We start from the raw sequence: 57,671 nt of genomic DNA on the forward strand, positions 1-57,671 counted from the left end.
GTACTCACCCTCTCGGGCTTTCCTCCGGGCGCTTCCCTTCGGTCTTGCGTTTCCGACTCTATCAGACTCTTTCGTGTCCGATTCCCGGTCGAAGCAGGTCAAGCGATTTTCGCTTTCCAGTTCTTCGCTTTCGCGTTTCCCTTTCCGGCGAGTCCGACACTATCAAACCTTTCCGGTCCCCCTGACCGGCCCCCCGCAGACATGCGGGTGCCCGATTTCGGGTTAGGGTTTGGGCTCAATAGCCGTTGCCGACCCCCGACTCAAAGTCGCGTTGGGGCCAGGCAGGAGTACGACAGTACAGGCAGCCGGGAGTCGAGGCAAATCGTTTCCGGTGCGCCCCTAGGTCCTCGAACCGTCAGGACTCGGGCGGAACCGGGACTTCTTATGACTTACGCTGCTGAGCAGTACGCCGTCCTCCTCTCTAGCCGCGGCGGCACCTTCGAAGCTCCACTGGGAGGCCCCCCATGACCACTGTTACGTCCCCTCTTGCCGGACGTGCCGTTGGGCTCGCTGCCGTACCCGACCCCGTCTTCGCCGGCGCGATGGTCGGTCCCGGCACCGCCATCGACCCCGTCCGCGAGCCCTCCGAGGCGGTCTCCCCCGTCGATGGAGTCGTCGTCTCCCTCCACCCGCACGCGTTCGTGGTGGTCGACAGCGAGGGGCACGGGGTGCTCACGCACCTGGGCATCGACACCGTCCAGCTCAACGGTGAGGGCTTCGAGCTGCTCGTGAGCAAGGGCGACACCGTTGCCCGCGGTCAGGCCGTCGTCCGGTGGAACCCCTCCGCCGTCGAGGAGGCCGGCAAGTCCCCCGTGTGCCCCATCGTGGCGCTGGAGGCGACGGCCGACGCCCTCTCCGAGCTCGTGGAGTCCGGCGAGGTCGCAGCCGGCGACTCGCTGTTCGGCTGGCAGTAACGCGATCGGCGCAGTGACAGCCGACTGGATATCCACCACCGCGGAGGCAACGGCCACCGCACGACCGGAGACGGGTGAAATGGAGACAACGCTGCGAGGCGTAGGCGTGAGCCACGGTGTGGCGATCGGCGAGGTACGGCACATGGGCACCGCGGTGCTCGAACCGCCGGCCAAGCAGATCCCGGCCGAGGAGGCCGAACGCGAGCAGGGGCGGGCCCGGCAGGCCGTGGAGGCCGTCGCCGCCGACCTCATCGCGCGCGGCAACCTGGCCGGTGGCGAGGCGCAGCATGTGCTTGAGGCCCAGGCCATGATGGCCCAGGACCCCGAGCTCATGGCCGATGTCGAACGCCGCATCGCCGTCGGGAGCACCGCCGAGCGCGGTGTGTACGACGCGTTCGCCTCGTACCGGGCGCTCCTCGCGGGTGCCGGCGAATACCTGGCGGGCCGGGTCGCCGACCTCGATGACGTCCGCAATCGCATCGTGGCGCGGCTGCTCGGCGTGCCGATGCCCGGCGTGCCGGACAGCGACGAGCCCTACGTCCTGATCGCCCGGGACCTCGCCCCCGCCGACACGGCGCTGCTGGACCCCGCACTGGTCCTCGGCTTCGTCACCGAGGAGGGCGGACCGACCAGCCACAGCGCCATCCTGGCCCGGGCGCTCGGCGTCCCCGCCGTGGTGGCCCTGCCCGGAGCCGGTGAGCTGGCCGAGGGCACGCTCATCGCCGTGGACGGCAGCACCGGCGAGATCTTCGTGGAGCCGAGCGACGCGAAGCGGGCGGAACTGGAGAGCGCCGCCGCCGCGCGCAAGGCCGCGCTGACTGCCGCGACGGGCCCCGGTGCCACGTCGGACGGTCACAAGGTGCCGCTGCTCGCCAACGTGGGCGGTCCCGGTGACGTGCCGGCGGCCGTGGAGGCGGGTGCGGAGGGCGTCGGCCTGTTCCGTACCGAGTTCCTCTTCCTGGACGACAGCAAGCAGGCGCCGTCCGAGGAGAAGCAGATCGCCGCGTACCGCGCGGTGCTGGAGGCGTTCCCCGAGGGCCGTGTCGTGGTGCGGGTGCTGGACGCGGGCGCGGACAAACCGCTCGACTTCCTGACCCCGGCGGACGAGCCGAACCCGGCGCTGGGCGTGCGCGGGCTGCGGAGCCTGCTGGACCACCCGGACGTGCTGCGCACCCAGCTGACCGCGCTGTCCAAGGCCGCCGAGGGGCTGCCCGTCTACCTTGAGGTCATGGCGCCCATGGTGGCCGACCGCGCGGACGCGAAGGCCTTCGCCGACGCCTGCCGCGAGGCCGGGCTGAACGCGAAGTTCGGCGCGATGGTCGAGATCCCGTCCGCCGCGCTGCGGGCGCGCTCGGTGCTGCAGGAGGTGGAGTTCCTTTCGCTGGGCACCAACGACCTGGCGCAGTACACCTTCGCGGCGGACCGTCAGGTGGGGGCCGTCTCCCGGCTCCAGGACCCGTGGCAGCCCGCCCTGCTGGATCTGGTCGCGCTGTCCGCCGACGCCGCGAAGGCCGAGGGCAAGAGCTGTGGTGTCTGTGGTGAGGCGGCCTCCGATCCGCTGCTCGCCTGCGTGCTGACGGGGCTGGGTGTGACGTCCCTGTCGATGGGCGCGGCGTCCATTCCCTATGTCCGCGCCACGCTCGCCAAGTACACGCTGGCGCAGTGCGAGCGGGCCGCTTCGGCCGCGCGTGCGGCGGACTCCGCCGAGGAAGCGCGCCGGGCGGCGCAGGCGGTGCTTTCGGGCGAGTAGTCCGGGACCGGACGACGCGAGGTGAAGGGGCCTTCCGCCGGGGACCGGCGGAAAGCCCCTTCGTCGTGTCAGCGATGCTCCTCCGGTTCGTCGGCGCCGATGTCGAAGCCCGCGCAGTACTCCACACCGGACTCGGGGGCGACGGGTTCGCCCGTCTCCGCGTCGGTGCAGTAGGCGCTGAAGACCTCGCCGGCGGTGAGCGGGTCGAGGTTGCCCCGGCTCAGCCGCCAGCCGTGCACGCGGTCCGGGGCGCCCGGCGTGCTCGTACGCAGGACGACTCCGCCGTGGCCCTCCAGGGCGATGGCCACGGCGAGGACGCTCACGAACTCGGCGCCCTCCGAGGTGTCGAGCAGGGCGGGCCCCGCGCCGGGGCGGTCGGTGTGCAGGGCGGCGAGCAGTTGGTCGTTCTCCGTGGGGGTGCTGCACACCAGGTGGTGGGTGCCGGGTCCGGCCGCCTCCAGGGTGCGTTCCAGGAGGTGGGACGCGCGGTCGAAGGCGGCGTGGCCGATGTCCCGGCCGCAGTCCGCGCAGTCGCCGAGGCCGGCGAGGAGCATGGTGGCGTACTCCCAGGTGGCCCGGCGGACCGCGCGGCCGACGAGCACCTGGATCAGTGCGTCCAGGGGCTGTCCTTCGTAGGTGACGGTGGCTCCGCAGGCGGCGATCTCCGCGGTGAAACGGCTGCGGCCCGCCGGCGTGTCGGGGGCGATGCCGGCCTCCGCGCAGTACTGCACGTACTCCAGGGGGTCGAAGAGGGCGACCGTCGTGTGCACGCCCTGTGCGGTGAGGGCCTTGAGCAGGGCCTCCACCTGTTCCAGATAGACGCCGTGGTCGTCGAAGGTGAAGGTGCGGAAGCGGCGCATCGCCGCGAAGTCCTCCTCATCGGTCAGCAGGCCGATGGTGGTCGGTGCTTCGCGGCGCAGCGCGCGTCGCATGGTGGTGGTCACGGTCCGTCCGTGGACGGTGGTCCGCTTGTTCCTCGTCTGCGCCATGATGTCCCCCAGTGCGCTGTCGATCATTGCTCACTCAGCGTAACCAGGGGCACTGACAACGGGGCTCTCAGCGGCGTTCGCGGGCCAGCTTCTCGTAGAAGTGGAGGAGCTCCAGGTTGTCGATCGAGCCGGGGTTGACGGCCTTTTCCAAGGCTGTTCCCTGGAGCAGGCGCTTGACCGGAACCTCGATGCGCTTGCCGGTGAGGGTGTGCGGGATGCCCGGGACCTCGATGACCTCGTCGGGGACGTGGCGGGGCGAGAGGTTCTCGCGGATGGTGCGCTTGATGCTGTCGCGGAGGGCGTCGTCCAGGGTGGCGCCTTCTGCGAGGTGGACGAAGAGCGGCATCCAGTAGCCGCCGTCCGGTTCCTCCAGGCCGATGACGAGGGATTCGCGGATCTCGGGGAGGCGTTCGACGGCCTCGTAGATGTCGGCGGAGCCCATGCGGACGCCCTGCCGGTTCAGGGTGGAGTCGGAGCGGCCGTGGATGACGACGGAGCCGCGGTCGGTGATCGTGATCCAGTCGCCGTGGCGCCAGACGCCGGGGTACACGTCGAAGTAGCTGTCGTGGTAGCGGCTGCCGTCGGGGTCGTTCCAGAAGCGGACCGGCATGGAGGGCATCGGCTCGGTGACGACGAGCTCGCCGACCTCTCCGGTCAGCGGTCGGCCCGCCGGGTCCCAGGACTGGAGGCTCGTGCCGAGGCAGGCGGCCTGGAGCTCGCCGATGTGGACGGGGAGGGTGGGCACCGCGCCGGCGAAGCAGCTGCAGACGTCGGTGCCGCCGCTGACGGAGGCGATCCACAGGTCGTCGGCGACCTCGTCGTGGAGCCAGCGGAAGCCGTCGGGCGGGAGCGGGGAACCGGTGGTGGCGACGCACTGCACGCGGGAGAGGTCGAGGTCGCGTCCCGGGTGGATGCCGGCCTTGCGGCAGGCCATGACGTAGGCGGCGGAGGTGCCGAAGAGGGTGGCGCCGGTCTGTTCGGCGACGCGCCACTGGGCGCTGACGTCCGGGTAGCCGGGGCTTCCGTCGTACAGCACCAGGGTGGTGCCGGTGAGGAGGCCGGAGACGAGGAAGTTCCACATCATCCAGCCGGTGGAGGTGTACCAGAAGAAGCGGTCCTCGGGGCCGAGGTCGCAGTGGAGGCCGATCTGCTTGAAGTGTTCGAGCAGGATGCCGCCCTGGGACTGGACGATGGCCTTGGGGAGGCCGGTGGTGCCCGAGGAGTAGAGGACCCAGAGCGGGTGGTCGAAGGGCACCTGCTCGAAGACCGGTTCGGTGTCGGCGGTGGTGAGGGCGGCCCAGTCGAGGGCGCCTTCGGGCGCTTCGGTGCCCAGCAGCGGGATGTGTACGACGGCGCGCAGGGTGGGGAGTTCGCGGCGGAGCTCGGCGACGGTGTCGGCCCGGTGGTGCTCCTTGCCGCCGTAGCGGTAGCCGTCGACGGTGAACAGGACGACGGGTTCGACCTGCTGGAAGCGGTCGAGGACGCTGCGGGCGCCGAAGTCCGGGGCGCAGGAGGTCCAGACGCCGCCGACGGCCGCGGTGGCGAGGAAGGCCACGACGGCCTGCGGGATGTTGGGGAGGTAGCCGCTGACGCGGTCGCCGGGGGTGACCCCGAGGGCGCGGAGTTCGGCGGCGAGCGAGCCGACCTGGCGGCGGAGCTCGGACCAGGTGGTCGGGGCCTGGGTGTGGCTCTCGTCCACGTGGAGCAGGGCGGGCGCGTCGGCGCGCAGGGGGTCCTCGGCGGCGCGCAGCGCGTGCTCGGCGTAGTTGAGCGTGGCGCCGGGGAACCAGGTGGCGCCGGGCATCGAGCGGTCGCCGATGACCTGCTCGTACGGGGTGGAGAAGCGCACGTCGAACCATTCGGCGACGGCCTTCCAGAAGGTGTCGAGTTCCTCGACGGACCAGCGGTGCAGACTGGCGTAGCCGCCCTCGGCGGGGGCGCCGTGGTGCTCGGCCGCCCAGCTCTGGAATCGGGTGACGGCGGCGGTCGCGACGCGGTCGGGGCCGGGCTGCCACAGGGGGGCTTCGTCGGCTGCTGAGGTCATGGGGCGGCTCCCTGGCTGTAGCGGGTACGCGGAGTGTGCGCAGGTCGCGCGCACGTGCGGGGGTGTGCGCGTGAGGCGACGCCACGGACGATGCCATGTGATCGTCTTTCGCACCAGGGTTGCCCGTACATGGTTCCGTGTCCCGGTATGTGCTCCCGCCACGTCCGGTGCGGGGTGAACGGAAGTTGAACGGCGCCTGTTCGCGGCCGGGCGGGTGGCAGGGTGAGCGGCATGAACGGTCGTGACCTGGTGCGCTCGGTGAAGCTGGTGGGTTCGAAGCGGGGGCGGCGCACGGTGCGCTCGGCGTGGCGCCGGGCGCGTGCGGACGCGCGGGCGCTGCCGGGGCGCGGGGCGGAGCGGGCGCGGGTGCCGGGTCCGGTGACAGGGGCGGAGCCCGGGCCCGGGGGCGGTGTCGTGCGGTTCGCCCGTTCGGAGCTGCGGATCCGGGTGGCGGTGGGCGGGGCGGTGTTCTGGGGGTGGGACGGGGCTGAGCCGGGGCCGTCGTACGCGGTGGACGGGGAGGGGCCCGCCGCGGATCCGCGGGCGGTGCTGGAGCCGGGTACAAACGGCGGCTGGCAGGTGGTGGCGGAGCGGCTGACGGTCGCGGTGTCGCGGCACGGGGCGGTGGAGCTGCGGACGCCGGGCGGGGTGGTGTTGCGCCGGGAGCTGCCGCCGCGCTGGTGGGAGCCGGTGGCGGGCGGGGGCGCGCGGTGGGTGCAGCGTTCGGAGGTTCCGGCGGACGCGCGGTTCTTCGGGCTGGGCGGGAGGTCGGCGGGGCCCCGGCTGCGGGACGGGACGTACGCGCTGTGGAACACGGACCCGGGCGGGAGGTTCGGGCCGGGGGACGATCCGCTGTATCTGACGATGCCGGTGCAGCTGGTGGTGGCGGACGCGGGGACGCACCTGGTGTTCTACGACAACTCGTGGTCGGGCGGGGTTTCGTTGCGGGAGGGGAAGGAGGGCGCGGGGTCGGGGCACGACCGGCCGGGCGCTTCGGAGGTGCGGGTGGACGGCGGGCCGCTGCGCTGCTGGGCGGTGGCGGGTACCCCGGCCCGGGTGCTGGCGGGGTGGTCGGCGCTGACGGGGGCGGCCGCGGTGCCGCCGTCCTGGGCACTCGGGCCGCAGCACGCCCGGTGGGGCTTCGGGTCCGCGCGGGAGGTCCGGCGGATCGTTGCGGGGTACCGGGAGCGGGGTCTTCCGCTGTCGGTGCTGCACCTGGACATCGATCACTACGACGCGCACCGGGTGTTCACCGTGGATCGCGGGCGGTTCCCGGATCTGCCGGGGCTCGCCGGGGAGTTGCGGGAGGCCGGGGTGCGGCTGGTGTCGATCGTGGACCCGGCGGTCGCCGCGGACAGGGGGAACGCGGTCTACGAGTCCGGCCGGGCGGTGGGCGCGTTCGTCCGGGATGCCCGGGGGCGGGAGGTGCGCGGGGAGGTGTGGCCGGGGGTGTGCGTGTATCCGGACTTCACGGATCCGGGGGTACGGGAGTGGTGGGGCGGGCTGTACGCGGAGCGGCTGGCGCAGGGTTTCTCCGGGGTGTGGCACGACATGAACGAGCCGGTGTCGTTCGCGGCGTTCGGTGATCCTTCGCTGCCCCGGTCGGCGCGGCACGCGCTGGAGGGGCGCGGCGGTGATCACCGGGAGGCGCACAACGTGTACGGGCTGGCGATGGCGCGGGCCGGTTACGAGGGGCTGGCCCGGCTGCGGCCGGAGGAGCGGCCGTTCCTGTTCTCGCGGTCCGGCTGGGCGGGGATGCAGCGGTACGGGGGCACCTGGTCCGGTGACGTGGCGACGGGGTGGCCGGGACTGCGGGCGTCGTTGGCGCTGGTTCTGGGGCTCGGGCTGTGCGGGGTGCCGTACTCGGGTCCGGACGTGGGCGGGTTCGACGGGTCGCCGTCGCCCGAGCTGTATCTGCGCTGGTTGCAGCTGGGCGCGTACCTGCCGCTGTTCCGTACGCACTCCGCGATCGACGCGGGGCGCCGGGAGCCGTGGGAGTTCGGGCCGGAGGTGCTGGCGGGGGCGCGTGCGGTGCTGGTGGAGCGGGAGCGGCTGCGGCCGTACTGGGTGACCCTGGCGCGGCTGGCGGCGCTGACGGGTGCCCCGTACGTACGCCCGTTGTGGTGGTCGGCGCCCGGGGAGCGGGGGCTGCGGGACTGCGAGGACGCGTTCCTGCTGGGTGACGCCCTGCTGGTGGCGCCCGTGCTGGAGCCCGGGGTGGTGCGGCGGGCGGTACGGCTGCCGCCGGGGCGCTGGTACGACACGGTGAGCGGGGCGGTGTACGAGGGGCCGGGGCGGGTGGTGGTGGAGGCGCCGTTGTCCCGGGTGCCGGTGCTGGCCCGGGCGGGGGCGGTGATTCCGGTGCGGGGTGCGGACGGCGGCCCGGAGCTTGAGGTGTGGGCGCCGGTCGCGGGGAGTCCGGGGGGCGGGACGGTGGTCCGGGACGCGGGTGACGGCTGGGAGCCGGTGCGGGTCGAGCGGTACACGTCGCGGCTGGAGGGCGGGCGCGTCGTGGTGGAGCGGGACGGCGGGGCGGTGGACTGCCCGGTGCGGGTGCGGGGTGCGGGGGTTCAGCGGTAGCGGCCGGCGAACCAGCGGTGGACGGCTTCGGTGTGGAGGGGGAAGGCGAGCGTGGCGGGGGCGGTGAGCAGGGTGTGGCCGGACGTCTCGTCGGTGGGGGCGGACGGCGGGAGCGCGGCGGCGGGCCGTTCCGGGAGGAGTCCGAAGAGGAGCAGGTGTCCGGCGGGTGAGCTGAGGGCGTCGGCGAGGCGGACGTCCTCGGGGCGTGCCTCGATGCGGGTCTCCTCGCGCAGTTCGCGTACGACGGCGTGCTGCCAGTCCTCGGCGTGGTCGATGAAGCCGCCAGGCAGGGCGAGGCCGCCGCGTGCGGGTTCGATGGTGCGGGTGATGACGACGAGGCCGGTGGTGTCTCCGTCGGTGACGGGGAGCAGGGCGACGGCGACCGGGAGCGGGTTGCGGTAGGCGGTCTCGCCGCAGGCGGCGCAGGTGCGGGGCCAGGTGGCGGGGTCCGGCAGGCCGGTGTAGGCGGCTCCGCAGGCGGGGCAGTGGGTGTACGTCACGGGCTGCTCCGTTTCCTCGGTGGGCCGGGCCGGCTCTCGTGGTGACGGGGCGTGGGACCGGTGGCGGACACGCGCGGACTGTACCGGATCTCCCTTCCGGCGGCCCGGGACCGTGGAGGATGTGCTCATGACAGCCATTGCGACCGCTTTCCGTGCCCTGGCGGCCACCGCCGCCGCCCTGCTCGCCGTGACCGTCACCGCGCCGGTGGCGCAGGCGAGGCCCGAGCCGAAGGCGCCCCGGGAGTTCGTCCCGCTGCGTTCGGTGGACCCCACGATCATCCAGGAGATGCGCTACCCGACCGCCCACGACTTCATGGGTGAGCCCGTGGACGGCTACCGCCAGCCGCTCTGCGTCCTGACCCGGCCGGCTGCCGAGGCCCTGCACCGGGCGCAGGTCCGGCTGCTGCGGCAGGGCTACTCGCTGAAGGTGTACGACTGTTACCGACCGCAGCGGGCCGTCGACCACTTCGTGCGGTGGGCGAAGGACCTGGACGACGAGACGATGAAGGGCGAGTTCTATCCCCGGGTCGACAAGTCACGCCTCTTCGCGGACGGTTACATCGCGGAGAAGTCGGGGCACAGCCGGGGCAGCACCGTGGACCTGACGCTCGTACGGCTCCCTGCCCTGCCGACCAGGCCGTACCGGCCGGGCGAGAAGCTGGTGCCGTGCTACGCGCCGCAGGCCGACCGCTTCCCCGACAACTCGGTGGACATGGGCACCGGTTTCGACTGCTTTGACACGCTCTCGCACACCGATGACCCGCGTATCCAGGGTGTGCAGCGCGCCAACCGGCAGTTCCTGAAGAAGACGCTCACCGAGGCCGGTTTCGTGAACCTGGCCGAGGAGTGGTGGCACTACACCTTCCAGCCCGAGACGTTCCCGGGCACCTACTTCGACTTCCCGGTGGCCCGCAGGTCGGTCGCCGGGCGCTGAGCCGGCAGCACGGGCGGCCGGGACCACCCCCGTGGGTTCCGGCCGCCCGTTCTCCCTTCCGGACGCGGCCCAGCCGTTTCCGGTTGCCGGATCAGCCATTACGGTGCCCGTATGTCACAGCAGACGTTCGATTCGTACGAAGAGTTCTGGCCGTACTACGTCGCGATGCACTCGCGGGCCGCGACCCGGTGGGTGCATCTCACCGGCACCCTGACCGGTCTCGCCGTCAGCGCGTACGGACTGGCGCGCGGCCGGAAGCGGTATCTGGCCGCGCTGCCGCTCATCGGCTACGGCACGGCCTGGCCCGCGCACTTCCTGATCGAGAAGAACAACCCGGCCACCTTCGGCCACCCGGCCTGGTCGCTCCGCGGTGACGTGCAGATGATCCGCATGATGCTGGCCGGGCGCGACCGCGAGCTGGCGCAGACCGCCGAGAAGTGGCTCGCGGAGAACGGCCGTTAGGTCGTGACGGGCTCGCGCGGGCGGTCCGCGCGGGCCAGGGCGTGTTCGACCACGGCCACCAGCACGTCCCGGGCCGACGCCCGGTCCCGCGCGTCGCACATCAGGAGCGGCACCTGCGGGTCCAGGTCGAGCGCGGCCCGTACCGTCGTCTCCGGGAACAGCTCGGTGCCCTCGAAGCGGTTGACGGCGACGGCGAACGGAATCTCGCGGCGCTCGAAGTAGTCGACGGCCGCGAAGCAGTCGGCCAGGCGCCGGGTGTCCGCGAGGACGACCGCGCCCAGCGCGCCCTGCGCCAGCTCGTCCCAGAGGAACCAGAACCGGTCCTGCCCCGGCGTACCGAAGAGGTACAGCACCAGGTCCTCGCGGAGCGTGATCCGCCCGAAGTCCATGGCCACGGTCGTCGTGGTCTTCCCCTCGACGCCGTCCAGGTCGTCCACCGGACGGCCCGCCTCGGTCAGCCGTTCCTCCGTGCGCAGCGGCCTGATCTCGCTGACCGCGCCCACCAGCGTCGTCTTGCCCACGCCGAAGCCGCCCGCCACCAGGATCTTGAGGGTGACGGGCTCCACGCGCCGCCTGCTGCGGCTAGAGCGCCCGAAGGCCATTGATCACCTCACGGAGAATGTTCACGTCCGGCAGCTCGGCCGGCGGAACGGGACGGGTCACGTGTACCAGCTCGTCGTCCACGAGATCGCCCACCAGCACCCGCACCACGCCCACGGGCAGGTCCAGGGACGAGGCGAGCTCGGCGATCGACTGGGGCAGCTCACCGCAGAGTTCGAGGATCTCGACGTGTTCCGGGGTGAGCAGCTGGTCGCTGTCCGGGTCGTCGGCCGCGGGTTCGGGCACGACGATCGCGATCAGGTCGAGGCGGTGACGGGACGCACTGCTGGTGCGCCCGCGGGTCATCGCGTAGGGGCGGACGACGGGGCCCGCGTCGTCGTCGTACCAGCGCGGGGCCGGCGGCCTTTCCGGGGTCTCCGGGGAGCCGGGCGATGCGGCGCTCATGGCGTCCGCTCACCCCCCGGAGGGCTGACCGGCCGTCCGGGGCGCGTTCGCCAGGTGGCTCCCCACGCGCTTGACCATGAGCGTCATCTCGTACGCCACCTGCCCCACGTCGGAGTCGGATTCGGCCAGTACGGCGAGGCAGCTGCCGTCGCCGGCCGCCGTGACGAAGAGGAACGCCTCGTCCAGCTCCACGACGGTCTGGCGGACCCGGCCCGCGTCGAAGTGGCGGCCGACGCCCTTGGCCAGGCTGTGGAAGCCGGAGGCGACTGCGGCCAGGTGCTCGCTGTCCTCCCGCGTCAGGTCCTTGGACGCGCCGGTGGGCAGCCCGTCGCTGGAGAGCACCAGCGCCTTGCGGATGCTCGCGACGCGCGCGACGAGTTCGTCGAGGAGCCAGTTGAGTTCGCCGGACCCCTGGCGTGCGGTGTCGGCTGCGGCGTTCGGTGCGGTCATGGGCCGTCCCCTCCCGGAGTGGTTCCTGGTGCGGTGTCGCCGGGGCCGGTCGGGTCCTCGGCGTTCTCCTGGCGGCCGCGCTGCCAGCCACGCTGGAGCGAAGCCATACGGCTGCGTACCTCGTCGGCGTCCCGCTCGATGTCGTCGGCGCTCCCGGCCGGGCCGGGCCCTGACGTGCGGGCGTCCGGCCCCTCGCGGAGCTGCGGGGCGAGGCTGGCCTGCCGGACGCGGCGGGGCAGGCCGCCCAGGGTGTCGGGGGCGGCCTCGGGCGTACGGGGCGCGGGGACGGCGGGGCGGCGGTCCGGCGCCCCGCCGTCCACCGGGCGGGTCGGCTCGCGGTCCTCGGAGGCGGGGTGGGCACGGCCTCCCTCGCGCTCTCCCGCGCGGCCTCCCCCGTCGACCCGGCGGCCGCGGTCGGTGACCAGCGTCGGCGGGCGGCGCCGACGGGGCAGCGGCCGGGTGCCCTCGGGGTGCAGCGCCCGCACGCCGTCGTCGGGGGCCTGCTGGTGCTGTTCGCGGACCCCGTCCCGGCGCAGGGCGCGGGCGCGGAAGATGCCGCCGCGTTCGCTCTCGGTGTCCTCCAGGTCCGCGACCCCGTCGAGCACGGAGTCGAGCCCGGGGCCCGCCACCGCTTCGAGGACCGGGTCGCGGGTGAAGTCCAGCGGTTCGTCGCCCTCCAGCTCGACGGGGCCATTGAGCAGGGCCGGGTCGACCAGGCCGGTGGGAACCGGTGAGAGGCCGCTCGGCCGGCCCGGCACCGGGTCCTCGGCCTCGGGGCGCCGGGGCTCGCCGTCCGGCGTGCTGCCGGCGATGGCCTTCTCGGCCCGGCGGTCGAGGCGGAAGCCGGTGCCGTGCGATTCGGGGGCGTCGGTGAGGAGGGCGGCGGGGATGAAGACGACCGCGGTGGTGCCGCCGTACGGGGAGGTCTGGAGGGAGACGCGGACGTTCTGCCGCTGAGCGAGCCGGCTGACCACGAAGAGGCCGAGGCGGTCGGTGTCGGAGAGCTCGAACTCGGGGGTCTCGGCGAGCCGGAGATTGGCGTCGAGCAGGACGTCCGGGGGCATGCCGAGGCCCCGGTCGTGGATCTCCAGGGTGAAGCCGTTGGCAACGCGCTCACCGTGCACCTGGACCGCGGTGTGCGGGGGCGAGAACACCGTGGCGTTCTCCAGGAGTTCGGCGATGAGATGCGTGAGGTCGGCGACGGCCGGGCCGCCCACGCCGATCCGGGGGAGCCTGCGGACCTCGATGCGTTCGTAGTCCTCGACCTCGGCGACGGCGGCCCGGACCACGTCCATCAGCTGGATGGGCTTGCGCCACTGCCGGGAGGGGGCGGCGCCGGAGAGGATCACCAGGCCCTCGGCGTGCCGGCGCATGCGGGTGGTGAGGTGGTCGAGGCGGAAGAGGTCGGCGAGTTCGTCGGTGTTCTCGGTGCGGCGCTCCATGGTGTCCAGGAGCGTGAGCTGGCGGTGGAGCAGGACCTGGTTGCGGCGGGCGAGGTTGACGAAGACCTCGGAGACGCCGCGGCGCATGTCGGCCTGTTTGACGGCGGCCTCCACTGCGGCGCGTTGCAGGGTGTTGAGGGCCTGGCCGACCTGGCCGATCTCGTCGCGCTCGTACTGGAGGTGCGGGGACTCGGTCTCCACGTCGACCTGTTCGCCCGAGGCGAGGCGGCGCATCACGCTCGGCAGCCGGACGCCGGCGACCTCGTGGGCGTCCTTGCGCAGCCGGGTGAGGTCGCGGACGAGCTCGCGGCCGATGCGCACGGAGACGAAGACGGAGACGACGAGGGCGAGGAAGCCGAGGACGCCGGCGATGCCCGCCTTGATGAGGATGCCGTAACCGGCGGGCCTGCCCCGGTCCTTGAAGCGGTTGTTCATCTCCGTCGAGTCGTTGGCCAGCCGCTCCAGGGCGGCCGGGGCGACCTCCTGCCAGCGGGCGGCGTCGGCGGTGCGCGGGCTGGTGGTGGGGCCCCGGGAGATGATCCCGTTCTCGGCGGAGCGCAGCGGTTCGCTGTCCGGGCCCTGCCAGTACTCCTGGACGCGGCGGCGTTCGGAGGCGGGGAGGAGGTCGAGGTTGGTCTCGTAGAGCAGGCCGCGCTGGGCGACGAGGTCAGATATCTGGCGGAGTTCGGGGGCGGTGAGGCGGCCTGCCAGGAGTCCGGAGGCGACCAGGGCGTCTTCCCGGGAGAGCATTTCGCGGGCGCGGGATATGCCGGTCAGCGCGCGGACCTGCCGGTCCATGGAGACGTTCTCCATGGTGTGCAGGCCGGTCAGAAACCGGTAGCAGGGGTCGATCAGGCGGTTGTAGTAGGCCATCGCCTTGAGCCGGCCGATGGTGCGCTTGTCGACGGAGTCGCGCAGGGCGTCGAGTCCTTCGACGGCGCCGAGTATCGAGCCGAGCTGCGATTCCGCGGTCGCACCGAGCGCGTCGCGGATGTCCTTCTGCCCGGCACTCTCACGGACCTCGGCCACGACGCGGTCGGTGGCGGCGCGCTGCCTGCGCAGTACGGGCAGGGCGTCGGACGCACGCGGGTCGGCGAGAAAGACCAGGGTCTGGCGGCGTTCGCTCTGGATGACCTTGACGGTGTCCTCCAGGGGGTGGCCGACCCGCTCCACGACGGTGCTCGCCCCCAGTAGTTTCCCGGCCTCGCGCCCGGTGAGATAGGTGGCGAATCCCCAGAGGGCCGTGAGCGATACGAGGGGCACCACGAGCAACGCCACGATCTTCCTGCGGATGGACTTTCCGCGAAAGCGCATGGCCTCCCCCAGGTCATCCCCGCGGGACCGGGGACGGGTTTCGTCAACAAACGGCGCGAGCCTACTACCGACACACAGACAACTCGAAGGCATGTCCGGACGATTTTCGGCCGCCTTACCGGGAGTTGACCATGGCTTGTCCCGGTATTCCGGGAGATGAAATTCACGAAAGCGACAGAAGAGGCCCCGGGGCATGGCAGGTTCCTTCACGTCCCGGTTGGCTGGAATTCTTCGTTTCGTGACGCCTGGGAGGAATCTTCACCGCTGACCACTCGTCTGTCTGTACGGGGGTAGGGGGACCAACGGGGCAGGCTCGGGCGGACGGGACGGACCGGCCGCGTAGAAAGGGTGTATGCCGGGCAGCAACCCTGATGTCGGACAGCGGTGGGAGTGAACGGCCTTGGACACACAGGAGCGTGAGGGCGCGGTGGGTGACACGGGTGCGCGGGAGTCGCGGGACGTTTTCCGGCAGCCGCTCTGGGTGGAGGAGCCCGCGACGCGGCGACGGATGCCGGATCCGGTGCGGACGGCGGCGGTGCGGGCGGTGCTCGTCATGTCGCTGACGATGATTCTGGCGATGGTGGCGTTCCTCACCGCGCTGGCCGGGTCCTGGCTCTCGTTCCCGATGGTGCTGAGCGCGGTGGCGAGCACGGTGGTAGCGACCTGGGCGGTGCTGGACGTCTGGGTAACCCGCCAGGTGTGGAACCAGCGCCACGGAGTGGTCTCCGAGCCCAGCAGTTCGGCCCGGCGGCTGCGCCGCGAGCGGCGCAGGGCTCGGCGTGAGGCCCGCGCCGCGCAGCGGGAGGCTGCGCGGATAGGGCGCCGGGGCGCGGACCGCCTCTCGCGGGCCTGACCACGCCCGGGCGCCCTGGCGCTACGGAGCCCGGGTCTCCTCGATCGTCTCGGACGCGTCCGGGGTCCGGGGCGCCGGGGCGCCGCGCTTGAACATGCGCGTCGCGGTGATCTCGCCGTGCACCGTCTCGCTGCCGGGGTCCTGCTGCGGCAGCCCGGGGCGCAGGTGCTCCTCGACGCTGATGTACTTCAGCCCGGCGCGCAGGTCCGCGTCGTTGCGCAGCCGGATGACGAGCGGGAATTCCGCCAGCGCCGTCGTGTCGAACAGGCCCGTGGTGTACAGCAGTTGTACGCCGAGCGCGTCGGCCACCGCACGCTGGAGCTCCAGCAGATAGGTGGCGTTGGCCCGGCCGATCGGATTGTCGAGGAACAGCGTGCCCGCGTGCCGGTGCTCCGCGCGGTCGCGCCCCCGGTCGTTGCTGCGCAGGGCGGCCATCGTGCAGTACAGGGCGATGGCCGCGGTGAGCAGCTGTCCGCCCGAGAAGACGTCGCCCATCTGCCCGACCGGCACGCGCTCGGCGCGCAGCACGGCGTCCGGCTTCAGGATCTCGACGGCGACGCCCTTGGGTTCCAGGGCCGCCCGGACCCCGCGCAGAAGCAGCGACATGCCGTCGCGGCGCAGGTCGGAGTTCTTCCGGAGGGCCGATCGCGTCGCCTCGTCGACGACCTCGCCGAGCCGTTCGGTGAGGGTGGCCTGGTCGGGCTCCTCGAAACGGATACGGAGGAATTCCTGCCCGGACCACTCCCCCAGGCCCTCCGGGAGCCGGGAGAGCCGCTGGGCGGAACGGAGCGTGGTGAGCGCGGACTCCACCAGGCCGCGCAGCCGGTCCACGATGGAGTCGCGGTTGCGCTCCAGCTGGGCCAGCTCGTCGGTGAGGACGCGCAGCCGGGGGGCGAAAGCGGCGGCCCACTTCTCCGCGTGCTCGGGGAGCGCGGCGGCGGGCAGTTCGCGGATCTGCTGCCGGGCCGGGGTGCGGACCTGCTCGTAGCGGGTGGAGTTGGCGTGGCGTACGAGGACGTCGCTCGCCTCCCGGACGGACGCTTCGGCGGCGGACAGGTCGGCGGCGCAGCCGCGCAGCGAGCGGCGGGCCTCGGCGGCGGACTGCCGGGCCTCCTCCAGGCTGCCCGGGTACGGCTCGGTCTCCTCCGAATCGTCATCGGAGCCGTGGTCCCTGAGCAGGTCGCGCAGCAGGGCGGCCGTCTCGTCGAAGCCGCCCGCCGCGTCCTCGGCGGCACGGTGGGCGTGCAGCAGCTCGGCGTGGGCGGCCCGGGCGGTGTCCAGCGCGGCGGTGGCGGCGGCCAGCTCGGCCGTGGCGGTACGCAGGAGGGCCTGGGCCTGTTCGGCGTCGGCGGGCACCCGGTCCTCGGGCAGGTCGGTGTGCAGGCTCTCGCCGTCGGCGGGCGCCAGGCGTTCGGCCTCGCCACGCAGCCGGCCCAGCTGCTCGCTCGCGGCGGAGGCCCGGGTCTCCAGGAGCTGGACGAGGGATTCGGCGCGGGCGGCCGCGGCCTGCCGGGACGGGCCGTCGGCGCCGTCGGTGCCCTCCAGGAGCTGGGCGGCCCGGGTGCGGACCTTGTTGGTGAGGCGGTCCAGCTCGGCGAGGGCGGCGCTCTCGTCGCTCTCGGCCCGGGCCTGCTCGGCGCGCAGGTCGGCGCCGACGCCCACCTTCTCGTACAGCTGGGACGCCGCCCGGTACGCCTCGCGCAGGGCGGGCAGCGCCTGGCGGGGGGTGTCCTCGCCGAGGTCGGGGAGGTGTTCGGGGGCACCGGCGATCTCGGCACGTTCGGCGCGCAGGGCGCGGGCGGTGCGGCGGGCGTCGTCGGCGGCGCGCTGGGCGGCCCGGCGGTCCTCGTCGGCGGCCCGGGCGCGCTCCAGGAAGACGGTGGCGCGGGCCTCGCTTTCCGCCGCCTCGTCGGTCAGCTCGCGCAGCTTGGCCTGCCACCCGGCCCGTTCGCGCAGCCGGAAGGCGAGCCCGGCGAGCGCGTCGGCGGCCCGGCGGGCGCGCTGGGCGGCTTCCTGGCGCTCCTCGCGGACCCGGGCGGTGTCGGCGGCGGCCTCGTCGGCCTCGGCGCGCACCGTGCGGGCCTCGGCGAGGACGGCCTCGGCGGTTTCGGCGGCGGTGCGGGCAGTGCCGGCCGCTTCGGCGAGCTCGGCGAGCATGCCGGGCGGGCAGTCGGCGCGCCAGGAGCCGATGCGGGCGGCGAGCGCGCGGTCGGCGCCGAGGCGGGCGGCGAGCACGCGGATGTCCTCGTCGCGGGCGGCGGCCCGGCTGCGCAGCGCTTGGCGCTCCTCGTCGGCGGCGTGCTCGTCGTGCATGGCCGGGTTCGGCGGTACGAGGAAGACGCCTTCGCCCGTGCCGGACGCGCCGGTGCCGGGGTCGGGCACGGGGGCGAGGAGGGCGGCGGCGGTGCCGACGGCGACGGCGGACCGGGGCAGCAGGGCGGCGGCGCCGAGGACGTCGCGGGCGCGGGCGTGGGCGCCGGGGTCGGTGATGACGACGCCGTCCACGAGCTCGGGGCGGGCGGCGAGAACGGCGGCGTGGTCGGCGGGGTCGACGGCCTGGGCGAGGTAGCGCCAGCCCGGCAGGGCGGGAATGCCTTGTTCGCCGAGGTATTCCACGGTGGCCAGGACGTCGGGGCTCGGCGGGAGGAGGCCGCCGTCGCCGAGCGCGCCCAGGATGCGGGCGTCGTCGGCGGCGGCGGTGCGCAGTTCGAACAGCCGCCGTTCGGCGGTGGCGACGCTCTGGTCGAGCAGGTCGCGCAGCTCGTCGGCGGCGCGGTCGAACTCGTCGGCGGTGAGTGCCTGGCCGGCCGGCCCGGGAAGGGCCGCGGTGGCGGCGGGCGCGCCGTGCGGGGCGGGTTCCGCTCCGTCCGGGGTGGCCGGTGCGGGGCCGGGCCCCTCGTCGTGCCCGTGCTGGGCGTCGGCGGTCCGGCCGGTACCGGCGGCGGCCTGCCGGGGGCGGGGCACCGCACCGGTCCGGTCGGCGGACAGTCCGAGCAGTTCGGCGAGGCGGGGTTCGGCGGCGATCGAGTCGGCGGCCCTCAGCTCCGCCTCGTACGCCTGCTCGGCGGCGCGGGCGGCGTCGGCGGCGCGGGCGGCGGCCAGTTCGGCGCGGGACTCGTCGGCGGTGGCCTGGCGGGCCCGGTCGGCGGCGGCTCCGGCGGCCTCGCGGGCGGTGTCCCAGGCGGCCACGGCGGCCTGTTCGGCGTCGTTGGCGGCGAGGGCGGCCCTGGCGGGGTCGGCGTGCGGCGCGGTGTCGTCGAGCCAGCCGGCCCGGACGGCTTCGGCGGTCTCCTGCTCGACCTCGGCCAGGCGCTGGCGCAGGTGGCCGGCCTCGCTGCGGGCGCGCTGGGCCTCGGTGGCGGCGGTGGTGGCGTCCCGGTGGGCGGCCTCCCCGGCGCTCTGGAGCGTGTCGGAGCGCTCCTCCTCCTCGTTGGCCCGGCTCTCGCCCGCCTCGGCTGCGGTGTGCAGGGCCCGTACGAGGTCGGCGGCGGCGCTCGCGCGGGCGGCGAGGGCGGGGGCGGCGTCGCGCTCGGCCTCCCGGATCGCGGCGGCGACGCGGGCGGAGCGGTCGGCGGCCGCGCGGTGGCGCAGGACGGCCTCGGCGGCCTGCCAGGCGGCGTGCAGGGTGCGCGCGTCGCCCAGTTCGCGGCGCTGGGCGGCGGCGCTCTTCTCGGCGGCGGTGAGCGCCAGCGAGGCGTGCCGGTAGGCGAGTTCGGCGGCGATCAGGGCGCACCGGCCGCGGGCCTCCTCGGCGCCGGTGACGGTGTGGGCGGCGGAGGTGACCTGCTGGGCGAGCTCGGCGGCCCGGCCGCGCTCCTCGCCGGCGCGGGCGGAGAGGCGGCGGACGAGGGTGCGGGTGCGGCGCTCGGACCCGGCGTGGATGTCGCGGGCGCGGGCGCGGGTGCCCGCGGCTTCCACGATGCGGCCGAGGAGGTCGACGGAGCCTGCGGTGAAGTCGCGTTCGGCGGTGAGCTCGGCGCGGCGGCCGAGCTTGTTGCCGAAGCCGCTGACGAGGTCGGCGAGGCCGTCCGTGTCGCGGGTGTCGGTGACGGCGCGCAGCAGCAGGTCGGTGAAGTCGGAGTCCTTCTTGACCGCGAAGAGGCCGGCCGCCTCGCCCTCGTCGGCGTTCATCTCGCGCTGGTAGCGGAAGAGTTCGGGGTCGAGGCCCAGGTCGCCCAGGTGTTCGTTCCAGCGGTCGTGGATCTCCTCCCAGTGCACGTCGAGGTGCTGGTAGAACTTCCCGGCCTCGGTGAGCGCGTCGCGGAAGCCCTTCATGGTCCGGCGGCGGCCGCGGGCGCCGGAGGCGCCTTCGGCGGGGCGGCCGACGGCGATGGACTCGGCGACGGGCAGCGAGTCGAGCCCGAGTCCGGGGCCCGGCCGGAACGAATACCACGCCTCGGCGAACTTCCGGGGGTCGTTGGAGACCTGGCGTCCGCGCCACTCGCTGACCTTGCCGACGACCACGCACTCACCGGTGAGGGTGTGCTGCCACTCCAGGGCGACATGACCGCAGTCGTCGGCGAGCAGGAACTTGCGCAGCACTCCGGAACTGGCGCCGCCGAGGGTGTTGCGGTGGCCCGGGAGCATCACCGAGAAGATGAGCTTCAGCAGGACGGACTTGCCGCCGCCGTTCTCCAGGAAGAGGACGCCCGCGGGGGCCGGCCGGCGCGGCGGGCCGACCGGCTCCTCCTCGAAGAACTCCGCCTGCGCCGGGGCGGGGCGAGGCACCGGCTCGCCCACTCCGCGCAGGTCGAGCACGGTGTCGGCGTAGCGTGCGCCGGCCGGTCCGATGGAGTAGAGGCGGACCCGGGACAGCTCGTACATGGCGGCGGACTCTCGTCGTTCTGGGAGCGGGGGGGAAGGCGTCGGTGACGGGTGGCGGTCAGCCGTGGAACGGCAGGCCCGCGTCGGCCGCCAGTTCCAGGTCGTCGGGGTCCGGGGGCGGCAGCAGCGTGGCGCTTCCGTCGGTGACGGGGACGACGCCCAGGTCGAGGAGCTCGGCCATGGCGGCGGTCCCGGCCATGTCGCGGACCTGGAGCTGGTAGCGGGCGGTGGTGCGGTACGTGCCTCCGGCGTCGTCGCCGGTGCGCTGGAGGAAGCCGGAGTCGGTGAGGAAGGCGACGGCCTTGCCGATGATGCCCGTGGTGGAGCCGGCGAGCCGGCGGGCGTCCTTGGTGGCGCCGGTGGCGCTGCGCCGGGCGTAGACGCGCCAGCCGGCCTCCAGGCCCGGGGCGTCGCTGGCCGGGTCGGTGTTGTCGCCCTGTTCCTCGGCGCGCTGCTCCAGCCGGTCGCACGCCTGGCGTACGAAGGCGTCCACGCCGTTGACCGTGATCCGGCCGATGTAGGCGTCGTCAGCCAGGTCCTCGGGGCGCGGGAAGGCCATGGCGGCCACGGCGAGGTGGGCGAGCCCGTGCAGGAAGCGGTCGGCGCTGTCCGAGGAGGCGCGGCGCGCGTAGTCGCCCATGCGGACGGCGAAGACGGAGTCCTCGCCCGCCGTGACGGCCATGCCCGCCCGGGGCGAGACCTCCAGGACGATGAGGCCGAGGCCGGTGGCGACGGCGTCGGAGAGCCGGGCGAAGGCGGGGTCGTCCCGGTAGCGGCGCAGCAGTTCGGCGTATTCCGCGTCGCGGGCGGGGAGCAGCTTGGGCTGGAGGCCGAAGGCGACGAGCCGGGCGGCGTCGGCCGCGTCCGCCGGGGTGACGGCGGCCGGTGCGGGCGCCGGGCGGTCGGGCTCGTAGGCGGGGGCGGGCCGGTCGGCGGGCTCGCTCCACGCGTCGGCGTGCTCTGCGCGGGGGTCGCTCACGACACTGGCTCCTCGGTGCGGTACGTGTGGCGGAAGGTGGTACGGGGGCCCGGGGCTTTCACGGCGCCTCCGTGCGGTCGGCCGCCATGCCGGCGGCGTCGAGCAGGGCGGTGCCGACGATCAGGTCGGCGCCGCCGAACTCCTCGTCGTCCAGCGGGGTGCCGTCGTCCACGGAGAACAGCAGGCGGCGCTCGCCCTGGCGGTAGGCGGTGCCGACCGGGGGGCTCGCGGCGTGCACGGCGAGCAGGGCGACCAGGTAGGGCAGGTCGGGGTCGCGGCGGCGGGCGTCGGCGAGGAGGCCGGAGAGCCGGCGCGGCGCGTCGTGCTCCAGATCGAGGAGTTCCGTCGCGGCGGCCAGCTGCTCCTCGCTGAAGCGGCTGTCGTCGGGGGTGGCGATCAGGTCCGGCTCGGGCATCTCGGCGCCGAGGTGTTCGCGGGCCGGGGGCGGGCTGAGGAGCAGGTCGACCAAGTCGCCCACCCGTACGGAGACCGGGGTGCGCAGGCCGGTGCCGTGGGCGAAGAAGGCGTCGGTGGCGCGGCTCGCCTGCTCGACCGGGAGCGGCAGCAGCGGGCCGAGGAGCTGCCCGTACAGGTCGAGTCCGGTGCGGGCGGCGGGGGCGGCGAAGGCCTGGCGGTCCTGCTCCGCGCGGAAGAGCGGGCCTGCCTCAAGGAGCCGGGACTGGAGCTGGGTGTGGCGGCGGATGCAGTCCTTGACGATGTCGACCAGCTCGGCGGCGCGGCGCTTGTGCTCGGGGTCCTCGGCCTCGTCCCGGGCCTTGCGGATGTTGGTCAGGATCGCGTTCTCGTGGCGGTAGCGGTCGGCGACATGGTCCAGGGCCTCGGCGATCATGTCGGGCACGGCGTTGAGCCAGTCGACCGCGCGGACGTTGCGCCGGGTGGCGTCGAGCGTCTTGCGCAGCGTCTCCGCGTACTGCACGGTCCGGTAGCGGGCCTGTTCGGCGGCGAGCTGGGCGTCGGCGAGGCGGCCCCGGCTGATCAGGACCTCCAGCTTGACCTCGGCGGCGATCTGGGCGCTGGTGACGTCGGTGTCGAGGGCGCCGACCAGGACGTTGACCGCCTCGTCGGTGGCCCTGAGGTAGACGCTGCCGCCGTGCCCGGGGACCTCCTCGATCAGCTTGAAGTCGTAGTCGCGGCGGACGTAGACGCCGTCGGGCCCGAAGGTGCCGTAGACGGCACGGAATCCGCGGTCCACGCTGCCGACGTTGATCAGGTTCTCCAGGACCCAGCGGGCGACCCGTTCGTGCTCGGCGGCGGGGCGGGCGGGGGCCTGGGCTGCGACGCGCGGGAGGAGCCTGGTCACTATCTGGTCGTGGTCCGCGCCCGTGTCGAAGTCCATGTTGAGCGTGACGTGGTCGATCGCGGCAAGGGCGACCTCGGCCATCGCGTAGCCGCTGTACTCACCGGCGAGGTTCGCCTTGCGCACGTCCAGGTCGTGCAGCGGCGCGGTGCAGGCGAGCGCGCGCAGCCGCCGGGACAGCCCCTCGTCGGCGGCCGGGCCCGGTGCGGGCCGCGGCCCCGCGCTGAGCTGGGGCGCAGCGTTGTCCGTGTAGGCAGGCGAAGTCACGGTGCACAGATTAGGTCCTCGCACCGACAACGGTCGAAACGGCGCAGAAGGGCCGCTCCCGGCGGACCGGTCAGGCCCCCTCGTGCTCCCCGCCGGGCTCCCCGTAGCCCCCGCCCCCGGGCGTGCGCAGCACCAGCACGTCACCCGGTCCGGCGTCCGCGCTGTCGCAGGCGGCAAGCGTGGTGCGGCCGCCGTCGGCGCGTTCGATGTGCTGGCTGCCGAGGGCGCCGGGTCCGCCGCCGGCCATGCCGTACGGGGGCACCCTGCGGTGTCCGGTGAGCAGGGCGAGGGTGACCGGTTCGAGGAAGCGGATGCGGCGCTCGACCCCGCAGCCGCCCCGGTGGCGGCCCGCTCCCCCGCTGCCCTCGCGCACCCGGAAGCTCTCCAGCAGGACGGGGTAGCGCCATTCCAGGATCTCGGGGTCGGTGAGCCGGGAGTTGGTCATGTGGGTCTGCACGGCGTCGGTGCCGTCGAAGTCCTGGCCCGCGCCGGAGCCGCTGGCGACCGTCTCGTAGTACTGGACGCGGTCGTTGCCGAAGGTCAGGTTGTTCATGGTGCCGGAGCCCTCGGCCTGGACGCCGAGGGCCGCGTACAGCGCGCCGGTCACCGCCTGCGAGGTCTCGACGTTGCCGGCGACGGTGGCGGCGGGCGGGACGGGTGCCAGCATGGAACCCTCGGGGATCCGGATCTCCAGCGGGTTCAAGCAGCCGCTGTTGAGCGGGATGTCGTCGGCGACCAGGGTGCGGAAGACGTACAGCACGGCGGCCATGACCACGGATTTCGGGGCGTTGAAGTTGCCCGGCTGCTGCGGGGACGTACCGGTGAAGTCGATGACGGCGCCGCGGGCCTCGCGGTCGACGGTGACGGTCACCTCGATGACGGCGCCGTTGTCCGTCTCGTACCGGTAGTGGCCGTCGTCGAGTCCGGCGATGATCCGGCGCACCGACTCCTCGGCGTTGTCCTGCACGTGGCCCATGTAGGCGTCCACGACCTCGGTGCCGAACTGGTCGGTCACGGCGCGCAGTTCGGCGATCCCCTTCTCGTTGGCGGCGATCTGGGCCCGCAGGTCGGCGAGGTTGGTGTCCGGGTCGCGGGAGGGGTACGGGGCGGTGGTGAGGTGGTCGCGGGTGGCGTCCTCGCGGAGGACGCCGTCGCGGACCAGGAGCCAGTTGTCGAAGAGGACGCCCTCCTCGTCCACGGTCCGGCTGAAGGCGGGCATGGAGCCGGGGGTGATGCCGCCGATCTCGGCGTGGTGGCCCCGCGAGGCCACCAGGAAGCGCAGCACCGGGCCGTCGCCCGTCGTGTCGAACACCGGTGTCACGACGGTGACGTCGGGGAGGTGGGTGCCGCCGTGGTAGGGGTCGTTGATGGCGTAGACGTCGCCGGGCCGCATGGTGGCGGCGTTGCGCCGGAGTACTTCCTTGATCGATTCGCCCATGGAGCCGAGGTGGACGGGGATGTGGGGCGCGTTGGCGATCAGATTGCCGTCGGCGTCGAACAGGGCGCAGGAGAAGTCGAGTCGCTCCTTGATGTTGACGGAGCGGGCGGTGTTCTCCAGGGTCACGCCCATCTGCTCGGCGATGGACATGAAGAGGTTGTTGAAGACCTCCAGCATCACCGGGTCGACCCGGGTGCCGACGGCCTGCCGGGCCGGACGCGGACGGGCGCGGGTGAGGACCAGGTGGCCGGTGGCGGCGAGTTCGGCCTGCCAGCCGGGGTCGACGACGGTGGTGGCGTCGGCCTCCGCGATGACTGCGGGGCCGGTGACGACGTCGGTGGCCCTCAGGTCGTCCCGGCGGTGGAGCGGCGCCTCCTGCCAGTGGCCCTCGGCGAACATGCGCGCGGTGTCGTGCGGGCGGGGTGTGGTGGGCGCGCCCTCGTCCCGCGTGGCCGGGCGGATCTCGGCGTGGCCGCCGGCGGTCCCGGTGGCCTCGACGGAGACGGTCTCCACGACGAGCCCCCGGTCCGCCGTGAATCCGTAGCGGGCGCGGTGCTCGCGGGTGAAGGCGTCGGTCATGGCGGCGGCGGTGTCCAGGGCGACGGGCAGGCTCGCGTCGGTGCCCTCGTAGCGCAGCAGGACCCGGGCGCGGGTGGTGATGGCGTCGGCGGGCACGCCGTCGGCGCGCAGGTCGGCGCTCGTCCGGGCGGCGAGCTCGTCGCACAGCTCCCGCACCCGGGTTTCGGAGGCGGCGTCCAGGGCGGCTTCGAAGGACTGCTCGCGCATGGCGGTGGCGTCGGCGAGCCCGATGCCGTAAGCGGACAGCACCCCGGCCAGCGGCGGGACGAGGACGGTGTCGATGCCGAGGGCGTCGGCGACCGCGCAGACGGCCTGGCCGCCGGCGCCGCCGAAGCCGGTGAGGGCGTAGCGGGTGATGTCGTGGCCGCGCTGCACGGAGATCTTCTTGACGGCGTTGGCCATGGAGAGGACCGCGATCTCCAGGAAGCCGGCCGCGGTCTCGGCCGCCGTCCGCTTGGTGCCGGTGGCCCGGGCGACCTCCTCGGCCAGCTCCTCGAAGCGCTCGCGCACGATGTCCGCGTCGAGGGGCTGGTCGCCGTCGGGGCCGAAGACGGCGGGGAAGTGGGCGGGGCGGATGCGGCCGAGCATGACCTGGGCGTCGGTGACGGTCAGCGGCCCGCCCCGGCGGTAGCAGGCGGGTCCGGGGACCGCGCCCGCGGAGTCGGGGCCGACCCGGTAGCGCCGGCCGTCGAAGTGCAGGACGGAGCCGCCGCCGGCCGCGACGGTGTGGATGTTCATCATGGGGACGCGCATCCGGGCCCCGGCGACCTCGGCGCCCATTTCGCGTTCGAACTCGCCCGCGTAGTGCGACACATCGGTGGAGGTGCCGCCCATGTCGAAGCCGATGACCCGGTCGTGGCCGGCCTGGGCGGAGGTGCGGACCATGCCGACGACCCCGCCCGCGGGTCCGGAGAGGACGGCGTCCTTGCCGCGGAAGTGGGCGGCCTCGCGCAGGCCGCCGTTGGACTGCATGAACATGAGCCGGATGCCGGGGAGTTCGGCGGCGACCGAGTCGACGTACCGGCGCAGGATCGGCGAGAGGTAGGCGTCCACGACGGTGGTGTCGCCGCGCGGGACAAGCTTGATCAGCGGGCTGACCTCGTGGGAGCAGCTGATCTGGGTGAAGCCGGCGGCCCTGGCCTCGGCGGCGACCGCCTGCTCGTGGGCCGGGTGGCGGTAGCCGTGCATCAGGACGACGGCCGCGGAGGCCAGCCCGTCGGCGCGGGCCTCGCGGAGGAGTCGGGCGACTGCTTCGCGGTCGAGCGGGGTGACGGTGCGGCCGTGGGCGTCGATGCGCTCGGGGACCTCGATGACCCGGTCGTACACGGCTTCCGGGAGCAGGATGCGGCGGTCGAAGAGGCGGGGGCGGTTCTGGTAGGCGATGCGCAGGGCGTCCCGGAAGCCTTCCGTGACGACCAGGACGGTCGGTTCGCCGCGCCGCTCCAGCAGGGCGTTGGTGGCGACGGTGGTGCCCATCTTGACGGCGGCGACCCGGTCGGCGGGAACGGGCTCACCGCGTCCGAGCCCGAGCATCAGCCGGATGCCGGCGACGGCGGCGTCGCGGTAGCGGTCCGGGTCGTGCGAGAGGAGTTTGCGGGTGACGAGCCTGCCGTCGGGGCGCCTCCCCACCACGTCGGTGAAGGTGCCGCCACGGTCGATCCAGAACTCCCAGCGCCCGGTCATGCCCCCATACTGACCCGCCGTCCGGTGATCGCGGAACAGGGCGGGAGCGGCGCGCCCCCGACGCGCTGCACTCCTGGGGTGTTACGGGGTGTGTCCGCCGGTCAGACCGCCGGGGCGTCCGGGCCGATCCTGCTGCGTACCGCCGACTGGACCTCGGCCTCCTCGGCGGGGTCGGCGGCCAGGCGGCGCAGCCGCTCGGCGACGCGCAGGTCACCGGTCTCGGCGTGCCGGGCGGCGATCTCGCGGGTCGTCTCCTCGCAGTCCCACAGGCACTCGACGGCGAATCCGGTGGCGAAGGACGGGTCGGTGGCGGCGAGGGCCCGGGCGGTACGGCCGCGCAGCTGCGAGGAGGACGTCTCCCGGTAGATGTGGCGCAGGACGGGTGCGGCGCAGGCGATTCCGAGGCGGCCGGCGCCGTCCACGAGCGCCCACAGCCGTGGCGCGTCGGGGCCGTCGCCACGTACGGCGTCGCGCAGCGCGCCGAGCACCGCCGGGGCGTCCTGCGGGCCGCCGCGGCCGGCCAGCACTCCGGCGGCGGACGCTCCGAGCGCGTCGGGCCTGCGGGCCCAGCGGCGGGCGCGCTCCACGGCGTCCTCGCCGCACATGCGCTCGAAGGCGGCGACGGCGGCGTCGGCGACGGTGCCCCGGGGTTCGGCGGCGGCGGCCTCGATCAGGTCGAGCACGACGGGGTCGCGGACCTCGGCGGCCAGGTAGTGGAGGGCGGCGCAGCGGGCGGCGTCGGGTCCGCTGCGGGCGGCGGCGATGATTCCGGTCCGGTCCTCGGGGCCCGCGACGGCGGCGAGGCAGCGGGCGGCGGGCACGTGCAGCACACTGCCGCGCTCAAGCCCCTGCTGGGCCCAGTCGAAGACCGCCTGGACGCTCCAGCCGGGCCGGGGGCCGCCGGGGCGCATCTGGCGTTGCCAGCGGTCGAAGGAACCCTGCTCGGACGCGGCCCGGACGCGGGCGCCGATGCCCTCGCGCGGGTCGTCGGCCCAGAGCCGCCAGGGGCGGGGCTCGTAGGCGTCGCGCACGGTCGCGGCCAGCTCGGCGCGGCCCTCGGGGTCGTCGGGGAAGCGGGCGAGCACGGGCTCGGCGAGGGAGCGGAGTCCGGCGTCGTCGTCGCGCAGGGCCAGCTCGTCCAGGGCCCAGGCCCAGTTGGAGCCGGTCGCGGCGTAGCGCCGCAGCAGGGCGAGGGCGTCGCCGCGGCCGTAGGAGGCGAGGTGTCCGAGGACGGACAGGGCGAGGCCGGTCCGCGAGTCCTCGGTGTCGAGGTGGTCCTCGGGGTCGGTCAGGTGCCGCTCGATCTCCTCGACGCCGCCGTCGAGGTCGAGGTAGAGGCGCGCGTAGTACAGGGAGCGGTTCTCCATCTGCCAGTCGTGGCGCGGGTCGCTCAGGACGCAGTGGTGGAGAGCCGCCAGGGCCTCGGAGCGCGGTGCCGCGAGCGCGTGGAGCGTGCCGTCGCCGCGGCCTCTCTGGAGCAGGCCGAGCAGGGTGCCGCTCGGCGCTATGAACGGATCGAACATGGGGAAAGCCTCACATCAAGCTGTCGACACAACCGGGACTGTGCAGTTCCACGTGCTCCGGGACGAGCACTGGGGCGAGCCCTAGGCCGCGCAGCAACATGATTCGCCGACCGCCGTCTTCCGCCTGGTGTAGAGCATCTTCCTCTGCCTCTCGTCGGGTGACCCGGATCGGGCCCGCGACGTCATGATGACCCAGCCATTTCGCCACCGCGACCACATTTACGGCGTACCCGTTCAGCGGGCGCCGAAGAGTTCCAGCAGGTCGTCCTTGCCGAACATGCGCGCGGTATCGACCGCGGAGGGCGTTCCGGCGGCGGGATCGGCGCCCGCGTCGAGGAGGGCGCGGACCACCGCTTCCTCGCCCTTGAAGACGGCTCCGGCGAGGGGGGTCTGACCCCGGTCGTTCGCCCGGCCCGGGTCGGCGCCGCGGGCGGCGAGGGCGGTGACCGCGGGGGCGTGCCCGTGGTAGGCGGCGAGCATCAGCAGCGAGTCGCCCCGGTCGTTCGTGAGGTTGGCGGGCACCCCGGCGTCCACGTAGGCGGCGAGGGCGTCGGCGTCGCCGGCGCGTGCCAGGTCGAACACCTTGGAGGCCAGCTCCACGACCTCGGGATCGGGGGCGTCGCTCATCGGGGTACCGCCTTCCTTGACCGTTCGGGCCGCCGCGGGCGGCCGGGACGTGCACGGCGGGGGCCGTGCGAGTGAACCGACAGGGTACTGCCCGGGCGGGTACATGATCAGGCCCGGGCTTCACCTCCGCCGATCGGGTGGATAATCACCCTTTTCACCCGAATGCGCCTTTTATCTTACGGATACTTGGGGTGAGCCTGGAAGGACTCATGGTGACCGTCCCCTCCAACCAGGAGAACACTCATGATCCTTTCCATGTCCGGCGTCGTCATCCTCGGCATCATCGTCTTCCTGTTCTTCAGGAAGGACGGCCTCAAGGCGTCGCACGCCCTCGTCACCGCCCTGTTCGGCTTCTACCTGGCCGGGACCGCCATCGCACCGAGCATCACCGCGGGCGGAGCGAGCCTGGCCGGACTCCTGGGCGGGATCAAGTTCTGACCCTCCGCCTCCGCACCGACCCCTTCAGGAGACAGACGTGGCCAGGCGACCACTCCCCCGCATTCTGAGCAGCGGCAGCGCTTCGATCACTCGCAGTCGAGAATTCGCGCGCACGGCCGCCGACAGCGCCACCGATGTGCTCCATCCGCTGATCACGCTCACGCGCGGTCTGCGGCTGCTGGCCGGCGCAGGACGGCAGAAGTGGGCCGCGACACCCAAGGACCGGCGTGGCGCCACGCTGTTCCTCGTCGCGGCCTGCGTACTCGTGGTCGCGCTCATCCCGTACGGGCCGGTGCTGGCCCTCGTCACGGTGATGGGCGCAGCCGCATGGACGGGGCGCGACCGCACCCCCGTCAGGACCGGCCCCGACGAGGCGGAGACCGCCCGGCTGCGGTCCCTGTACGAAGCCCTCGTGCCGTACTTCTCGACCGCCGACGACCCCAGCCCGCTGTTCAGCCACGGCGGCGAGTGGGAGCAGGTCTTCAGCGGTTACGCCTTCGACGGCGACGGCCGAGTCTCGCGCCTCCACATCGCGTATCCCGCGTACTTCACCGACAGCGAGCCCGAGTCCCGGGCCCGGATCGAACAGCTGCTGCACGCCAAGTCGGGCCGCGGCCGGGAGTACCGGTTCAGCTGGGACGAGGAGGGCAACCGGCTCGTGATGAGCGTCCTGGACGCCCTGCCGACCACGCTCACCGCCCAGCGCTTCGTCACCGCCCCCGGCGAGACCGTCCTCGGCTTCACGGACGAGGACGCCGTGCGGCGCACCCTCCCGGTGAGCGACGGCGCCGGCAGCCGGGACGCGCCCGGCGTCGTCTGGCGCACCGGCCCCCGCTCCACCGAACCGCACCTGCTGGTCGCCGGGCAGCCCGGCAGCGGCACCACCACCCTGCTGCGGTCCATCGCCCTCCAGGCGCTCCAGCAGGGCGACATCCTCATCGTGGAGGGCAGCGGCACCGGCGAGTACGCCTGCTTCACCGGGCGCGAAGGCGTCCTGGCCGTCGAATGCGGGCCGGCCGGCGCGCTCTCCACCCTGGAGTGGGCTGCCAACGAGACGGAACGCCGGCTGATCGAGGCGAACCGCGCCCGGCAGGCCGGGGACCCGGTCCCCGAGGAGCTGACACGGCCGCTCTGGATCCTGCTGGACCGGCCGAGCGCGCTCGCCCGGCCGGCCGGGGACGGCGCGCCCGACGCGCAGGAACTGCTCCAGATCCCGCTGCGGCACGGCCGGGCCGCCCACGTCGTCGTGGTCCTGGCCGAGGCGTTCGACCACCTGGACGGCCTGGGCGAAACCGTCCGGACGCACACCAGGGCCCGGGTGGTACTCGGCGACTGCACCGCGGAGCAGGTCGAGGCGGTGCTCGGCACCGGGCCGCACACCACCCCGCCGCCGGACGCCCCGGCCGGCCGCGGCTACGCCCGCTTCGGCGCCGGCCCGGTCCTGCGCATCCAGGTTCCGGCCACGCCCGACCCGTACGACGACGCCACGAGCGAGGCGCAGCGCGCGGCGGTGCTGAGTCTGCTGCCGGAGCGGCGCACAGCGGTCGAGGCGGGGGCGCCGGAAGCGGCGCCGGCCGAGGCCGTGGGGGCGCCGGTCGCGCTGGAGGCCGTGGCCGTCGGCGACTGAACGCGTGACAGCGACCGAGGAGGGCCGGGCACACCGCCGGGCCCTCCTCGGTCGTTCACGCCACGAAGGTGCGCGGTGCCTCCGCGCCCGCCCCGGCGCCCGCGCCGACCAGCCGGGCCGCCTGGGCGAGGCGCTGGGCCGCCTCGTCCGCGACCGGGCCGCCCACCGTGAAGGGCAGCCGCACATAGCCCTCGAAGGCGCCGTCGACCCCGAACCGGGGCCCGGACGGCACGCGCACCCCGACCCCCTCGCCCGCGACCGCGAGCCGGGAGCCGGAGAGGCCGCCGGTGCGCACCCAGAGCGTGAGACCGCCGCCGGGCACGGAGAACTCCCACTCCGGCAGCTCCCGGCGCACCGCGGCGACGAGCGCGTCGCGGTTCTCGCGGGCCTGTTCCCGGCGCAGCCGCACCGCCTCCTGCCAGCCGCCGGTGCGCATCAGCCAGTTCACCGCGAGCTGTTCCAGGACGGGGGTGCCCATGTCGGCGTACGCGCGGGCGGCCACCAGGCTGCGGATCACGTCGGGCGCGGCCCGTACCCAGCCGATCCGCATGCCGGCCCAGAACGCCTTGCTGGCCGACCCCACGGTCAGGACCGTGCTGCCCGCCGGGTCGAACGCGCAGACCGGGCGCGGCATCGCCACGTCCTCGTCGAGGTGCAGCTCCCGCATCGTCTCGTCCACGACGAGCACCGTGCCGGCCGAGCGGGCGGCGTCCACCAGGGCGCGGCGGCGCTCCTCGTCGGCCAGCGCCCCGGTCGGGTTGTGGAAGTCCGCGACGACGTAGCCGAGCCGGGGCGCGGCGTCCCGCAGGACCTGGCGCCACCGGTTCAGGTCCCAGCCGCCGAGCCCGGCCTCCATGGCGACGGGGACCAGGCGGGCGCCCGCCTCGCGCATCAGCTGGAGGATGTTGGCGTAGCTCGGGGACTCCACCGCGATGCGTTCGCCGCGTCCGGCGAAGAGGTGGCAGATGGCGTCGATGGCGCCCATCGCACCGGTGGTGACCATGATCTGCTCGGGCATGGTCGGGATGCCGTCGGCGGTGTAGCGGTCGGCGATCATCCGGCGCAGGGCGGGCAGCCCGGCGGGGTAGTCGCCGTGGGTGTGGGCGTACGGCGGCAGCTCCTCCAGGGCGCCCTGGACGGCCCGGGTCAGCCAGGGCTCGGGGGCCGGCAGCGAGGCGCAGCCCAGGTCGATCATGGAGCCCAGGGCCTCGGGCGGCAGGGGCTCCAGGCCGCGGGCGGGCAGCGGATTGCCCGCCGGGACCGCCGTCCAGCTGCCCGCGCCGCGCCGGGACTCCAGGAAGCCCTCGGCCCGCAGCGCCTCGTAGGCGGCGGCGACCGTGGTGCGGCTGACGGCGAGGGCGAGGGCGAGCTCGCGTTCGGCGGGGAGCCGGGCGGCGACCGCGACCCGGCCCTCCAGGACGAGCAGCCGGATGCCGTCGGCGAGGGCGCGGTAGGCGGGCGGGCGGCGGCTGCCGGGACCGGCCGGCCGCTGCTGTTGCTGGGCCTGGAGCTGCCGGGCCAGCTGGGCCGCTCCGACCGCCGAAGTCCACTGCGCCATGAGAATCAGTCCACCTTCCTCTGATTGGCCATGGTTGACGGCCAATCCCCTGCCACAGAGTGACACGGAGCGGTCCAACACCACCACACCAGGGGGCACCCCTTGTCCAAGAACCTCACCCGTCGGCTGGTCCAGCTGTACGCGGGACTCGCGTTGTACGGGGCGAGCTCGGCCCTCCTGGTCGTCGCCGGTCTCGGCCTGGAGCCCTGGGGGGTGCTGCACCAGGGCCTCGCCGAGCGCACCGGGATCAGCATCGGCGTGGTCTCGATCATCATCGGCGCGATCGTGCTGCTGCTCTGGACCCCGCTGCGGCAGCGGCCGGGCCTGGGCACGGTCTCCAACGTGTTCGCCGTGGGCATCGCGATGGACGGCACCCTCGCCCTGGCCCCCGAGGTGCACGGCCCGGTGGCGCGGGCCGGGGTGATGGCGGCGGGGATCGTGCTGAACGGTGTGGCAACGGGCCTCTACATCAGCGCCCGGTTCGGCCCCGGCCCCCGGGACGGCCTGATGACCGGGCTGCACCGGCGGTCCGGCCGGTCCATCCGGCTGGTGCGCACCGCGATCGAGATCGCGGTCGTGGTCACCGGGTTCCTGCTCGGCGGGTCCCTCGGCATCGGCACGGTCCTGTACGCCCTGGCCATCGGCCCGCTCGCCCAGGTCTTCCTGCGGGTCTTCGCGATCCCCGGGGAGAACACCCCCTCGGCCGGGAAGCCCGCGCCCCGGCGGTCCATACTGCGGCGGTGACCTCCGAACGCCACCCCTATCTGGACCACCCCGCTCCGCTCGCGTTCGCCCACCGGGGCGGGGCCGCGGACGGCATCGAGAACACGGCCGCCGCCTTCCGCCGGGCCGCCGACGCCGGGTACCGCTACTTCGAGACCGATGTGCACGCGTCGGCGGACGGCCGGCTCGTCGCCTTCCACGACGCCACGCTGGACCGGGTGACGGACGCCGGGGGCCGCCTGGCGGAGCTGCCGTGGAGCGAGATACGCCGGGCCCGGGTGGCCGGGCGCGAGCCGCTGCCGCTGTTCGAGGAGCTGCTGGAGACCTTTCCCGAGGCCCGGTGGAACGTGGACGTCAAGGCGGAGGCCGCCCTGCTGCCGCTCCTGGAGCTGATCCGGGCGACGGGCGCCTGGGACCGGGTGTGCGTCGGCTCGTTCTCCGAGGCCCGGGTCGCCCGTGCGCACCGGCTGGGCGGCCCGCGCCTGGCCACCTCGTACGGCGTGCGCGGGGTGCTCGGCCTGCGGCTGCGCTCGTACGGCGTCCCGGCCGCCCTGCGCGCCGGAGCGGTGTGCGCGCAGGTGCCGGAGCGCCAGAACGGCATCCGGGTCGTGGACCGCCGCTTCGTGCGCGAGGCCCACGCGCGAGGGCTCCAGGTGCATGTGTGGACGGTGAACGAACCGGAGCGGATGGCCGCTCTCCTGGACCTGGGGGTGGATGGCATCATGACCGATCACATCGAGGCGCTGCGCACGGTGCTGAGCGAGCGGGGGGCCTGGGCCTGACCCGCCGCCGCCCGGGCGGCGCCTTCACGGGGAGATTCCAGGGGGCACCATGACGGCCGAGACCGCAGACACCGCCGGGCCTGCCGACGCCGCGGCCGGCCCGGACGGCCCTGCCGCGCGGCGCAGGGAGCAGCGCGGCTGGTACTTCTACGACTTCGCGTGCTCCGTCTACTCCACGAGCGTGGTCACGGTCTTCCTGGGCCCGTATCTGACCTCGGTCGCCAAGGCCGCCGCCGACCCCGACGGCTTCGTCCACCCGCTCGGCATCCCGGTGCGCGCCGGGTCGCTGTTCGCGTACGCGGTGTCGGCCTCGCTCGTCCTGGCGATCGTCCTGATGCCCGTGGTGGGCGCGGCGGCCGACCGTACGGGCCGCAAGAAGCCGCTCCTCGCGGCGACGGCGTACACCGGGGCCGCGGCGACGACCGCCATGTTCTTCCTGGACGGGCAGCGCTATCTGCTCGGCGCCTTCCTGCTCATCGTGGCGAACGCCGCGACGGCGGTGGCGATGATGGTCTACAACTCCTACCTGCCGCAGATCGCCGGGCCCGAGGAGCGCGACGACGTCTCCTCGCGGGGGTGGGCGTTCGGCTACACCTCCGGGGCGCTGGTCCTCGTACTGAATCTGGTCCTGTACTCGGGCCACGACTCCTTCGGCCTCTCGGAGTCCCAGGCGGTGCGGATCTGCCTGGCGTCGGCGGGCCTCTGGTGGGGCGTCTTCACCGTCATCCCGTTGCGCAGGCTGCGCGACCGCCGGGTGGCGCCGGGCAGCCGGGGCGCCGCGACGGGCTCCGGGTGGCGGCAGCTGCGGGCCACGCTGGCGGACATGCGGCGCCATCCGCTGACCCTGTCCTTCCTGCTCGCCTACCTCGTCTACAACGACGGCGTGCAGACCGTGATCTCGCAGGCGTCGGTGTACGGCTCCGAGGAGCTGGGCCTCGGCCAGTCGACGCTGATCACGGCGGTGCTGCTGGTGCAGGTGCTCGCGGTGGCCGGGGCGCTGGCGATGGGCCGGACGGCCCGGGTGTACGGCGCGAAGCGCACGATCCTGGGCTCACTGGTGGTGTGGACGCTGATCCTGGTCGCCGGGTACTTCCTGCCCGCCGGTTCGCCCGTCTTCTTCTATGTGCTGGCGGCGGCGATCGGCCTGGTGCTGGGCGGCAGCCAGGCGCTGTCGCGTTCCCTGTTCTCGCATCTGGTGCCGCGCGGCAAGGAGGCCGAGTACTTCTCGGCGTACGAGATGAGCGACCGCGGCCTGAGCTGGCTGGGGCCCCTGGTGTTCGGTCTCGCCTACCAGCTGACCGGCAGTTACCGGGACGCGATCATCTCGCTGGTGGTCTTCTTCGTCGTGGGCTCGGTGCTGCTCGCGCGGGTCCCGCTCGGGCGCGCGATCGCGGCGGCGGGAAACCCCGTACCGGAGCGGATTTAGACGTTGAAGTAAAAGGCCGGTAGTGTACGCCTTTGGCCTGCCCCGGGTGACCGTTACGGCGAGTGGAACTTCGCGAACCGTTGGGTGACAACTTCCGTCAAAGGTGACAAACCGGGTAAGGGCGGGTACTTGAACCCTGGGAAACCTGAAAATCAGCGGTTCGACGGGCGACGCATGACCGGCAACGGGAATCTTTGCCGCCGACCGGACGTTGACCGATTGACGACGACAGCGACACCTGTCCTGTGGGCGACAAGCCCGGGAGGCACGATTCATGAGTGAGCGAGCTCTCCGCGGCACGCGACTCGTGGTTACCAGCTACGAGACGGACCGCGGCATCGATCTGGCCCCGCGCCAGGCGGTGGAGTACGCATGCCAGAACGGACATCGATTCGAGATGCCGTTCTCGGTAGAGGCGGAAATTCCGCCGGAGTGGGAGTGCAAGGCGTGTGGCGCCCAGGCACTCCTGGTGGACGGGGACGGCCCCGAGGAGAAGAAGGGCAAACCGGCGCGTACGCACTGGGACATGCTCATGGAGCGGCGCACGCGCGAGGAGCTGGAGGAGGTGCTGGCCGAGCGGCTGGCCGTCCTGCGCTCCGGAGCGATGAATATCGCTGTGCATCCTCGGGACAGCAGGAAGTCCGCGTGACCCGCTAGCGCGGTTCCGCGACAGGCCGCGGGTTCGGTACGTTTTGCGTGCCGGGCCCGCGGCTTTGTCGTTTGCGGCGGCTCGTCCCGGCCCGCGTCAAGGACCGTCCTCAATCGCCGGACGGGCTCGAAAGGGTCACCGCGTCAGCGGCGGGCGGGGCTCGTCGTTGGGGCCCGGGTCCTCACGGGGCGGCTCGTCGCGGATGACCTCACCCTGGACCACCTTGCCGTCCGGGCGGTGGATGCGGGCCTGCTGGAAGGCGTCCGAGAAGCCACCGGGGGCGGCCGTCCGCACGCGGCGGTCCAGCGAGCGTTCCGCGTAGCGGCTGAGTGCCGTGCGCAGCGGCGGGATCAGGAGCAGCAGCCCGGCCGCGTCCGAGATCAGACCGGGGATCATGATCAACAGCCCCCCGAGCATCAGGAAGCCGTTGCCCCGGCCGCTCTCGGGGGCGGCGGGCGAGGAGGTGTCCGCACCCGGCTGCCCCGGCATCCGCTGAAGCGTCTCCGTGAGGTTCCGGAAGGCCCGGCGGCCCGCGCTCTTGATCACCGCGGCGCCCAGCACGATGCCGGCGGCCAGCAGGATCACGACGGTCAGCCCGCCCGCGACGTCGGCCACCAGGATCAGCAGCCATATCTCCAGCACCGCCCATGCGGCGACGGCGAGAGGTACGAAGGTCCGGGCGCGCGAGCGCCTGGGGGCGGTCGGGGGCGGTGTGCCGGTCGTCATGTCCCCAGTGTGCCCGGCCACGCGTCCGTACGCCGTAAGGGGGTGACGGGCGGGCTCAGGGGGTACGGCGGCCGAGCACCTTGTTCGTCCGGCTGGTGACGCCCCAGGCGGTCACCCGCCACAGCGCCTCGACCAGGATGTCCTTGCTCATCTTGGAGTCGCCGACCTCGCGGTCCACGAAGGTGATCGGCACCTCCACCACATGGAAGCCGGCCTCGACCGCGCGGCGGGCCAGGTCGACCTGGAAGCAGTAGCCCTGGGAGGCGACCGCGTCCAGCCCGATGCCCTTCAGGGTCTCGGCGCGGAAGGCCCGGTAGCCGCCGGTGACGTCCCGGGTCCGCAGGCCCAGCATCATCCGGGAGTACGTGCTGCCGCCGCGCGAGATGATCTCACGGGACTTGGGCCAGTTCACCACCCGGCCGCCGGGCACCCAGCGGGAGCCGAGGACCAGGTCCGCGCCCTTGAGAGCGGTGAGCAGCCGGGGCAGCTCCTCGGGCTGGTGGGAGCCGTCGGCGTCCATCTCGACGAGGACGCCGTAGTCGTGGTCCATGCCCCAGCGGAAGCCGGCGAGGTAGGCCGCGCCGAGCCCTTCCTTGCCCTTGCGGTGCAGGACGTGGACGTGGTCGTCGTCCGCGGCCAGCTCGTCGGCCAGCTTGCCCGTCCCGTCGGGGCTGTTGTCGTCGGCGACGAGGACGTGGGCCTCCGGCACGGCGGCGCGCACCCGGCTCACGATCGGCTTGATGTTCTCGGCCTCGTTGTAGGTCGGGATGATCACCAAGACACTGCCGAGCGGGCCGAATCGCCGCTGACCGCCGTCGTTCACTTACTGCCCCTCACGTCCGTACGCAGGTGCACACCATATCGAGCGCCGCGGGGCCGGACGCCGACCCGGTCGGGGTGGCGCGGGAGCCGCGGCGGACAGAAGCGCGGAATCGGGGACAGAAGTGCGGATCGGGGCCCGGTGTCCTTCGGGCCGACCTGGGACCCGCTGGCTGCGGGTCGACCTAGAGCCGTTGTCTACTGAACGTCCGGGCCCCACCCGGGTCGCACCCTCCGTCCGGCTGAAACCTTCCCTCGCCCCCGAGGCGCGGGCGCTGAACCTGGCTGTCAGTGGTGGTGCGCCGGTGCGGCACACCACCCCGTGACCCAGCGGCGTTCGACGACTGCGTGGAGGCTTCACCGGTCGGACGTCCTGTGGTGGACTCGGCCGAACCTACCGGCCGATGGCCGCATTCTGTCAATACTTGCCTGACCTGCATCGATTACCGAAATTGCCTGGTCAGTCCCGAAGATCCCCAGGTGACGGAAGAGCGGACCCGCCTCCGGCGGGCGGAGCGGAATGTCCGCACGTCACTCGTTCGGCCTTACGTAGACAGTTTGTCCGAGCACCACGGTGCGCAGGCAGACCGGCAGGTCGGCGCCGGGGCGGAGGTCGGGCAGCCCCGGCGTCCCGGACCGGGGGTCGGTCGACCAGCGCGCCACCCGGTCGTCCGGTGCCTGGACCACCAGCTCGTCGGTGCGCCAGACCGCGTAGTCGGCCGGGGCACCCGGCACCAGGGTCCCCGCGTCGTCCCGTCCCAGGGCCCGCCAGCCGCCCCGGGTGTGGGCGGTGAAGGCGGCCCGGACCGAGACGCGGTGTTCCAGCGTCCGGTGGAAGGCGGCGGCCCGTACGGTCCCCCACGGGTCCAGCGGGGTCACCGGGCTGTCCGAGCCGAAGGCGAGCGGCACGCCGGCCCGCAGCAGCGCCGCGTACGGATTGAGCGTGGCGGCCCGTCCGGCCCCGAGGCGCTGGGCGTACATGCCCTCCTCGCCGCCCCACGCGGCGTCGAAGGCGGGCTGGACGGAGGCGGTGAGGCCCAGCTCCGCGAAGGCCGCGACGGTCTCGGGGGTGAGCATCTCCGCGTGCTCGACGCGGTGCCGGGCGGCCCGCACCCGGGCGAGGCCGACCTTCTCGGCCGCGGCCCTGACGCCCTGGACGACCGCGGAGAGCGCCGCGTCCCCGATGGCGTGGAAGCCGGCCTGGAGCCCCGCCTCGGTGCAGGCGGCGACGTGGGCGGCGATCCGGGCGGCGTCCAGGTGGGCGGTGCCGGTGTGCGGGGCGTCGGCGTACGGCTCGTGCAGGCAGGCGGTGTGCGAGCCGAGCGAGCCGTCCACGAAGAGGTCGCCGGCCGCGCCGACGGCGCCGAGCTCGCGGATCCGCCGGGCGTCCTTCTCGTCGGCCACCTCCTGGGCCCAGTAGCCGAAGACCCGGGGCCCGGGCCGCTCGGCGGCCACCTTCAGCAGCCCGGTGAAGTCGTCCTCGTCGGAGATGTCGGGGCCGCCGCACTCGTGGAGCGAGCCGATGCCGAGGGAGGCCGCGTGGCGCAGTGCGGCACGCTGCGCCTCGGCGCGCTGGGCGGGCGTGACGGCGTCGTGGGCGGCCGCCCGCACGGCGTGGTGGGCGGCGGCGGTCAGCGGGCCCTCGGGGTGGTACCCGGGCATCGTGGTGACGCCGGGGACGAGGTCGAGCAGGGCGGTGCCGGCGACCGCCGAGTGCACGTCGACCCGGGGCAGGTAGACGGGCCGGCCGGCCGCGGCCTCGTCCAGCTCGGCGCGGGAGGGCGGGCGCTGCTCGGGCCAGCGGGTGGCGTCCCAGCCGTGTCCGAGGACGACCCGGTCCGCGGGGTGGGCGGCCACGTGGGCCCGGACGCGGGCGAGGGCGTCGCCGAGGGTGCGGGCGCCGGAGAGGTCGAGCCCGGTGAGGGCCAGTCCGGTCGAGGTGGTGTGGACGTGGGCGTCGGTGAACGCGGGGGTGACCAGTGCCCCGTCGAGGTCGATCACCTCGTCGACGCCGCTCGCGAAGGCGTCGGCGGCGCCTTCGGAGCCCACCCAGGCGACGTGGCCCCGTTCGACCACCATGGCGGTGGCGAAGGGGTCGGCGGGGCTGTGGACGTCTCCACCGCGCAGCAGCACGGTGCGGTGTTCGCTCTGGGGGGCGGTGCTCTCGGTCATGGGCACCAGTCTCCCGCGTTCCCGCACGCCGCCGTGCCCGGCCCCCTCAGATCTGCGGCGGGCGCGCCTCGTACGGGGTGGACAGAACGACCGTGGTGCGGGTGGAGACGCCGGCGAGCGAACGGATGCGGGTGAGCAGGTTCTCCAGCTCCAGCGGGGTCGCCACGCGGACCTTGAGGATGTAGTTCTCGTCGCCGGCGACGCTGTGGCACGCCTCCAGCTCCGGGATGCCCGCGAGCCGTTCGGCGATGTCGTCGGGGGCGCTGGGGTCGAACGGCTTGACCGAGATGAACGCGGTCAGCGGCAGGCCGACCGCCTCCGGGTCCACGACCGCGGCGTACCCGCGGATCACCCCGCGCTGCTCCAGCCTGCGGACGCGCTGATGAACCGCCGAGGTGGACAGGCCGGTGGCCTTGCCCAGGTCGGTGTAGCTCATCCGCCCGTCCTTGACGAGCAACTCCACGATGTGACGGTCCAGCTCCTCCATATGGATCAATCTATGGCCATGAGTCGTTCCCGGCACAGCTGCCCAGCCCTTGGGACGGCACCTGCGCCGGGCATGTGACCAACGCCACAGGTTTACGCGCCAGTAGGGGGACACGGAACGGTTACGGCCGATCGGTGGCGGGAAGTGCTTGCTGTGGCCGAGGCCACAGCGTCATGCCGGCCCATCCGAGGGGGGATTTCCCATGCCACACCTGAAGCTCACCGGACGTACCGAACCGGAGCCCGTTGATCCGTTCGAGAACACCGCTCCCGATGCGTACGACACCTTCGAGATGTACCGGGTCGTCTGCCCGGACTGCGCGCAGCCCATCGCGCTCCTGGCGGACGAGGACGTGCTCCCGGAGCACGCGCTGTGCCCGTCCCCGTGGAACCCGTTCGTGCTCACCGTGTGCCCCGGTACGGGGCGTGCCGCCGGGGACCGGCCCGCCGAGGCGGACGGGGCCCAGGAGCAGGAGACCGCGCTGCTGCTGACGCTCCCCCAGGGGCTCGACTGGCGGACGCAGCCCTTCTCGCACGCCGGCGGTGCCGGTTCCCGCCCGATCCGGGTGGCGCAGCCGCTCCGGCGCGAGGCCGCCTGAGCCTGCCTCTTCCCGAACACGCGGCCGGGGTGCGCGAGCAGCCCGGCAGCCGGGGAGAACCGGGTGAACATGCGCCCGAATCGAACAGCCAGTGACCCCGCCGCGCCCTGCGGCGTTGGCCCGGTATGACCCCGCTGCATTCCACGGCCGGCCCCGGGCGTCGCCGGCTCGCCGCTCCCCCCTCCGAAGAATCGGTTCCGCAGGCCGGCTCCGTACCTGCGTCCCGGTCCGAACCGCCCCGGTCGGCGCCGCGCGCGGTGCCCCATTCGAGCGATCCGCCGATCTACCGGGCGCTGCTGCGGCACTGGGAGAGCACGGGCCGGACCCTGCCGGGCCGTCATGACCAGGACTGGAACCGGATCATGACGACGCCCGTGTGGTCGGAGCGGCCGCTGCGGGTCAGCGGGACTCAGGGCCCGCGAGGTGGCGCGCGATGACCATCCGCTGAATCTGGTTGGTGCCCTCCACGATCTGGAGCACCTTGGCCTCGCGCATGAGGCGCTCGACGGGGAAGTCCTGCGTGTAGCCGTAGCCGCCGAGCACCTGGACGGCGTCGGTGGTCACCTGCATCGCGGCGTCCGTGCAGAAGAGCTTGGCCATGGCGGCCTGGCGCGAGAAGGGGCGGCCCGCGTCCCTCAGCCGGGCGGCCTCCAGGTAGAGCGCGCGGCCGGCCTCGATGCGGGTCGCCATGTCGGCGAGCATGAACCGCAGGCCCTGGAAGTCCGCGATGGGGCGGCCGAACTGCTTGCGGCCGGTGGCGTAGCCGAGGGCCTCGCCGAGCGCGGCCTGGGCGACGCCGATGGCGCAGGCGGCGATGCCGAGGCGGCCGGAGTCGAGGGCGGACAGGGCGATCGCGAAGCCCTGGCCCTCCTCGCCGATCCGGCGGGAGTCGGGGATGCGGACGCCGTCGAAGTGCAGCTGGGCGGTGGGCGAGCCCTTCATGCCCATCTTCTTCTCGGGGACGGCCGCGCTCAGCCCGGCGGCGTCACCGGGGACGAGGAAGGCCGAGATGCCCCGGGCGCCCTCGCCGCCGGTGCGGGCCAGCACGGTGTAGAAGTCGGCGATGCCACCGTGTGTGATCCATGCCTTGGCGCCGGTGATCACCCAGTCGTCGCCGTCCCGTACGGCCTTGGTGCGCAGCGAGGCGGCGTCGGAGCCGGAGGCGGGTTCGGAGAGACAGTAGGCGCCGAGCAGGCCACCGGAGAGCATCGACGGGAGGTGTTCGGCGCGCTGCTCCTTGGTGCCGTAGCCGGCGAGGCCGTGGCAGGCGAGGGAGTGGACGCTGACGCCGAGGCCGACGGTGAGCCGGGCGGCGCTGAGCTCTTCGAGGACCTGGAGGTAGACCTCGTACGGCTGGTCGCCGCCGCCGTGTTCGGAGTCGTAGGGCAGGCCGAGCAGGCCGGACTCGGAGAGCAGGGTGAAGATCTCGCGGGGGAAGCGGCCTGCTTCCTCCTCCTCGGCCGCCCCCGGGACGATCTCCCGCTGGGCGATGTCCCGTACGAGGTCGATCAGCTGGCTGGATTCCTCGGTGGGCAGACGGCGTTCGACCCACTGCGGGGCACGGTCGGACATGACGGCGCTCTCCTCCCTGTCGGGCGTTGCGGCGGTCGCGCGCGCGGGGTGTGAGCGGCGCCGCCGGGGGGATCTCCGGGCGATGCCCGAAATCACTGCTGCCCAGCCGATGTTGCCCTCCCGGATTACGAGAGGCGCAGGCAGGCGGCTGTGGCGGGACGAGTATGCCCGATCGGATGGCATCCGTCACCGGTTGACCGAACATACGAATGAACGGGCTCCGGACACCCGGCTCCGGAGGCCCGGAGATCGTCGATATTGGTCCGAACCATTGACCCAACTGGTCTAGTCCATCTACCGTTCCCGGCGAACCGACTTACCGCGTTCATGCCAAGTTCGAGCGTCGTGAGCCGGTGGTCCATCGGCACGCCCCCTCCCCCACGAGGAGCAACCATGACCGGACTGCATCGCCCGGGAGCCCGTCTGCGGGCTCTCGCCGCTGCCGCGTGTACCGCCGCTCTGGGCGCAGCCCTGCTCGGCGTCGCCGGCACCGGCACCGCCGGCGCGGCCCCCACCGCGCCCCGGGCCGCCGCACCGGCAACAGCACCCGCCGCCCCCACAGCGGCCGGTGACAAGGTGGTCGGATACTTCACCAACTGGGGTGTCTACCAGCGCAATTACCACGTGAAGAACATCGAGACCTCGGGCTCGGCCGACAAGCTCACGCACATCAACTACGCCTTCGGCAACGTCCAGGGCGGCAAGTGCACGGTCGGCGACTCGTACGCGGACTACGAGAAGGCCTACACCGCCGACCAGTCCGTCGACGGCGTCGCCGACACCTGGGACCAGGAACTGCGGGGCAACTTCAACCAGCTGCGCAAGCTGAAGAAGCTGCACCCGGACCTGAAGGTGATCTGGTCGTTCGGCGGCTGGACCTGGTCCGGCGGCTTCGGTGAGGCCGCGCAGAACCCGGCCGCGTTCGCCGAATCCTGCTACAACCTGGTCGAGGACCCCCGGTGGGCCGATGTCTTCGACGGCATCGACATCGACTGGGAGTACCCCAACGCCTGCGGTCTGACGTGTGACACCAGCGGCCGGGACGCCTACGGCAAGCTGCTGTCGGCACTGCGCTCGAAGTTCGGCAGCGGCAACCTGGTCACCTCGGCCATCAGCGCGGACGGCTCGGACGGCGGCAAGCTGGACGCCGTCGACTACGGCGGCGCGGCGCAGTACGTCGACTGGTACAACCCGATGACGTACGACTTCTTCGGCGCGTGGGACGCGAAGGGCCCGACCGCCCCGCACTCCCCGCTGACCTCCTACGAGGGCATCCCGAAGGAGGGCTTCAACAGCGAGGCGGCCATCGAGAAGCTGAAGGCGCAGGGCGTCCCGGCGTCGAAGCTGCTGCTCGGCATCGGCTTCGACGGGCGCGGCTGGACCGGCGTCACCCAGGACGAGCCGGGCGGCACCGCGACCGGCGCGGCGCCGGGCACGTACGAGGCGGGCATCGAGGACTACAAGGTCCTCAAGAACACCTGCCCCACCACGGGCACCGTCGCGGGCACGGCGTACGCGCACTGCGGCACCAACTGGTGGAGCTACGACACCCCGGCCACCATCGGCACCAAGATGGCGTACAAGAACCAGCAGGGCCTGGGCGGCACCTTCTTCTGGGAGCTGAGCGGTGACACCACCGACGGCGAACTGATCAAGGCGATCGACTGACCCGGTAGCGCGCTGGACGTCAGGGGCGGGGAGCCGGTCGGGCTCCCCGCCCCTGACGTTCCACTAGAGCAGGCCGAGCTGCGTGACGAGCATGGCGACGACGACCACGAGGGTCCAGCCCAGGACGTGCTCCAGCAGCTTGGGGCCGTCGTCCGGGCCGCCGGTGCGGGCGCGGCGGCGGGCGGCGGTGAGGGTGGCGGCAGTCGCGGTCATGGCATCTCGTTCGGTCGGCCGACGGGGGCGCGCCCAGCACCCGGCCGGGACCCGACCACAGTGCCAGCCTGGTGCGCCCGGGGGTAGAGACGTCCGTCACTGCCCCGGGCGCCCGGCCCCGCCACCGCCCCCGCGACGTGCGGAAACCGGGCGGGGGGCGGTGCCGTGTGTGCCGCAGACCACAGCGCCCGGTCAGCGCACCTCGTACGCCCTGATCATGGTCTGGCTCACCCTGGCGCCCTCCTCGTCCGTGAGCGTGACCCTGAGGTGGACGAACGTTCCGGCGGGCGCGTCGCCCGGGAGGCGGACCTGCCATCCGTCACGGGTGGACGTGGCAGACGCCTGGTGCCAGCCGGTGACCGCGTCGACGGTGGACTCGGTGCCGTACGCGTACTCCAGGCTCGCCTTCCGCAGCGGGGCCGGGGCTGCCGAGTCGTCCGTGACGGCGCTCAGGCCGATCGTGGTGGCTTCCCCCGCCGGGCGCGAGTTGCGCAGGTCGGACGGCACGTCGAGGACGGGGACCAGCAGGTGCTGGGCGCCCTGGTCCGAGGCGTCGGTGGTGAAGACCCACTCGGTGGCGTATGCGAGACCCGTGCGGTCCATGGTGCCCGCGCGGCGCTGCCACTGCTGCTGGAAGGCGACCTCCGCCTTTCTGTCGGGCAGGTCGAAGGTGCCGGAGACCATGGCCTGCGGTTGGCCGTCGACCAGCAGCCGGCGGCTGCCGGAGTCGGTCATGGCGAGGGTGGAGTCGTGCCCGCCCGCGTCGCCGAACGGCGCGATCGTGTAGCCGAGGCGGTTGCTCTCACGGTTCATCAGGGGCTGGGCGTAGGTGTTGCGGACGGGCCCGTAGGGCGACTTGTACCACTGGGAGGTCGTGCGGCCCTTGTCCATCTCGCGCGGCCCGTCGTAGGCGGTGCCGCCGTACGGACCGAGGTCCCGGCGCATCAGGGTGGTCCAGGTGAGCCCGTCGCGGCCGGACGGGGTGAAGTACTCGGTGCGCTGCCGGGGGGCGCGCAGCGGCAGGGCGGTGCCGCCGGCCCAGACCGCGGGAATGCCCGGCGCACCGACCTTCACGTCCGACCAGTACGTCGCGTCGTCGGCGCCCTGTACGTGGTAGCGGGCGTCGGTGGCCGCGAGGTCGCGGTCGCGCACGCGCTGGGTGCCGGTCGGTATGGAACCGTGCCCCACGAGAGCGAGGTTGTAGACGTACGGGCTCCGTGCCGTCGCCGTGCCCGACCAGGTGAGTGAGACGTCGCCCTGCTCCAGCGCGGTCCGGACCGCCAGGGAGTCGGCCCAGGTGATGGTGGCCTGCGGCAGGCCTTCGGCACCCGTCAGCTGGAACCGCCCCTCACTGTCGGGGACAGCCGCCACGACGCCCACGGCACCGGCCCGCTTCGCGGCCTGGTCCCAGGTGAACGCGTTGCCGCCGCCGGGCCCCGCGTCCACGAGGGCGATGCGGCCCGTGAGGTCGTGGGCGGCGAAGTTCTCGTCGGTGCCCTTGCCGATGTACGTCACCGGCGCGGAGCCCTTGCCGTCGAACTCGGTCCCCTTCAGCACCGGGAGCGAGTCCAGGACCCGGCCGCCGGTGATGGTGAGCGCGGCGCGCGGCGCGGTCCGCCGGGCCGAGGCGAGGAACGTCAGCCGGTCGTCACCGTGCACCGGCTGGGCGTAGATGCCCTTGGCGTACGACGGGACGGTGGTGACGTAACCGGCCCGGAGGCGGCGTGAGTCGTCTAGGCCGAGGGCGAGCCCGATGGCGAACCCGGCTCCCTGGCTGGGGCGTTCGGTGTCCCAGACGATGCGGCGCGCGTCGCGGGCGTCGAGGGTGACCTCGGTGTCGCCGGAGACCGTCAGCTTCTCGCGGTAGAGCTGGCTGACCGATGCGACGCTGCCGACGTCGCCGGGCTCGTCGCGGGTCATCACGAGGCCGCTCAGCGCGTACGTGCCGAGGGGCACCCGGACCGTGGTGCTGCCGGCCTCGGAATAGCCGAGGGTGTAGCGCTTCGCCGTGTCGCGGTGGTCGTCGAACAGCTGGAAGGCGGACGGGGACGAGGCCGGGTCGCCGTGCCGGTCGAGGCCCTTGACCGTGAGGTCGGCCGACGGGACCTCCATGTGCACGCCGAACGGAACGGTGACGCGCACGCCGTGCGACCCGGTCGCGACGAGGCGGCCGGTGACCGTGCCGTACGCCCCGGCGCTCAGGCGGGTGCCCGGGTCGATGCGGACCGGCACATCGGCGGTCCCCCGTGCCGGAACGGTCACCGTGGTGCGCGCGGGTCGCGCGAAGCCGGAGAGGCGGCTGCCGTCGTCGCCCCGGACGTCCTCGGTGCGCAGGCTCAGGCGCACGTCCCGGCCGGTGAGATTGGTGAGGGTGACCGTCCTGTCCACCGGGGCGAGGTCCCGCTGCGGGTACGCGAAGTCCCCCAGGAGCGGCACGGGCGGGGCGGTGACCGGCTGGGACACCGCCCGGGCCACGTCCATCGGGCCCGCGCCCTGCTCCAGGACCGGCGCGTCGGTGGACTGCGCGGACGAGGTGAGCAGGGCCTTGAGCCCGGCCGGGGTCAGCGCGGGGTGCTGCTGGAGGAGCAGCGCGGCGCCGCCCGCGACGTGCGGGGTGGCCATCGAGGTGCCGGACATCTCCCGGTACGCCTGGTCGCCCCGGCCGCCGGAGTTGGCGGCGACGACGCCGACGCCCTGGGACGCGATGTCCGGCTTGGCGCTCACGCCGTCGACGGAGGGGCCCCGGCTGGAGAAGGAGGCGGTGGCGTTCTTCCGGTCCACCGCGCCGACGGTGAGGGCGCTGGGCGCGCAGCCGGGTGTGGAGACGGTGCCGTGCAGCGAGGCGTTGCCGGCGGCGATGACGAACAGGGCCTTGTCGCTGAGGCGTTCCACCGCGTCGACGCCGGGTCCGGCGCAGGCGGTGTCGCCGTCGGAGCCGAGCGACATGGAGACGACGCGGGCGCCCTGGTCGACCGCCCATTCCATGCCGTTGACGATGCCGCTGATCGAGCCCGTGCCGTCGTCGTCCAGCACCTTGCCGATGAGCAGGTCCGCCTCGGGCGCCATGCCCGCGTAGGTGCCGTGGGAGGCGGCCCCGGTGCCGGCCACGGTGGACGCGGTGTGGGTGCCGTGGCCGGTCCGGTCGGAGGTGGCGGGGGTGCTGACGAAGGTCTCGCTTCCGGCGACGCGTCCGGCGAGGTCGGGGTGGCCGGCGTCCACTCCGGTGTCCAGGACGGCGACCTTGACGCCGGAGCCGTCGAGGCCGGCCCGGTGCGCGGTCGTGGCGCCGGTGAGGGGCACGGTCGGGGTGCCGAGGCCGCTGACGGCGGTGCCCCGGACCTTGGCGTCGAGCCAGATCCTGCTGACGGCCCCGGCGGCGGCGGTCCGGGCCTGGGGGCTCTCGGTGCCCGGGGCGCTCGGGGCGAGCTTCTGCCAGGCGTCGGCGGCCGACTTCTTGCTGACGGCCAGTCCGGCGCCGCCGATGGACTCCAGGGTCGCGGTGGTCCGGGTGCCGGGGACAGCGGCGGCCCGCAGGCCCCGGGCGGCGCTGCCCGCGTACTCCACGACGACGGGCAGGCTGTCCGTGTGCGCGTCGTCGTAGCCGTCGGCGACGAGCCGCCCGATGTCGAAGAGCGCGGCGTCCACGAGCCCGGCGTCCATCAGGCGCTCGACGCCCTGCGGGAACACATAGGTCCGTCTGCCGTCCTGCCAGGTCGCGGCGGCGTGATCAGTGCCGTCGGCGCCGCGCAGCCCCGCCGACAGGACCCGGCCGGCACGGTCCACGCGGGCCTCGACCACGTCGCCGGTGATCAGGGTGACGGTGACCGCGCGGCCGGGTCCTTCCGTGAGCGGCCGGGCGGCGTCCGCCGGGGTGCCGGCGGACGCGGCGGGCGCGGCCGCCGTGAGCAGGGCGGCGGTGGCGAGCCCGGCGGCTGTCCGGCGCCATGGCCTCGTATGTCTCATCGTTGGTCTCCAGGAGGGAAGGTGTCCGGTGACCTCGGAGGGAGGGGCCCGGTGAGCAGCAGCGTGGCCAACACCGCCGCTCCGTGGGGCTCTTGTGGCTGGCGAGTGGCTGCCATGACGTAATCCCGACACCCGCGCGGAGCCGGTCGCCGGCACCGTGCGGGGGGTCCGTTGCCAGGCCGCTTCGCAGGTGGCGACACTTGAGCCATGTCGTCCCATCCAGAAGTGCCGCCGTCCCCGCGTGCCGAGCCGTCTCCCGGCCCGCCCGCCTCCGTGCGCTCCTCCCTGATCCGGTTGCAGGAGGACCTGCGCCGGGCCGATGACTCACTGGTGCGGCTGCTCGGGTCGTGGCGGCCCGACGGCCAAGAGGAGCCGGGGCAGTTCGTGGAGTTCTGGGAGGGGCGCGAGGCCCAGGCCCGCCGTCTGTACGAGCTGGAGTACGGGGCCCGGACGTCGCTGCTGGGGTTCCAGTCGGGGGCCAACACGGTCGCCCCGGTCCCGTCCACCCTGGCGGACCCGGCGGACGTGGCCCCGGAGGAGCAGGAGGCGGAGGGGACGCGGGAGGCCGGCTCGGAGCCCCCACTCCGCAAGGACGGCAATCCGCACGCCGCGTACCGCGTCGTCGTGGACCGGGCCTTCCTCACCGAGCCGGCGGCGCTGCGCGCGCTGGACGAGCGGCTGGCGGCCGGTCATCAGGTGCGGGTGGTGGACCAGCCCCTGATCAAGCTCCTCATAGCGGACGAGGAGACCGCCATGGTGCAGTTGGAGGCGGGCAGGTCGATGGTCCTCGGGCCGCCCCTGGTGCGGCTGGCGGTCGAGCTGTTCGAGTCGGTGTGGCAGCGCTCGCGGCCCTATCTGCGGGAGGACGGCGACCTGGATCCGACCGACCGCAGGCTGCTCCAGCTGATGCTGTCCGGCCTCACGGACGCGGCGACGGCCCACCAGCTCGGCACGTCGCCCCGTACGGTCCAGCGCAGGCTGCGCGCCCTGATGGACGCGGCCTCGGTCTCCTCGCGCGTCCAGCTCGGCTGGTACGCGATGCGCAACAACTGGGTGTGAGCGGGCCGCCCGGGGCGCGTACGGCACCCCGGGCGGCGGGTGGTCACATCCGGTCGGTGTAGTACTCCAGCGTCCGGCCGTGCAGGCGCTTGACCGGGTCGGTGACGCGGTCGGACATGGTGTTCTGCCGGAGGTAGTTGGTCACCACCCAGGCCAGGTCCTTCCCGTCGACCGTCCCGTCGTGGTTGATGTCGGCGGAACGCTTCGCGGTGCCCCGGGCGTCGTACACGGCGGCGGCGTCACGGACGTCGATGACGTCGTCCCCGTTGACGTCACCGGCGACCAGGGAGGCCACGGACGAACCGCTCGTCCCGGCCACGGCCCCGTACCCGTCCAGGCCGAGGTCGATGTCCTCGGTCCAGGCGAAGTGGCCGGGCACCCGGATCTCCAGGCGGTACGGCTTCTCGGCGGGCGTCAGTCCGCCGGCAGAGATCCGGGCGGTCGCGTCGGCGGTCATCGGGTGCCGCGTGCCGTCCGGGGCGGTTAGCTCGGCCTGGAAGCCGTCGAGGCTGTAGTCGCGCTTGGTGTCGTAGCCGTAGTCCTTGGTCAGCAGCGCCTCGGCGGCGGGCCGGGCGCCGAAGGTGGACTCCGGGTTGAGCATCCGCACCGCGCCGTAGAACAGGATGTTCAGCGGCACCTTGGTGCCGGTGGTGTCCATGGCGCTCGTGGTGCCCGTGTTGAGCCCCGCCGAGGTCGTCCAGTGCCCTCCCGTCACCTCGTACGTCACCTTGAGCAGCGGCATCGAGTCACCGCTCAGGCCTTCCGGGTCCGAGACGTCGAAGGTGAGGGTGGTGTACGAGGACGCACCGGCCGACACGTCCGTGGTGGTGATCTTCGACGGGCCGTGCGCGGCCAGTTCGGCGGTCGGCTCGATGCCGGTGATGCGCACGTTGCGGTCGTCGTAGCGGATCTGGGCGCTGAAGGACTTCCATCGCTTCAGGTCGTGGGCCGTCAGGGTGTACGTGCGGCTGTCACCGGCCCGTGCGACGGGGGCGTCGGCGGCGCCCACGACGTACGGGATCCCCTCCTTGATGACGTTGAGGGAACGTACGTCGCCTATGTTCCCGGCGGCGTCCGCGGGCCACATCTTGACGTAGGCGGTCGGCGGCCCGACGGACAGGGGCACCTGGGCGTTCACGTTGCCGTCGGCGTCGGCGTTGACGTGGCCGGTGGGCGCGTTGGGGCTGTATGCGGAGTAGTACAGCGCGTTGTCCTCCTGGCCGATGTCCAGTCCGGCCGAGCGGATCGCGTCGGTCTCCCCGTCCCGCAGCCGGCCCGAGAAGGCGAACGACTTGGCGTCGGCGGGAACCTCGACGACCGTGGGGCGGGACGGGTCCCAGGCCCCGTACGTGTCCTCGTAGGCGGGTGCGTGCGAGTCGACGTAGACGTCGCGCAGCACCGAATCCGTGCCGCCGAAGCCGTCGGTGCCCACGATGCGCAGCTTGTAGTGGCCGTCGGCGATCCAGCGGCCCCGGGGGTCGAACGGGGTGGCCTCGCGCCCGGTCACCGGGTGGTACCAGGCGCCGACCGTCGCGGGACCGTACAGGACGCCCTCGGAGAGGCCGGTCGTGTTGATCCCGCCGATGTAGCCGAGGTCCTTGCCCCGGGTGTCGGCGAGGAAGACGTCGACGCTCGTCAGCTGCCCGGCCATGCGCAGGTTGAACGTGGCGGCGCCGCCGCCGACGGATCCGGCGTCGGAGAACTGGTTGGTCGACATGACCGGCTTCGTCATGTCGACCTCCGCGAAGCCGGACTCGGCGACCCGCAGCCCGAACGGCATGCGCAGGGTGTGAAGTCCCTCGTCCTGTACGGGGGTCAGGGTGACGAAGCCCTCGTAGTAGCCGGCCGGCGCGTCGGCCGGAACCGACAGCGTGGTGCGGACGGGCGTGCTGCCGTGCGGCTTGCTGGTCACCTGGCCGTCGGCGGACAGGGTGATACCGGCGGCGCGGGCGTCCCCGGAGGCCCCGTTGCCCCGGGTGAACACGACGCCGACCTCGTAACGCCCCTTGGTCCCGCTGTCGTTGACCAGGTCGAGCCGCTTCTCGACCCGGGTGGACCGGCCGACCGGGAGCACTCCGAGATCGAGGGCGCCCGTGCGGTGGTCCAGCTCGGACCGGGTGCCGTCCAGGGAGACGTACGGGGTCTCCGCCGACATCTGGAGCGAGGTCTCGGTGTGCACGGCGGCGTACGGGTCGACCGCGCCGGCGCCCGCGTCGAAGACGCTCACCTTGCCGGGCATCGGGCGGGCGGTGTTCATCAGAGCCGCCTTGACCCCGTCCGGCGTGAGCCGGTGGTCGTGCTGGAGCAGCAGAGCAGCGGCCCCGGCGACGTACGGGGAGGCCATGGAGGTGCCGCTGAGCCGGGCGTAGGCGGCGGAGTAGTCGCCGGTCCCCGGCGCGACGGTGTCCGCCGGGACGGACGAGAGGACGCTGACGCCGGGCGCGGCGATCTCGGGCTTGATGGCGCCGGTGCCGTACACCGGGCCGCGCGAGCTGAAGGACGCGAGTTCACCGCTGCCGAGCACGAAGGTCCCGGCCTCGGTGAAGGTGAGGCGGGCGGAGCCGTCCGCGGTCCCGGCGGCCAGTGCGGCGCCCTCGGCGGCGGTGAGCGAGAAGGCCGGGACGTAGGCGGGGCTCTCGCCGATGTAGTTCGGGATGTGCCCCTCGTCCGCGTTGTCGTTGACGAGGAGGACGGCGACGGCGCCCATGGTGGCGGCGCGGCGCACCTTCTCGTCCAGGGAGATGCCGCCGCGCTTCACGAGGACGGCCTTGCCCTTGACGTCCTTTCCGCTGTATCCGGCGGCGGTGCCGGTGGCGACGTCGGCGACCGGGTAGCCGCCCGAGGCCAGGTTCGAGAGCGCGTCGCCGAAGGGACGGGCCAGCAGCCGCCCCGTGGCGTATGTGGCGCCCGCGCCGATGCGGTATTCCGGCAGGGTCATCGGTTCGTCGTGCGCGCCCACGGTGAGCGGCAGCGCGGCGGCGCCCGGGGTGCCCAGGGTGTTGCCGCCCGGGCCGCTGTTGCCGGCGGCGATGACGGTGGTGATCCCCGCGAGCACGAGGTTGTCGGCGGCTATCGCCTGCGGGCTCATCGGGTCGTTGACCGCCGCGCCGAGCGACATGTTGACGACGTCCATGCCGTCGTCGGCCGCCCGGTCCATCGCGGCCATGATGTCGCTCGTGCGCCCGCGCCCGTACGGGCCGAGCACCCGGTACGCGTACACGGAGGCGCCGGGGGCCACGCCGTGGGCGGCGCGCTCCTCGGACTCGGCGCCCCGGCCGGCGACGATCCCGGCGACGTGGGTGCCGTGCTCGGTGTAGTAGGCGGAGCCCTGGTTGGTCTCGGCCTGCCCGGATGCCTTCCAGTCGGCGTACGTCGTCTCCATCGGGTCGGAGTCGTCGTCGATGAAGTCGTAGCCGCCCTTGTAGGCGTCCTTGAGGTCGGGGTGGTGGTAGTCGATGCCGGTGTCGATGATGCCGACCTTGACGCCCTTGCCGGTGATCCCCTCGGCGTGCAGCCGGGCCACCCCGTCGTCGTCCTGCGCGGCGCCGGAGGTCCCGCCGCCGTCGGCGGGGGCGGGGCGGTCGAGCGCCTTCACGGTGGTGTCCGGCCAGACGGCGGTGACCTCGTCGTTGTCGAGGAGTTCGGCGACGCGGTCGCCGGGGAGCCGGAGGCTGACCCCGTCGAAGCTGTGGGTGTAGGTGCGCCCGGGCTTCGGGGCCGCCGTCTTCTTCCCGTTGCTCCCGTCGGCGGCGGGCCGCGCGAACATGTCGTCCAGCGCGGTGCGCAAGCGCTTGTGCGCCTTCGCCACGGCGTCCTGGGCCGCCGCCTCGCTGACCGTGCGGCCCTCCGCCGCGGCGAGCAGGCGGGCGGTCCTGGCGGGCGGGGTCTTCAGCTGGACGATGACGTCGACGGGCTTGCCGCTGCGCAGCGCCGCCTTGTCCGTGACGTGCAGTCCGCCCATGTCCAGGGCGGCCATCCGGTGCAGGGCTCCGAGCTCCTGGTCGTCCAGGGAGGCGAGCAGCGCCTCTCCGTCCGGCGCAGCGGCCGGGGAGGGTGCGGCGAAGGCGGCGGGGGCGGTGGCCGCGAGGGTGGCGAGCACGGTTGCCGCCGCGGCCAGGGCCAGGTGTCTGCGCCCTGGGGCTTGCGTCATGATTCGTGGGCTCCGCTCTGGGCAGGGACGGACGGGGTCCCCCTCGCCTCATGAGCGGCGGGGGACGGGCATCGCATGATCGTCGGCTCATGGGCCTCCGGGGGGAATGGGGAACCGGTGGCGAGATTCCGCCTGTCGTCAAGTCGCCATCCGGGCCCGGCGGGTCCGGGAACTGGCGACAACACGTCGTGTCATGCATCCGCCACGCGCGAGTGCTGCGGTGCCCCGGCCGGGCTCGGTAGACCCGTGCCACGACCTTCCGCCGGTGCCCGGGGCTCCGGCGGGAGCTCCCCCGACGCGGTCCCGGCCCTGCCGAGGCCCCCGCCACGCGAAAGGGCACTCATGTCCCGCCCCACCATCACGCGCCGCAGACGCCGGTTCACCGCCGCCGTCATGGCGGCCGGCCTGACCGGCTCCCTGATGAGCCTGTCGGCACTGCCCGCCCAAGCCGCCGACGTGCCGCACCCCTTGGGCGCCGCCGTCCCGGACACGGCCAAGAAGGCGCAGACGTCCCAGCGCGACAAGCTGGGCGCCCATGACCGTACGCTGCTCCAGAAGGCCGAGAGCAAGAAGACCAAGACGGTCACCGTCCTGCTGGCCACCGGCGAGGGCGACACCGAGGCGCTGCGCAAGAAGGTCGCGGACCTCGGCGGCCGGGTCGCCAGGGCCGACGACAAGCTGGGCTACGTCCGCGCGACCGTGCCGACCGGCAAGGTCACCGCGCTCGCCGCGCTCTCCTCGGTCCGGGCCGTCGACCTCAACGAGACGTACAAGATCCCCGATCCGTCGCCGGTCACCACCGAGGACCGGAAGAAGGACGGGGAGGGCGACGGCCCCACCACGCCGAAGGCCCCCGGCCGCACCACCCCGGCCGACAACCCCTACCTGCCCGTGGCCGAGACCGGGGCGACCGGCTTCACCGCCGACCACCGCACCTGGGACGGCCGGGGCGTCACCGTCGGCATCCTGGACACCGGCGTCGACCTCGCCCATCCGGCCCTGCGCACCACCACGACCGGGCAGCCGAAGATCAAGGACTGGGTCACTGCGACCGACCCGGTGACCGACGGCGACCCGACCTGGCTGGAGATGCGGCTCAAGGTCACCGCGAAGGACGGCGCCTTCCGCTACGGCGGGGTCGACTACAAGGCGCCCGACGGGGACTACGAGTTCCAGCTGTTCAAGGAGTCCGACACCTGGGGCGGGGAGCTGGAAGGGGACGTCAACAGGGACGGCGACTACAAGGACGTGTTCGGCGTCCTGTACCGCAAGGCCGACCACCGGGTGTGGGTCGACGCGGACCTCGACCGGACCTTCGGCGACGCCGATGTGGTCGAGCCCTACGCGAAGTCCGGAAAGTGGGCCGCCTTCGGCACCGACGACCCCGACACGGCCGTCGCCGAGTCGATGCCGTTCACGGTCGAGTACCGCGACGACGTGGACCTCTCGGCGCGGGGCGGCACGAGCGCCGGCAAGAAGGCGGACTTCGTCAGCATCGGCATCGTCTCCGGCGCCCACGCCACCCATGTCGCCGGGATCACCGCGGGCCACGGGCTGTTCGGCGGGGAGATGGACGGCGCCGCCCCCGGCGCCCGCATCGTCTCCGAGCGCGTCTGCCTCTTCGCCGCCGGCTGCACCTCGTACGCCCTCACCGAAGGCATGATCGACGTCGTGGCGGACAAGGGCGCCGACGTCGTCAACCTGTCGATCGGCGGGCTGCCCGCGCTCAACGACGGTGCCAACGTCCGCTCGGTCCTCTACAACCGGCTCATCGACCAGTACGGCGTGCACATCGTCTCGTCGGCCGGCAACGACGGGCCCGGCATGAACACGGTGTCCGACCCGGCGGTGACGGACAAGGTCATCGCGGTCGGCGCCTCGGTCAGCAAGGACACCTGGTGGGCGGATTACGGCTCCGCGGTGAAGGACCGCCAGTCGCTGTTCCCGTTCTCCGCGCGCGGTCCGCGTGAGGACGGCGGCATGAAGCCGGAGATCGTCGCCCCGGGCGCCGCGGTCTCCTCCATCCCGACCTGGCTGCCCGGCGAGGGCGTGCCCCAGGCGGGTTACGAACTGCCCCCGGGCTACGGCATGTTCAACGGCACGTCGATGGCCTCGCCACAGGCCGCGGGTGCCGTCGCCGTCCTGCTCTCGGCCGCGTCCGCCTCGCACGTCGAGGTGTCGCCCGCCGGGATGCGGTCCGCTCTGACCAGCTCCGCGACGTTCCTGCCGGACCAGCCGGCGTACGCGCAGGGCGCCGGCCTCGTCTCCGTACCGGCGGCGTGGAAGCTGCTGGCGAAGGGCCCGAAGCCGACGGCGTACTCCGTCGAGGCGCCGGTCTGCGGTGTCCTCGCGGGCCTGCTGGCCACGCCCGAGTCCGGCACCGGTGTGTACAACCGCTGCTCTCCCGACGACGGCGGGCAGCCGCTGCACCGCCCGAAGGACTACACGGTGAAGCTCACCCGCACCGGCTCCGGCAGCGGTGAGGCCCGACTCTCCTGGGTCGGCAACGACGGTACGTTCAGCGCTCCCGGCACGATGAAGCTCGCCCAGGACCGGGCCACCGCGATCACCGTCCGCGCGCAGGCCAAGTCCACCGGCGCGCACTCGGCGCTGCTGCGCGTGGACGACCCGGCGACGCCGGGCGTCGACCGGCTGGTCCCGGTCACCGTCGTGGCCGCGGCCGACCCGGCGAAGCCGTCGTACGCGGTCTCCACCGCCGGCACGGTGGACCGCAACGCCACCCGCTCGTTCTTCGTCTCCGTGCCCAAGGGCGCGGCGGCGCTGCAGGTGGACCTGTCGGGCGTCGCCGGGGACAGCCAGACGCGCTTCCTGGCGGTCGACCCGCAGGGCATGCCGGTCGAGGACACCGCCGTGAGCCGCTGCTACACCAACTTCTCGGACGAGAAGGACTGCGCCTCCGGCTCGCGCACGTACCAGCAGCCGATGCCCGGCGTCTGGGAGTTCGAGGTGGAGGCCCGACGGACCTCGCCGATGCTCACCAACCCGTACCGGCTGACCGCGACCGTTCAGGGCGCCGCGTTCGACCCGTCGTCCTCGGTGATCGACGAGGCGGCGCTGCACGGGGCGGCCGAGAAGAGCTTCACGGCCGTCAACCGCTTCGCGCCGGTGACCGCGCACGCGGTGGGCGGCAGCCTGGGCGCGCTCTCCGAGGCCCACCCGACCGTGGCCGACCAGGACATGACCGGCAAGCAGATCGCGGTGCCGAGGGACGCGACGCGCCTTGAGGTGTCGATGGGCAACGCCTCCGACCCGGACGCGGACCTGGACCTGTACCTCGTGGCGCAGTCGGGGGCGCTCGTCGCGTCCTCCACCAACGGCGGCTCCCGCGAGTCGATCGTGGTGGACAAGCCGAACCCCGGCTACTACCTGCTGTTCATCGCCGGTACGGATGTGCCGTCGGGCAGCACCGAGTTCGACATCCAGGACACGATGTTCTCCGCGTCGCTCGGCTCGGTGACCGTGGACCAGGACAAGCCGGTGCGCCTCGCCAACGGCACGTCGACGCAGGTCAGCGGCCGTCTGGTCGCGGACGCCCTGCCGCCGGCGGGCCGCCGCCTGGTGGGCCGGTTCTCGCTGGCCTCGGACACCGGGACCGTGCTGGGCAGCGCCGATGTGCTGCTCGGCAAGGTGACGTCCCCGCACGCGGAGGTCACCGCCTCCTTCGGCCCGGCCATCGCCTTCAGCCTGGACGACAGCGGCCGGGTGGCCGGTTCGCAGCAGATCAGCGGCCGGAGCCGGCCGATCCGCTGGGACGCGGAGAACGGCGTCGCGCAGCTCGACAACGCCGATGCCCGCGACGGCCACGTCCTCAACCAGAGCCCGTCCAAGGGCTACGCCACCGGCCAGCTGACGCTCACCGAGGGCACCCGGCCGGCCCTCTGGGACGCGGACGGCAAGCTCACCACGCTGCCGCTGCCCGACTGGGAGGACTACCGCTTCGCACGCGGCTTCGCCGTGAACGACTCCGGAACGGTCGTCGGCAACGCCACGGGCGACATCACCGACCCGGCCACCGGCCGCAACCTCGAAGTCAACGAGGGCTTCGTCTGGAACGCCGTCACCGGCTACCGCAAGCTGCCGCACCTGACCGAGGGCCGCAACCTCACCGAACCGCTCGCCGTCAACAACGCCGGCGTGGTCGTCGGCCACTCCTCAAAGGCGGGCAAGCGCCGCGCCGTGAAGTGGGACGCGGACGGGAAGATCACCGACCTGGGCACGCTGCCCGGCATGGCCGACAGCTACGCCGAGTCGGTCAACGCCTCCGGTGTGATCGTCGGAACCAGCGGTGACGACGCGTTCGTCATCCGGGCCGGAGGCACGATGACCCGGCTCCCCGACTTCGGCTTCAGCGCCAAGGCGCTGAAGGTGAACGACGCGGGCTGGGTGCTGGGTTCGGCGGAGACCCAGCCGGACGCGGAGACCGCGGTCGTGTGGGACCCCGAGGGCCGCATGTACCAGCTGTCGGCGATGATCGACTCCTCGCGCTTCGTTCCGATGGAGGGGATCGCCATCAACAACCGGGGCGAGGTGGCGTTCTACGCCATG

38 protein-coding genes (1 of these 38 running past the window's edge) are annotated in these 57,671 nt (G+C 73.4%); 16 read left to right on the forward strand and 22 right to left on the reverse strand.

The window, feature by feature from the left end; translation table 11 throughout:
* Window positions 1-464: 464 nt before the first annotated feature.
* Both ACZ6C6_RS34310 and ptsP read left to right on the forward strand, forming a co-directional pair.
* Window positions 465-914 (forward strand): PTS sugar transporter subunit IIA, encoded by a 450-nt coding sequence (locus tag ACZ6C6_RS34310; protein WP_469208680.1) that lies wholly within the window; start codon window positions 465-467, stop codon window positions 912-914.
* Window positions 915-993: 79 nt separating this feature from the next.
* Entirely contained in the window at window positions 994-2,664 is a 1,671-nt protein-coding gene (gene ptsP, locus ACZ6C6_RS34315) for a phosphoenolpyruvate--protein phosphotransferase (RefSeq protein ID WP_469208682.1), read from the forward strand.
* Between the two features lie 68 nt (window positions 2,665-2,732).
* Here ptsP and ACZ6C6_RS34320 read toward each other — a convergent pair whose 3' ends face one another.
* Window positions 2,733-3,680 carry a hypothetical protein gene (locus ACZ6C6_RS34320; protein WP_469208684.1) on the reverse strand — a complete coding sequence of 316 codons (948 nt, stop codon included), beginning with the start codon at window positions 3,678-3,680 and terminating at the stop codon, window positions 2,733-2,735.
* Between the two features lie 40 nt (window positions 3,681-3,720).
* Window positions 3,721-5,697, reverse strand: a complete 1,977-nt coding sequence (locus ACZ6C6_RS34325) for an acetoacetate--CoA ligase (RefSeq protein ID WP_469208686.1) — start codon at window positions 5,695-5,697, stop codon at window positions 3,721-3,723.
* Window positions 5,698-5,928: 231 nt separating this feature from the next.
* Here ACZ6C6_RS34325 and ACZ6C6_RS34330 point away from each other — a divergent pair, with 231 nt between their 5' ends.
* Complete coding sequence (locus tag ACZ6C6_RS34330) at window positions 5,929-8,277, forward strand: glycoside hydrolase family 31 protein (RefSeq protein ID WP_469208688.1); 2,349 nt, start codon at window positions 5,929-5,931, stop codon at window positions 8,275-8,277.
* On the opposite strand, the gene ACZ6C6_RS34335 is transcribed toward ACZ6C6_RS34330, so the two are convergent.
* The gene (locus ACZ6C6_RS34335; protein WP_469208690.1) at window positions 8,268-8,777 is read right to left on the reverse strand and encodes an NUDIX domain-containing protein; all 510 of its coding nucleotides are present in this window, start codon (window positions 8,775-8,777) and stop codon (window positions 8,268-8,270) included. The two genes, ACZ6C6_RS34330 and ACZ6C6_RS34335, sit on opposite strands and share 10 nt — an antisense overlap.
* A gap of 127 nt (window positions 8,778-8,904) precedes the next feature.
* Here ACZ6C6_RS34335 and ACZ6C6_RS34340 point away from each other — a divergent pair, with 127 nt between their 5' ends.
* Together ACZ6C6_RS34340 and ACZ6C6_RS34345 are read left to right on the forward strand one after the other, a co-directional pair.
* A complete protein-coding gene (locus ACZ6C6_RS34340; RefSeq protein ID WP_469208692.1) occupies window positions 8,905-9,711 on the forward strand; it encodes a M15 family metallopeptidase in 807 nt (268 codons plus the stop codon).
* 111 nt (window positions 9,712-9,822) lie between these two features.
* Entirely contained in the window at window positions 9,823-10,173 is a 351-nt protein-coding gene (locus ACZ6C6_RS34345) for an Mpo1-like protein (RefSeq protein WP_469208694.1), read from the forward strand.
* Here ACZ6C6_RS34345 and ACZ6C6_RS34350 read toward each other — a convergent pair.
* From ACZ6C6_RS34350 to ACZ6C6_RS34365, 4 genes are read right to left on the reverse strand one after another with little or no spacing between them, the layout of a single operon-like run.
* Complete coding sequence (locus ACZ6C6_RS34350; protein WP_469208696.1) at window positions 10,170-10,775, reverse strand: GTP-binding protein; 606 nt, start codon at window positions 10,773-10,775, stop codon at window positions 10,170-10,172. The two genes, ACZ6C6_RS34345 and ACZ6C6_RS34350, sit on opposite strands and share 4 nt — an antisense overlap.
* A complete protein-coding gene (locus tag ACZ6C6_RS34355; protein ID WP_469208698.1) occupies window positions 10,756-11,178 on the reverse strand; it encodes a DUF742 domain-containing protein in 423 nt (140 codons plus the stop codon). The genes ACZ6C6_RS34350 and ACZ6C6_RS34355 overlap by 20 nt, the downstream gene beginning before the upstream one ends.
* A gap of 9 nt (window positions 11,179-11,187) precedes the next feature.
* The gene (locus ACZ6C6_RS34360; RefSeq protein ID WP_469208700.1) at window positions 11,188-11,628 is read right to left on the reverse strand and encodes a roadblock/LC7 domain-containing protein; all 441 of its coding nucleotides are present in this window, start codon (window positions 11,626-11,628) and stop codon (window positions 11,188-11,190) included.
* Entirely contained in the window at window positions 11,625-14,384 is a 2,760-nt protein-coding gene (locus tag ACZ6C6_RS34365) for a sensor histidine kinase (protein WP_469208702.1), read from the reverse strand. Before ACZ6C6_RS34365 ends, ACZ6C6_RS34360 begins: the two co-directional genes overlap by 4 nt.
* Before the next feature lie 400 nt (window positions 14,385-14,784).
* Between ACZ6C6_RS34365 and ACZ6C6_RS34370 the strand changes: the two genes are divergently transcribed.
* The gene (locus ACZ6C6_RS34370) at window positions 14,785-15,237 is read left to right on the forward strand and encodes a hypothetical protein (RefSeq protein WP_469208704.1); all 453 of its coding nucleotides are present in this window, start codon (window positions 14,785-14,787) and stop codon (window positions 15,235-15,237) included.
* 21 nt (window positions 15,238-15,258) lie between these two features.
* On the opposite strand, the gene ACZ6C6_RS34375 is transcribed toward ACZ6C6_RS34370, so the two are convergent.
* From ACZ6C6_RS34375 to ACZ6C6_RS34400, 6 genes are all read right to left on the reverse strand, one after another.
* Window positions 15,259-20,061, reverse strand: coding sequence for a coiled-coil domain-containing protein (locus tag ACZ6C6_RS34375; RefSeq protein WP_469208706.1), 4,803 nt, complete (start codon window positions 20,059-20,061; stop codon window positions 15,259-15,261).
* Between the two features lie 58 nt (window positions 20,062-20,119).
* Entirely contained in the window at window positions 20,120-21,040 is a 921-nt protein-coding gene (locus tag ACZ6C6_RS34380; protein ID WP_469208708.1) for a hypothetical protein, read from the reverse strand.
* Between the two features lie 58 nt (window positions 21,041-21,098).
* Window positions 21,099-22,625 carry a hypothetical protein gene (locus tag ACZ6C6_RS34385; protein ID WP_469208711.1) on the reverse strand — a complete coding sequence of 509 codons (1,527 nt, stop codon included), beginning with the start codon at window positions 22,623-22,625 and terminating at the stop codon, window positions 21,099-21,101.
* 70 nt (window positions 22,626-22,695) lie between these two features.
* The gene (locus ACZ6C6_RS34390; protein WP_469208712.1) at window positions 22,696-26,325 is read right to left on the reverse strand and encodes a hydantoinase B/oxoprolinase family protein; all 3,630 of its coding nucleotides are present in this window, start codon (window positions 26,323-26,325) and stop codon (window positions 22,696-22,698) included.
* Between the two features lie 101 nt (window positions 26,326-26,426).
* Window positions 26,427-27,848 (reverse strand): HEAT repeat domain-containing protein, encoded by a 1,422-nt coding sequence (locus ACZ6C6_RS34395; protein ID WP_469208714.1) that lies wholly within the window; start codon window positions 27,846-27,848, stop codon window positions 26,427-26,429.
* Between the two features lie 234 nt (window positions 27,849-28,082).
* Window positions 28,083-28,475 carry an ankyrin repeat domain-containing protein gene (locus ACZ6C6_RS34400; protein ID WP_469208716.1) on the reverse strand — a complete coding sequence of 131 codons (393 nt, stop codon included), beginning with the start codon at window positions 28,473-28,475 and terminating at the stop codon, window positions 28,083-28,085.
* 243 nt (window positions 28,476-28,718) lie between these two features.
* Here ACZ6C6_RS34400 and ACZ6C6_RS34405 point away from each other — a divergent pair, with 243 nt between their 5' ends.
* Window positions 28,719-28,913 (forward strand): hypothetical protein, encoded by a 195-nt coding sequence (locus ACZ6C6_RS34405; RefSeq protein ID WP_018103962.1) that lies wholly within the window; start codon window positions 28,719-28,721, stop codon window positions 28,911-28,913.
* A 37-nt stretch (window positions 28,914-28,950) separates the two neighbouring features.
* Entirely contained in the window at window positions 28,951-30,540 is a 1,590-nt protein-coding gene (locus ACZ6C6_RS34410) for a hypothetical protein (protein WP_469208718.1), read from the forward strand.
* Window positions 30,541-30,595: 55 nt separating this feature from the next.
* On the opposite strand, the gene ACZ6C6_RS34415 is transcribed toward ACZ6C6_RS34410, so the two are convergent.
* Complete coding sequence (locus tag ACZ6C6_RS34415; RefSeq protein ID WP_469208719.1) at window positions 30,596-32,098, reverse strand: SCO1417 family PLP biosynthesis transcription factor; 1,503 nt, start codon at window positions 32,096-32,098, stop codon at window positions 30,596-30,598.
* 102 nt (window positions 32,099-32,200) lie between these two features.
* Between ACZ6C6_RS34415 and yczE the strand changes: the two genes are divergently transcribed.
* The 4 genes from yczE (at window position 32,201) to ACZ6C6_RS34435 (ending at window position 35,678) form a co-directional block, all read left to right on the forward strand.
* A complete protein-coding gene (yczE, locus tag ACZ6C6_RS34420) occupies window positions 32,201-32,842 on the forward strand; it encodes a membrane protein YczE (RefSeq protein WP_469208721.1) in 642 nt (213 codons plus the stop codon).
* Entirely contained in the window at window positions 32,839-33,603 is a 765-nt protein-coding gene (locus tag ACZ6C6_RS34425) for a glycerophosphodiester phosphodiesterase (protein WP_469208723.1), read from the forward strand. The genes yczE and ACZ6C6_RS34425 overlap by 4 nt, the downstream gene beginning before the upstream one ends.
* A 49-nt stretch (window positions 33,604-33,652) precedes the next feature.
* Entirely contained in the window at window positions 33,653-35,029 is a 1,377-nt protein-coding gene (locus tag ACZ6C6_RS34430) for an MFS transporter (protein WP_469208725.1), read from the forward strand.
* A gap of 274 nt (window positions 35,030-35,303) precedes the next feature.
* Complete coding sequence (locus tag ACZ6C6_RS34435; protein ID WP_003959706.1) at window positions 35,304-35,678, forward strand: RNA polymerase-binding protein RbpA; 375 nt, start codon at window positions 35,304-35,306, stop codon at window positions 35,676-35,678.
* Between the two features lie 135 nt (window positions 35,679-35,813).
* Here the strand turns inward: ACZ6C6_RS34435 and fxsA are convergent, their stop codons facing one another.
* From fxsA to ACZ6C6_RS34455, 4 genes are all read right to left on the reverse strand, one after another.
* Window positions 35,814-36,404 carry an FxsA family membrane protein gene (fxsA, locus tag ACZ6C6_RS34440; RefSeq protein WP_469208727.1) on the reverse strand — a complete coding sequence of 197 codons (591 nt, stop codon included), beginning with the start codon at window positions 36,402-36,404 and terminating at the stop codon, window positions 35,814-35,816.
* A gap of 55 nt (window positions 36,405-36,459) precedes the next feature.
* A complete protein-coding gene (locus ACZ6C6_RS34445) occupies window positions 36,460-37,227 on the reverse strand; it encodes a polyprenol monophosphomannose synthase (RefSeq protein WP_469208729.1) in 768 nt (255 codons plus the stop codon).
* Window positions 37,228-37,754: 527 nt separating this feature from the next.
* Window positions 37,755-39,395, reverse strand: coding sequence for an amidohydrolase (locus ACZ6C6_RS34450; RefSeq protein WP_469208731.1), 1,641 nt, complete (start codon window positions 39,393-39,395; stop codon window positions 37,755-37,757).
* A gap of 46 nt (window positions 39,396-39,441) precedes the next feature.
* Entirely contained in the window at window positions 39,442-39,882 is a 441-nt protein-coding gene (locus ACZ6C6_RS34455; RefSeq protein ID WP_383297379.1) for an Lrp/AsnC family transcriptional regulator, read from the reverse strand.
* Window positions 39,883-40,084: 202 nt separating this feature from the next.
* Here ACZ6C6_RS34455 and ACZ6C6_RS34460 point away from each other — a divergent pair, with 202 nt between their 5' ends.
* A complete protein-coding gene (locus tag ACZ6C6_RS34460) occupies window positions 40,085-40,480 on the forward strand; it encodes a hypothetical protein (RefSeq protein WP_469208733.1) in 396 nt (131 codons plus the stop codon).
* Between the two features lie 399 nt (window positions 40,481-40,879).
* Here the strand turns inward: ACZ6C6_RS34460 and ACZ6C6_RS34465 are convergent, their stop codons facing one another.
* Window positions 40,880-42,052 carry an acyl-CoA dehydrogenase family protein gene (locus tag ACZ6C6_RS34465; RefSeq protein WP_469208735.1) on the reverse strand — a complete coding sequence of 391 codons (1,173 nt, stop codon included), beginning with the start codon at window positions 42,050-42,052 and terminating at the stop codon, window positions 40,880-40,882.
* A 393-nt stretch (window positions 42,053-42,445) separates the two neighbouring features.
* On the opposite strand from ACZ6C6_RS34465, the gene ACZ6C6_RS34470 reads away from it, so the two are divergent.
* The gene (locus ACZ6C6_RS34470; RefSeq protein ID WP_469208737.1) at window positions 42,446-43,720 is read left to right on the forward strand and encodes a glycoside hydrolase family 18 protein; all 1,275 of its coding nucleotides are present in this window, start codon (window positions 42,446-42,448) and stop codon (window positions 43,718-43,720) included.
* 63 nt (window positions 43,721-43,783) lie between these two features.
* Here the strand turns inward: ACZ6C6_RS34470 and ACZ6C6_RS34475 are convergent, their stop codons facing one another.
* Window positions 43,784-43,933, reverse strand: coding sequence for an SCO1431 family membrane protein (locus ACZ6C6_RS34475; RefSeq protein ID WP_328899189.1), 150 nt, complete (start codon window positions 43,931-43,933; stop codon window positions 43,784-43,786).
* Between the two features lie 192 nt (window positions 43,934-44,125).
* The gene (locus ACZ6C6_RS34480; protein WP_469208739.1) at window positions 44,126-47,896 is read right to left on the reverse strand and encodes a S8 family serine peptidase; all 3,771 of its coding nucleotides are present in this window, start codon (window positions 47,894-47,896) and stop codon (window positions 44,126-44,128) included.
* Between the two features lie 207 nt (window positions 47,897-48,103).
* Here ACZ6C6_RS34480 and ACZ6C6_RS34485 point away from each other — a divergent pair, with 207 nt between their 5' ends.
* Window positions 48,104-48,955: a helix-turn-helix transcriptional regulator gene (locus tag ACZ6C6_RS34485; RefSeq protein WP_469208741.1), complete on the forward strand. Its 852-nt coding sequence runs from the start codon at window positions 48,104-48,106 to the stop codon at window positions 48,953-48,955.
* Window positions 48,956-48,998: 43 nt separating this feature from the next.
* Here the strand turns inward: ACZ6C6_RS34485 and ACZ6C6_RS34490 are convergent, their stop codons facing one another.
* Window positions 48,999-53,105, reverse strand: a complete 4,107-nt coding sequence (locus ACZ6C6_RS34490; protein WP_469208743.1) for a S8 family serine peptidase — start codon at window positions 53,103-53,105, stop codon at window positions 48,999-49,001.
* A gap of 342 nt (window positions 53,106-53,447) precedes the next feature.
* On the opposite strand from ACZ6C6_RS34490, the gene ACZ6C6_RS34495 reads away from it, so the two are divergent.
* Window positions 53,448-57,671: the 5' portion of a S8 family serine peptidase gene (locus ACZ6C6_RS34495; protein WP_469208745.1), read on the forward strand. Its footprint extends 54 nt past the window's final position; the window shows 4,224 of its 4,278 coding nt (coding positions 1-4,224); its start codon is at window positions 53,448-53,450; its stop codon lies off the right edge, out of view.

Source organism: Streptomyces sp. NPDC041814 (assembly GCF_055590565.1).

Excerpts from the sequence above, each read along its gene's own strand:
- ACZ6C6_RS34330 (WP_469208688.1), top strand. The coding sequence starts at position 5,929 with ATGAACGGTCGTGACCTGGTGCGCTCGGTGAAGCTGGTGGGTTCGAAG.
- ACZ6C6_RS34460 (WP_469208733.1), top strand. The coding sequence starts at position 40,085 with ATGCCACACCTGAAGCTCACCGGACGTACCGAACCGGAGCCCGTTGAT.
- ACZ6C6_RS34390 (WP_469208712.1), bottom strand. The coding sequence starts at position 26,325 with ATGACCGGGCGCTGGGAGTTCTGGATCGACCGTGGCGGCACCTTCACC.
- ACZ6C6_RS34450 (WP_469208731.1), bottom strand. The coding sequence starts at position 39,395 with ATGACCGAGAGCACCGCCCCCCAGAGCGAACACCGCACCGTGCTGCTG.
- fxsA (WP_469208727.1), bottom strand. The coding sequence starts at position 36,404 with ATGACGACCGGCACACCGCCCCCGACCGCCCCCAGGCGCTCGCGCGCC.
- ptsP (WP_469208682.1), top strand. The coding sequence starts at position 994 with ATGGAGACAACGCTGCGAGGCGTAGGCGTGAGCCACGGTGTGGCGATC.
- ACZ6C6_RS34470 (WP_469208737.1), top strand. The coding sequence starts at position 42,446 with ATGACCGGACTGCATCGCCCGGGAGCCCGTCTGCGGGCTCTCGCCGCT.
- ACZ6C6_RS34395 (WP_469208714.1), bottom strand. The coding sequence starts at position 27,848 with ATGTTCGATCCGTTCATAGCGCCGAGCGGCACCCTGCTCGGCCTGCTC.
- ACZ6C6_RS34455 (WP_383297379.1), bottom strand. The coding sequence starts at position 39,882 with ATGGAGGAGCTGGACCGTCACATCGTGGAGTTGCTCGTCAAGGACGGG.
- ACZ6C6_RS34310 (WP_469208680.1), top strand. The coding sequence starts at position 465 with ATGACCACTGTTACGTCCCCTCTTGCCGGACGTGCCGTTGGGCTCGCT.
- ACZ6C6_RS34400 (WP_469208716.1), bottom strand. The coding sequence starts at position 28,475 with ATGAGCGACGCCCCCGATCCCGAGGTCGTGGAGCTGGCCTCCAAGGTG.
- ACZ6C6_RS34365 (WP_469208702.1), bottom strand. The coding sequence starts at position 14,384 with ATGCGCTTTCGCGGAAAGTCCATCCGCAGGAAGATCGTGGCGTTGCTC.
- ACZ6C6_RS34415 (WP_469208719.1), bottom strand. The coding sequence starts at position 32,098 with ATGGCGCAGTGGACTTCGGCGGTCGGAGCGGCCCAGCTGGCCCGGCAG.
- ACZ6C6_RS34375 (WP_469208706.1), bottom strand. The coding sequence starts at position 20,061 with ATGTACGAGCTGTCCCGGGTCCGCCTCTACTCCATCGGACCGGCCGGC.
- ACZ6C6_RS34355 (WP_469208698.1), bottom strand. The coding sequence starts at position 11,178 with ATGAGCGCCGCATCGCCCGGCTCCCCGGAGACCCCGGAAAGGCCGCCG.
- ACZ6C6_RS34430 (WP_469208725.1), top strand. The coding sequence starts at position 33,653 with ATGACGGCCGAGACCGCAGACACCGCCGGGCCTGCCGACGCCGCGGCC.
- ACZ6C6_RS34360 (WP_469208700.1), bottom strand. The coding sequence starts at position 11,628 with ATGACCGCACCGAACGCCGCAGCCGACACCGCACGCCAGGGGTCCGGC.
- ACZ6C6_RS34435 (WP_003959706.1), top strand. The coding sequence starts at position 35,304 with ATGAGTGAGCGAGCTCTCCGCGGCACGCGACTCGTGGTTACCAGCTAC.
- ACZ6C6_RS34490 (WP_469208743.1), bottom strand. The coding sequence starts at position 53,105 with ATGACGCAAGCCCCAGGGCGCAGACACCTGGCCCTGGCCGCGGCGGCA.
- ACZ6C6_RS34405 (WP_018103962.1), top strand. The coding sequence starts at position 28,719 with ATGATCCTTTCCATGTCCGGCGTCGTCATCCTCGGCATCATCGTCTTC.
- ACZ6C6_RS34350 (WP_469208696.1), bottom strand. The coding sequence starts at position 10,775 with ATGGCCTTCGGGCGCTCTAGCCGCAGCAGGCGGCGCGTGGAGCCCGTC.
- ACZ6C6_RS34485 (WP_469208741.1), top strand. The coding sequence starts at position 48,104 with ATGTCGTCCCATCCAGAAGTGCCGCCGTCCCCGCGTGCCGAGCCGTCT.
- ACZ6C6_RS34340 (WP_469208692.1), top strand. The coding sequence starts at position 8,905 with ATGACAGCCATTGCGACCGCTTTCCGTGCCCTGGCGGCCACCGCCGCC.
- ACZ6C6_RS34325 (WP_469208686.1), bottom strand. The coding sequence starts at position 5,697 with ATGACCTCAGCAGCCGACGAAGCCCCCCTGTGGCAGCCCGGCCCCGAC.
- ACZ6C6_RS34475 (WP_328899189.1), bottom strand. The coding sequence starts at position 43,933 with ATGACCGCGACTGCCGCCACCCTCACCGCCGCCCGCCGCCGCGCCCGC.
- ACZ6C6_RS34480 (WP_469208739.1), bottom strand. The coding sequence starts at position 47,896 with ATGAGACATACGAGGCCATGGCGCCGGACAGCCGCCGGGCTCGCCACC.
- ACZ6C6_RS34345 (WP_469208694.1), top strand. The coding sequence starts at position 9,823 with ATGTCACAGCAGACGTTCGATTCGTACGAAGAGTTCTGGCCGTACTAC.
- ACZ6C6_RS34320 (WP_469208684.1), bottom strand. The coding sequence starts at position 3,680 with ATGATCGACAGCGCACTGGGGGACATCATGGCGCAGACGAGGAACAAG.
- ACZ6C6_RS34465 (WP_469208735.1), bottom strand. The coding sequence starts at position 42,052 with ATGTCCGACCGTGCCCCGCAGTGGGTCGAACGCCGTCTGCCCACCGAG.